At 45.9% G+C, this 57,671-nt stretch carries 47 protein-coding genes (1 of these 47 running past the window's edge); 30 read left to right on the top strand and 17 right to left on the bottom strand.

What is annotated here, in order from left to right; translation table 11 throughout:
* From RID53_RS03055 to RID53_RS03040, 4 genes are all read left to right on the top strand, one after another.
* Positions 1 to 379 carry the 3' portion of a response regulator gene (locus tag RID53_RS03055; RefSeq protein ID WP_446386719.1) on the top strand. 74 nt of this gene lie to the left of the window's left edge, so only the last 379 of its 453 coding nucleotides appear in the window; its start codon lies beyond the left edge, outside the window; the stop codon is at positions 377 to 379.
* A gap of 4 nt (positions 380 to 383) precedes the next feature.
* Positions 384 to 1,952, top strand: a complete 1,569-nt coding sequence (locus tag RID53_RS03050) for an ATP-binding protein (RefSeq protein WP_446386718.1) — start codon at positions 384 to 386, stop codon at positions 1,950 to 1,952.
* Positions 1,953 to 2,062: 110 nt separating this feature from the next.
* Complete coding sequence (locus RID53_RS03045; protein WP_446386717.1) at positions 2,063 to 2,485, top strand: response regulator; 423 nt, start codon at positions 2,063 to 2,065, stop codon at positions 2,483 to 2,485.
* A gap of 35 nt (positions 2,486 to 2,520) precedes the next feature.
* Positions 2,521 to 3,972, top strand: coding sequence for an ATP-binding protein (locus tag RID53_RS03040; RefSeq protein WP_446386716.1), 1,452 nt, complete (start codon positions 2,521 to 2,523; stop codon positions 3,970 to 3,972).
* A 285-nt stretch (positions 3,973 to 4,257) separates the two neighbouring features.
* Here the strand turns inward: RID53_RS03040 and RID53_RS03035 are convergent, their stop codons facing one another.
* The 6 genes from RID53_RS03035 to RID53_RS03010 form a co-directional block, all read right to left on the bottom strand.
* Positions 4,258 to 5,565, bottom strand: coding sequence for a sensor histidine kinase (locus RID53_RS03035; RefSeq protein ID WP_446386715.1), 1,308 nt, complete (start codon positions 5,563 to 5,565; stop codon positions 4,258 to 4,260).
* A 154-nt stretch (positions 5,566 to 5,719) separates the two neighbouring features.
* Positions 5,720 to 8,926, bottom strand: coding sequence for a PAS domain S-box protein (locus RID53_RS03030; protein WP_446386714.1), 3,207 nt, complete (start codon positions 8,924 to 8,926; stop codon positions 5,720 to 5,722).
* A gap of 428 nt (positions 8,927 to 9,354) precedes the next feature.
* Complete coding sequence (locus RID53_RS03025; protein WP_446386713.1) at positions 9,355 to 10,485, bottom strand: WD40 repeat domain-containing protein; 1,131 nt, start codon at positions 10,483 to 10,485, stop codon at positions 9,355 to 9,357.
* Between the two features lie 49 nt (positions 10,486 to 10,534).
* Positions 10,535 to 10,960, bottom strand: a complete 426-nt coding sequence (locus tag RID53_RS03020) for a heavy metal-responsive transcriptional regulator (protein WP_446386712.1) — start codon at positions 10,958 to 10,960, stop codon at positions 10,535 to 10,537.
* Positions 10,961 to 11,031: 71 nt separating this feature from the next.
* Positions 11,032 to 11,328, bottom strand: coding sequence for a hypothetical protein (locus RID53_RS03015; RefSeq protein WP_446386711.1), 297 nt, complete (start codon positions 11,326 to 11,328; stop codon positions 11,032 to 11,034).
* 235 nt (positions 11,329 to 11,563) lie between these two features.
* A complete protein-coding gene (locus tag RID53_RS03010) occupies positions 11,564 to 11,734 on the bottom strand; it encodes a hypothetical protein (RefSeq protein WP_446379195.1) in 171 nt (56 codons plus the stop codon).
* A 188-nt stretch (positions 11,735 to 11,922) separates the two neighbouring features.
* Here RID53_RS03010 and ald point away from each other — a divergent pair, with 188 nt between their 5' ends.
* Positions 11,923 to 13,020, top strand: a complete 1,098-nt coding sequence (gene ald / locus RID53_RS03005) for an alanine dehydrogenase (RefSeq protein ID WP_446386710.1) — start codon at positions 11,923 to 11,925, stop codon at positions 13,018 to 13,020.
* A 904-nt stretch (positions 13,021 to 13,924) separates the two neighbouring features.
* Here ald and RID53_RS03000 read toward each other — a convergent pair.
* The gene (locus tag RID53_RS03000; protein ID WP_446386709.1) at positions 13,925 to 14,467 is read right to left on the bottom strand and encodes a pentapeptide repeat-containing protein; all 543 of its coding nucleotides are present in this window, start codon (positions 14,465 to 14,467) and stop codon (positions 13,925 to 13,927) included.
* Between the two features lie 279 nt (positions 14,468 to 14,746).
* Between RID53_RS03000 and RID53_RS02995 the strand changes: the two genes are divergently transcribed.
* A complete protein-coding gene (locus RID53_RS02995; protein WP_446386708.1) occupies positions 14,747 to 15,130 on the top strand; it encodes a hypothetical protein in 384 nt (127 codons plus the stop codon).
* A gap of 39 nt (positions 15,131 to 15,169) precedes the next feature.
* Positions 15,170 to 16,822: a cation:proton antiporter gene (locus RID53_RS02990; RefSeq protein WP_446386707.1), complete on the top strand. Its 1,653-nt coding sequence runs from the start codon at positions 15,170 to 15,172 to the stop codon at positions 16,820 to 16,822.
* Between the two features lie 188 nt (positions 16,823 to 17,010).
* Here the strand turns inward: RID53_RS02990 and RID53_RS02985 are convergent, their stop codons facing one another.
* The 4 genes from RID53_RS02985 to RID53_RS02970 form a co-directional block, all read right to left on the bottom strand.
* On the bottom strand, positions 17,011 to 17,412 hold the full coding sequence (locus tag RID53_RS02985) for a peptide chain release factor 1 (protein WP_446386706.1): 402 nt from the start codon (positions 17,410 to 17,412) through the stop codon (positions 17,011 to 17,013).
* A gap of 452 nt (positions 17,413 to 17,864) precedes the next feature.
* A complete protein-coding gene (locus RID53_RS02980) occupies positions 17,865 to 18,461 on the bottom strand; it encodes a response regulator transcription factor (protein ID WP_446386705.1) in 597 nt (198 codons plus the stop codon).
* A gap of 117 nt (positions 18,462 to 18,578) precedes the next feature.
* On the bottom strand, positions 18,579 to 19,274 hold the full coding sequence (locus RID53_RS02975; RefSeq protein WP_446386704.1) for a response regulator: 696 nt from the start codon (positions 19,272 to 19,274) through the stop codon (positions 18,579 to 18,581).
* Positions 19,252 to 20,397: a PAS domain S-box protein gene (locus RID53_RS02970; RefSeq protein WP_446386703.1), complete on the bottom strand. Its 1,146-nt coding sequence runs from the start codon at positions 20,395 to 20,397 to the stop codon at positions 19,252 to 19,254. Before RID53_RS02970 ends, RID53_RS02975 begins: the two co-directional genes overlap by 23 nt.
* Positions 20,398 to 21,051: 654 nt before the next feature.
* Here RID53_RS02970 and RID53_RS02965 point away from each other — a divergent pair.
* The 5 genes from RID53_RS02965 to RID53_RS02945 all read left to right on the top strand — a co-directional run bounded on the left by RID53_RS02965 (position 21,052) and on the right by RID53_RS02945 (position 26,565).
* Positions 21,052 to 21,537 (top strand): hypothetical protein, encoded by a 486-nt coding sequence (locus tag RID53_RS02965; protein WP_446386702.1) that lies wholly within the window; start codon positions 21,052 to 21,054, stop codon positions 21,535 to 21,537.
* 116 nt (positions 21,538 to 21,653) lie between these two features.
* Entirely contained in the window at positions 21,654 to 22,478 is an 825-nt protein-coding gene (locus RID53_RS02960) for a P pilus assembly protein, chaperone PapD (RefSeq protein ID WP_446386701.1), read from the top strand.
* Positions 22,479 to 22,677: 199 nt separating this feature from the next.
* On the top strand, positions 22,678 to 25,818 hold the full coding sequence (locus RID53_RS02955) for a carboxypeptidase regulatory-like domain-containing protein (protein WP_446386700.1): 3,141 nt from the start codon (positions 22,678 to 22,680) through the stop codon (positions 25,816 to 25,818).
* Positions 25,819 to 25,958: 140 nt separating this feature from the next.
* On the top strand, positions 25,959 to 26,183 hold the full coding sequence (locus RID53_RS02950) for an AbrB/MazE/SpoVT family DNA-binding domain-containing protein (RefSeq protein ID WP_446386699.1): 225 nt from the start codon (positions 25,959 to 25,961) through the stop codon (positions 26,181 to 26,183).
* Entirely contained in the window at positions 26,176 to 26,565 is a 390-nt protein-coding gene (locus tag RID53_RS02945; protein WP_446386698.1) for a type II toxin-antitoxin system death-on-curing family toxin, read from the top strand. Before RID53_RS02950 ends, RID53_RS02945 begins: the two co-directional genes overlap by 8 nt.
* A gap of 158 nt (positions 26,566 to 26,723) precedes the next feature.
* Here RID53_RS02945 and dtd read toward each other — a convergent pair whose 3' ends face one another.
* Positions 26,724 to 27,170: a D-aminoacyl-tRNA deacylase gene (gene dtd / locus RID53_RS02940; RefSeq protein WP_446386697.1), complete on the bottom strand. Its 447-nt coding sequence runs from the start codon at positions 27,168 to 27,170 to the stop codon at positions 26,724 to 26,726.
* 169 nt (positions 27,171 to 27,339) lie between these two features.
* The gene (locus tag RID53_RS02935) at positions 27,340 to 28,560 is read right to left on the bottom strand and encodes a class I SAM-dependent methyltransferase (protein ID WP_446386696.1); all 1,221 of its coding nucleotides are present in this window, start codon (positions 28,558 to 28,560) and stop codon (positions 27,340 to 27,342) included.
* A gap of 463 nt (positions 28,561 to 29,023) precedes the next feature.
* Here RID53_RS02935 and RID53_RS02930 point away from each other — a divergent pair, with 463 nt between their 5' ends.
* The 4 genes from RID53_RS02930 to RID53_RS02915 all read left to right on the top strand — a co-directional run bounded on the left by RID53_RS02930 (position 29,024) and on the right by RID53_RS02915 (position 34,191).
* Positions 29,024 to 32,329, top strand: a complete 3,306-nt coding sequence (locus tag RID53_RS02930) for a phycobilisome rod-core linker polypeptide (protein ID WP_446386695.1) — start codon at positions 29,024 to 29,026, stop codon at positions 32,327 to 32,329.
* Positions 32,330 to 32,708: 379 nt separating this feature from the next.
* Entirely contained in the window at positions 32,709 to 33,194 is a 486-nt protein-coding gene (gene apcA / locus RID53_RS02925; RefSeq protein WP_446386694.1) for an allophycocyanin subunit alpha, read from the top strand.
* A gap of 105 nt (positions 33,195 to 33,299) precedes the next feature.
* The gene (gene apcB, locus RID53_RS02920; protein WP_446370407.1) at positions 33,300 to 33,785 is read left to right on the top strand and encodes an allophycocyanin subunit beta; all 486 of its coding nucleotides are present in this window, start codon (positions 33,300 to 33,302) and stop codon (positions 33,783 to 33,785) included.
* Positions 33,786 to 33,987: 202 nt separating this feature from the next.
* Complete coding sequence (locus RID53_RS02915; protein WP_446386693.1) at positions 33,988 to 34,191, top strand: phycobilisome linker polypeptide; 204 nt, start codon at positions 33,988 to 33,990, stop codon at positions 34,189 to 34,191.
* Positions 34,192 to 34,544: 353 nt separating this feature from the next.
* Here RID53_RS02915 and RID53_RS02910 read toward each other — a convergent pair whose 3' ends face one another.
* A complete protein-coding gene (locus RID53_RS02910; protein ID WP_446386692.1) occupies positions 34,545 to 35,327 on the bottom strand; it encodes a Uma2 family endonuclease in 783 nt (260 codons plus the stop codon).
* Between the two features lie 609 nt (positions 35,328 to 35,936).
* On the opposite strand from RID53_RS02910, the gene RID53_RS02905 reads away from it, so the two are divergent.
* Positions 35,937 to 38,987 (top strand): N-6 DNA methylase, encoded by a 3,051-nt coding sequence (locus RID53_RS02905; protein WP_446386691.1) that lies wholly within the window; start codon positions 35,937 to 35,939, stop codon positions 38,985 to 38,987.
* Positions 38,980 to 39,636 (top strand): hypothetical protein, encoded by a 657-nt coding sequence (locus RID53_RS02900; protein ID WP_446386690.1) that lies wholly within the window; start codon positions 38,980 to 38,982, stop codon positions 39,634 to 39,636. Before RID53_RS02905 ends, RID53_RS02900 begins: the two co-directional genes overlap by 8 nt.
* Positions 39,637 to 39,647: 11 nt before the next feature.
* Here RID53_RS02900 and RID53_RS02895 read toward each other — a convergent pair whose 3' ends face one another.
* Positions 39,648 to 39,794 carry a hypothetical protein gene (locus RID53_RS02895; protein WP_446386689.1) on the bottom strand — a complete coding sequence of 49 codons (147 nt, stop codon included), beginning with the start codon at positions 39,792 to 39,794 and terminating at the stop codon, positions 39,648 to 39,650.
* Between the two features lie 206 nt (positions 39,795 to 40,000).
* Here RID53_RS02895 and RID53_RS02890 point away from each other — a divergent pair, with 206 nt between their 5' ends.
* Positions 40,001 to 41,215, top strand: a complete 1,215-nt coding sequence (locus RID53_RS02890) for an FtsW/RodA/SpoVE family cell cycle protein (RefSeq protein WP_446386688.1) — start codon at positions 40,001 to 40,003, stop codon at positions 41,213 to 41,215.
* A gap of 317 nt (positions 41,216 to 41,532) precedes the next feature.
* Here the strand turns inward: RID53_RS02890 and RID53_RS02885 are convergent, their stop codons facing one another.
* Both RID53_RS02885 and RID53_RS02880 read right to left on the bottom strand, forming a co-directional pair.
* Positions 41,533 to 42,306: a DUF3747 domain-containing protein gene (locus tag RID53_RS02885; RefSeq protein ID WP_446386687.1), complete on the bottom strand. Its 774-nt coding sequence runs from the start codon at positions 42,304 to 42,306 to the stop codon at positions 41,533 to 41,535.
* A 121-nt stretch (positions 42,307 to 42,427) separates the two neighbouring features.
* Positions 42,428 to 46,117, bottom strand: coding sequence for a response regulator (locus tag RID53_RS02880; protein ID WP_446386686.1), 3,690 nt, complete (start codon positions 46,115 to 46,117; stop codon positions 42,428 to 42,430).
* 587 nt (positions 46,118 to 46,704) lie between these two features.
* Here RID53_RS02880 and RID53_RS02875 point away from each other — a divergent pair.
* The 11 genes from RID53_RS02875 to RID53_RS02825 all read left to right on the top strand — a co-directional run bounded on the left by RID53_RS02875 (position 46,705) and on the right by RID53_RS02825 (position 57,492).
* Positions 46,705 to 47,316, top strand: a complete 612-nt coding sequence (locus tag RID53_RS02875) for an N-acetyltransferase family protein (RefSeq protein WP_446386685.1) — start codon at positions 46,705 to 46,707, stop codon at positions 47,314 to 47,316.
* A gap of 533 nt (positions 47,317 to 47,849) precedes the next feature.
* Positions 47,850 to 48,302 carry a hypothetical protein gene (locus RID53_RS02870; protein ID WP_446386684.1) on the top strand — a complete coding sequence of 151 codons (453 nt, stop codon included), beginning with the start codon at positions 47,850 to 47,852 and terminating at the stop codon, positions 48,300 to 48,302.
* A 19-nt stretch (positions 48,303 to 48,321) separates the two neighbouring features.
* Complete coding sequence (locus RID53_RS02865) at positions 48,322 to 48,510, top strand: hypothetical protein (RefSeq protein ID WP_446386683.1); 189 nt, start codon at positions 48,322 to 48,324, stop codon at positions 48,508 to 48,510.
* 38 nt (positions 48,511 to 48,548) lie between these two features.
* A complete protein-coding gene (locus tag RID53_RS02860; protein WP_446347326.1) occupies positions 48,549 to 48,809 on the top strand; it encodes a MoaD/ThiS family protein in 261 nt (86 codons plus the stop codon).
* Positions 48,810 to 48,914: 105 nt separating this feature from the next.
* Positions 48,915 to 49,370, top strand: a complete 456-nt coding sequence (locus RID53_RS02855) for a DUF2996 domain-containing protein (RefSeq protein ID WP_446386682.1) — start codon at positions 48,915 to 48,917, stop codon at positions 49,368 to 49,370.
* A gap of 488 nt (positions 49,371 to 49,858) precedes the next feature.
* Positions 49,859 to 50,638 (top strand): RNA polymerase sigma factor SigF, encoded by a 780-nt coding sequence (locus RID53_RS02850; protein ID WP_446386681.1) that lies wholly within the window; start codon positions 49,859 to 49,861, stop codon positions 50,636 to 50,638.
* Positions 50,639 to 50,796: 158 nt separating this feature from the next.
* Complete coding sequence (locus RID53_RS02845) at positions 50,797 to 51,723, top strand: hypothetical protein (RefSeq protein ID WP_446386680.1); 927 nt, start codon at positions 50,797 to 50,799, stop codon at positions 51,721 to 51,723.
* 127 nt (positions 51,724 to 51,850) lie between these two features.
* Positions 51,851 to 52,102 carry a hypothetical protein gene (locus RID53_RS02840; protein WP_446386679.1) on the top strand — a complete coding sequence of 84 codons (252 nt, stop codon included), beginning with the start codon at positions 51,851 to 51,853 and terminating at the stop codon, positions 52,100 to 52,102.
* Between the two features lie 19 nt (positions 52,103 to 52,121).
* On the top strand, positions 52,122 to 55,151 hold the full coding sequence (locus RID53_RS02835) for a hypothetical protein (protein ID WP_446386678.1): 3,030 nt from the start codon (positions 52,122 to 52,124) through the stop codon (positions 55,149 to 55,151).
* 229 nt (positions 55,152 to 55,380) lie between these two features.
* The gene (locus RID53_RS02830) at positions 55,381 to 55,908 is read left to right on the top strand and encodes a 2'-5' RNA ligase family protein (protein WP_446386677.1); all 528 of its coding nucleotides are present in this window, start codon (positions 55,381 to 55,383) and stop codon (positions 55,906 to 55,908) included.
* 213 nt (positions 55,909 to 56,121) lie between these two features.
* Positions 56,122 to 57,492: a tetratricopeptide repeat protein gene (locus RID53_RS02825; protein ID WP_446386676.1), complete on the top strand. Its 1,371-nt coding sequence runs from the start codon at positions 56,122 to 56,124 to the stop codon at positions 57,490 to 57,492.
* Positions 57,493 to 57,671: the final 179 nt, after the last annotated feature.

Genomic DNA, 57,671 nt, shown 5'->3' with positions numbered 1-57,671 from the left:
CCGAGTTGCCCTGAGAACCAGCCAAATCCCGAATCGATTACATGGGGTGGCAGATGGGGAAGCGGCGTTGGCATTTTTATCCCATGAGGAACCCTATACCGATGTGCCTCGCCCTGACCTCATTCTCTTGGATTTGAATCTCCCCTTAATGGATGGTCGCGAAGTGTTGCAAAAGATTAAATTTGACCCCAATTTCCAAGCCATTCCGGTGATTATTTTTACCAGTTCTGCCTCGGAGGTCGATATTCGTCAAACTTACCAACTCCATGCCAATTGCTATTTGACTAAACCTCTGAAGCTAGAGGATTTTCTGGAAGTGATTCAGTCGATTGAAGCCTTTTGGTTAACTCGCGTTCAATTACCACCTAAGGGGAATTAATCTGATGCATAAGCCGTTCATTACTGTTTTAATTGTGGAAGATAACCCCGGCGATGTAGACTTAATTAACGTCATCTTCGCTCAAGTCAAAACGCCCAAGTTTCAAGTGGAAGCAGCGACAGATTTAGACAGTGCGATCGCGCGTTTACATCACCAGCCCTTTGACGTGGTGTTATTAGACCTTTGTTTACCCGATAGTAACGGATTAAATACCCTCAAAGACCTACAGAATCATCACCCCAAACTCCCCATCGTAGTATTAACCGGATTAGCCGATGAGGACTTTGCCGTTGACATTATTCGCCAAGGGGCGCAAGATTATTTAGTCAAGGGACAAATTACTCCAGATTTATTAGTTCGTTCCCTTCGTTATGCGATTGAGCGCAGCTTAAGTGAGCAAAAATTGCGGCAAACCCAACAAGCGCTACATCAAGCCAATCAAGAATTAGAACGGCGCGTTCAGGAGCAAACCCAAGCCGTAATTTTACGGGAACAGTTACTGAATGAGTTTTTTTATGCGGCTTCAAATGCCAATGTTGGACTAGCAATTCAGGATAAAACCCTAAAATTTAAGCAGATTAATCAGGCATTGGCAGAAATTAATGGTTTATCTGTAGATGAGCATCTGGGTAAAACTACAGAAGAGGTTTTACCTCATCTGGCGTCTACCATTACCCCAATTTTACACCAGGTACTCACCACCGGAAAACCGCTAATCAATCAAGAAATAACTGGAGAAACTGCCAGCAATCCGGGAGTTGCCCGCTATTGGTTAGCCTCTTACTTTCCCATTTTTTTCCCAAAACACACAGTTGATGAAATTGGCAGCTTAGTTGTGGAAATTACCCCATTAAAACAGGCACAACAGAAACTACAAGACGCCAACCGAGAACTGACCTTTTCCAATCAAGAACTCGAACAATTTGCTTACATTGCCTCCCACGACTTGCGCGAACCCTTGCGAAAAATTAAAGGCTATACCGAATTACTGGCAGAAGATTACCAGGGACAACTGGATGAAATGGCGGATAAATATATTCATTATATTACCGATGGAGTGACTCGCCTAGAAACCCTGATTCAAGACCTATTGACCTATTCACGAGTCGGTCGGGATAACCGAGAAGTTCGAGCAACAGATTTGAATACAGTTTTAGCCCAGACGCTGGAGGATTTAAGTGTATGTATTGACGAAAATCAGGCTCAAATCATCGCTGAGTCTTTACCAACCGTTCCGGCAAATTCTCGCCAAATGGGACAGTTATTTCAGAACTTAATTAGTAATGCAATCAAATTCCGTCAAGATATTCCACCCCAGATTCAGATTCGCGCTGAATCCCAGAAAGACTCCTGGTTAATTAGGGTATCGGATAACGGGATTGGAATTAAACCTCAATACCAAGATAGAGTCTTTGAAATTTTCCAACGTCTTCACAGTCGCAGTAAATATCCCGGAACCGGGATTGGGTTAGCCATTGTCCGTAAAATTGTCGAGAGTCAGGGGGGAAAGATTTGGTTAGAATCAGAATTTAGTCAAGGTACAACCTTTTATTTTACACTAAGAAAAACTTAGGAGGACTAATCCCAAATAACAAATGACGTAGCTTGCTTCTCAAGAGCAATGAGTATAACAAAGAACCAATGACCAATGACCAATGACCAATGACCAATGACCAATAACCAATGATTCAAATCCTTTTAATCGAAGATGATCCAGGAGATGCCGATTTAACGGAAGCGGCGCTGAAAAAATCACCAGTTAAATCCAGTCTCACCGTCATTTCTGATGGTGAAGAAGCGCTGGCTTACTTACGCCAAGAGGGTGACTACAATCAAGCTACCCATCCCAACTTAATTTTACTGGATCTGAATTTGCCAGGATTACATGGACGAGAGGTTTTGCACCAAATCAAAACCGATGAGCGGCTTAAGCATATCCCCGTGGTGATTCTCACCACCAGTGATGATGAATCCGAGGTGTTTAGAAGCTATAAACTCGGTGCGAATTGCTATGTCAGTAAACCTATTGGGTTGAAACAATTTACATCCGTCGTTCAATCAATTAGAGAGTTTTGGTTTACAATTGTTCATCTTCCTAATTTTTAATTCTTACAGTCGTTTGCCACTTTAAATGAAATACAATGGAAAATATATCTGCTAAAATCCTTTTAATCGAAGACGATCAAGACGATGCATTTTTACTAAAAAGATTACTACAAAAGGCGCAATACCTCACGGTTGACATCGAGCAAGCGGAGACGCTTCAGCAGGCAATTAACTATCTTCGACAGCAGAGTTATGATATTATACTGTTAGACTTATTTTTACCTGAAACCCAAGGACTTGATACGTTTTTCAGCCTATCCTCTCACTATCCTGATATCCCAATTATTGTTCTATCGGGTTTAGCAGATCAAGATATTGCCTTAGCCGCCGTGCAAGCGGGAGCGCAGGACTATTTAGTGAAAGGACAATTTGATAGCCATTTACTATCTCGTTCTATCCGCTATGGAATTGAGCGTCAGCACCTCAGCTTAAGACTTAAGCAACAGAATCAGGAACTCCAAGCCAAAGAAGCACAACTTCGCACCATTATTAGCCAAAACGCCGATGGTATGGTGATGATTAATCCCCAGGGTATCGTTGTATTTGCTAACCCAGCCGCCGAATCGCTGTTGGGTTGTCCCGCTAATCAACTCAATGCAGCCGTCTTAGGCTTTCCCTTTACCCATCAGGAAACCACGGAACTAACGATTCAACAGCCATCCGGGGACTCAGTAATTGTGGAAATGCGATTGGTGCAAATGAACTGGAATAGTGAATCAGCCTATCTCGCCTCCCTGCGAGATATTACTCCCCGTAAACAAGCCGAAGAAAGCCTGCGTCGCGCCTTAGATACCGAAAAACACCTCAATCAACTCAAATCCCAAATTATTAGTGTGGTGTCTCATGAATACCGAACACCGTTGACTGTAATTCTCTCCAGTGCAGAAATGTTAAGTCGATATCGTCAGCGGTTAAGTGATGTCAAGCAAGAGCAGCATTTAGGACGAATTAAGTCAGCCGTCGAGCATTTAACCGCCTTAGTCGATGATGTCTTATTTATTAGTAAAGCAGAATTGAATAAGTTAGAATTTAAGCCAGAACCGATTGAGATTATCCCATTTACTCAGGAGTTAGTCTCTCAGGTGCAAGTGGGACAGGAGGATAACTATCGGTTAGTTTTTAGCAATCAGGGGAATGGTAACCAATTGAACGGCGATGCTAAGTTATTGCGCCAGATTATTACAAATTTAGTCTCCAATGCGATTAAATATTCACCCGATGGCGGCAATGTTGGCGTTCACTTAACCTGTGAAGACTCACAAATCATATTACAAGTCTCGGATTCTGGAATCGGCATTCCCCCAGAAGACCAAGCTCGATTATTTCAATCCTTTAATCGCGCCAGTAATGTTGGTGCAATTAGTGGCACTGGATTGGGGTTATCCATCGTCAAAAAATGTGTGGAACTTCATCGGGGAGAAATTACATTGACCAGTGCGGTTGGTGTCGGTACAACTTTTACAGTAACTTTACCGAAAGGCTTTTAAATTCTTACAAAGGACGTAGCTTGCTTCTCAAGGGAAGCGAGTATGACAAATTAGGGGTTGCTGAATAAGTCTTGTGGTGGGGAGAGGCAATAGGGAATAGGCAATGGGCAATGGTTTCAAGCCTCTGTCGAGGGAAAATTTGGCGCTGGCGGAGGCACAAATTCCAGGGTTTTGACGGTTATGATGTAAAAACCTTGCACTTGTTGGGTAGGAAAATGGCTTAAAACCCTTATCTGGTCTAGCTTCCACACTCATGCAGCAAGCCCAAATTATAGACCAAAAGACTTATGACATGGGCAACTCAATCACAAACTCGGTTCCTTGCTCGGGTGCGGAACTAAAATTTAGGGAACCTCCATGCTTTTCGACTACAATCTGACGCGCAATCGATAAGCCTAAACCCGTTCCTTTACCCACAGGCTTGGTGGTAAAAAAATTATCAAATATGCAGTCTTTTACCTGACTTGGCATTCCTATTCCATTATCGCGAATCCGAATAATAACAATTTCTTGATCGTACTGAATGTCGGTATCAATTTTAATTTGAGGCAGATAGTCTTTATTCAAGTCCTTGGACTTCTTTGTCTGTAATTCATCTAATGCATCTATCGCATTAGCAATAAGATTCATAAAAACTTGGTTTAATTGCCCAGGATAACATTCAATAGGCGGTAATTCGCCGTAGTTTTTAATCACTTCGATTGCTGGACGTTTATCATTTGCCTTAAGGCGGTGCTTTAAAATTAATAGTGTACTATCGATTCCATCATGGATGTTAAAGACTACCTTGGTATGAGCATCCAAACGAGAAAAGGTTCGCAAAGAGCTACTTAACTGAAAGAGACGATCAACTCCTTTTTTCATTGAGGATAAAATACTGGGCAGATCTTCAATTAAATAATCAAGTTCAATATCCTGACTTTCTTGTTCGATTTCAGTCCCGGGATGGGGAAATTTGTCTTGATACAGACGCAGCAGGGAAATCAGATCGTTTGTATAATCCTTGGCACAACTGAGATTTCCATTAATAAATCCTACAGGATTGTTAATTTCATGAGCTACGGCGGCTACCAGTTGACCCAAGGTTGCCATTTTTTCAATTTGTACAAGCTGAACTTGGGCTTGTTGTAACTCCTGTAAGGTTTGTTTTAATTGGGCGGTTCGTTCTTCAACTCGTTGCTCTAAACCCTGGGTAAGTTGGCGAATCGTCAGTTGATGATCAACACGCGCCAAAACCTCTTCAAATTGAAAAGGTTTAGTAATATAGTCAGCTCCTCCCAAGGCAAAGGCTTTGACTTTATCAAAGACTTCATCCAACGCGCTAATAAAAATTATCGGAATATCACGAGTGACAGGTGAAGCTTTCAAGGCTGAACAAACGTCATAGCCATTCATGTCGGGCATTTTAATGTCCAACAAAATCAGATCAGGTGCTACCGCTTTTGCCGCCATTAATGCCATGCTGCCGTTGACTGTGCTGCGAACTTCATAGCCATATCTTGTTAGTGCGGCTTCCAACAGACGTAAGCTATCGGGTGTATCATCAACGATTAAAATAATTCCTTTTGCTGTTTTTTGCTGATAACTATTCATAAGCGAGTCTGGCTGCCATAAGAATGGCGGATAGTGTAATACGGCAAGGGCTAGGGGGAGCAGAGGGAGCTGGAATTAAATTAGAGTGTATCCAACTAATATTCTATTGAAGTATGTCCCCTATCTAAACTACCGGGAAAAAGGGAGATTTTTATCAGGAGATAGCTTGGTGAGCTATCTCCATAATGACATCACAACGAAAATTATTAACTAAATCAGTTAACGCCTTGGCGAATAATGTCTGTTCTGGGGGAATTTGTTCGATAAGCTGAATAATCTGCTTGCTATTGAGCTGAATGGCGGCTTGGTGCAACTGGGCAATCCAAGTTGTCGGCATCACCTTTAAATCCTCAGGGGTTAATATTGGTGTATCGGCATCAGATGAGAGTGGATCAGCATTTTCATAGCGATAACGGAGTCCTAAATGTTGTCCCATTTTCTCTAAAATCGCATCTGTTCGGAAGGGCTTGGCGACAAAATCATCACAACCGACATCTAAAATAGCGGTTCGTTCTTCATCAAAAGCGCTAGCGGTTAAGGCAATAATCACGGTTGTCTTTCCCTGAGGATGGGATTTAATTAATTGGGTGGCTTCATACCCATCCATCACCGGCATTCGCATATCTAACCAAATCAGATGAGGGTGCCAATGTTCCCAAATAGCCACTGCCACTTGACCATTATCGGCTTCTCGCACGTCTAATCCTAAGGATTCCAGAAACTTAACCAGGGGTTTGCGATTTGCCCATTGATCTTCAACCACTAAAATGCGATAGTTGGGTTGGTCGGGTGCGATGCCAATAACCTGTTGACTTAAGGGTTGGCTAGGAGTCTGGTCTTGGGGAACAATGCCAATAGGGATATCAAATTTTACCAATGTACCTTGACCTGGAGTACTGTTAATGGTAATGTCCCCACCCATCAACTGGACAAATCGACGACTAATCGCTAAACCTAAACCCGTTCCCGACTGCGATCGCTGACTGGTTTTCGTTTGCACAAAAGCCTGAAACAGGGTATCCAGTTCCTCCGCCGGAATGCCAACGCCTGTGTCTTCAACTTCAAAAAACAGCCGGGATTGAGTATCGGTGTTCGTAGGTGTGGTTATCCTATCGGATATCCCTTGCACGCGCAAAATAACCCTACCTTGTGACGTAAATTTAACCGCATTACCGACTAAATTAATCAAGATCTGCCGCAATTTTCCCTCATCCGCCACCCCATAGCGAGGTACATTTGCCGTGCGCTCAACCATAAGTTGTAACCCCTTTGATAAGGCTTTCAAGCGCAACATCTCGGCAATGGAATCGACCAAACTGTAAAGGTCAAAGCTATTTTCTGATAGGGAAATCCTACCCGCCTCAATTTTGGACATATTCAGGACATTATTAATTAAATCCAGCAAATGTTCACCCGAACGAATAATAATGCCCAAATAATCCTGCTGATCTTGATTTAGAGATGCATCCCTTGCCATGAGTTGAGTAAAGCCCAGGATAGCATTGAGGGGAGTACGCAGTTCATGACTCATATTTGCCAAGAACTCGCTTTTGCCATAATTAGCCGCTTCTGCTGCATCTAAAGCCTGTTGCAGGGCGACTTCCGTTTGCTTGCGCTGTTGGATATCCTCAACGACGCCAATAATATAATTAGGGGTATCCATCCAAGTTCGCACCAGGGATACAGCAACATTGACCCATTGCCATTGACCATCTTGGCGGATAAAGCGTTTTTCTCTAGAATAGGTGGAACGTTGACCTGCTAATAATTGAGTTAAATCATTAAGTTCTGCGCCTCGGTCATCAGGGTGAGTAATGTCGGGGAAACTAAGCTGTAATAATTCCGATTCCTCGTATCCTACCAGGTCACAAAATCGCTGATTGACCCGAATTAACTGTCCCGATGGTGTCCCCAGGGCAATGCCCACGGCGGCTTGTTCAAATATTGCCCGGAAGCGTTCTTCACTTTCTCGTAATGCGGCTTCCGCCCGTTGACGTTCGGTGACATCGCGCAAGCAAATCTCAAAAACCGATTCACCTTCCCATTCCGTTTCCACCACACTCATTTCAGCAAAGCTGAGTTGTCCATCGGCACGAACAATTCCCAATTCTGTGGTTTGATTCACACCAACGGGTAGTCCAAAGTTATAGTTGAGTAATTCTTCTACATCCTGATTTAAGAGATTGGCGGCGGCTGGGTTGGTGAAGCGAACTTGACCTTGGCGATCGACAATCATAATCCCGTCGGAGGTACTGGTAACAACGGCGTGGAGTCTGGCTTCACTGTGGCGCAGGCGTGCTTCAGTTAATTTGCAATCAGTGATATCCCGTCCAACTGCCTGGAATTCCAGTAATTGTCCTTGCTCGTCAAAGATAGCGCGATCGCTCCATTGTTGCCAGCGAATCTCACCACTCTCTAGAATGACACGGTGTTCGACTATACCTACAGGGTTGTCTGGGTTCAACTCCGCAATAAAGCCTTCTAACACCGCTTGATCATCCGGGTGAATCAGGGGGAAAAAGCGATGTCCAATTAGTTCTTCGGGAGTTTTGCCAAAATAGCGACAATAGACTTCGTTAACAAAGGTGAGTATGCCATTGGCGCTGTAACGACAAATCAGTTCACTTTGATCCTCAATAATCGCACGATAGCGGGATTCACTGTGTTGTAACTGCTGCTTTTGCTGTTCTACAGTGTTCTCCAGGATTCGCGAATGGTTTTCTAGATGGTTGTAGGCTTGAGCATTCTTTAGCGCCGATGCCGCTTGGACGCACAGGAGTTGGACAATCGCCACGCGATCGCGCGTAAATACGCTTCTGGTTTGATTATTTTCTAGGTAAAGAATACCAATTTCCTGATTACCAACTGTTAATGGCGCACATAATACACTCAATTGGGGACGTGTTGAGTTTTGAATGTTGAGGTTGTAGGGGCGGGTTTCATTATTATCGTTGTTTCCCGCCCTGATGGTACTAAACCCGCCCTCACTTCCCTCATCTCCCGGATTCAGTGCGATCATTGACCATCGTTTAACATCTGTCGTATCATCTGAGACGATCAAAATGTCTGGATGATGCCATACATATTCAACCAGCATCAGGGGAATCTCCGGGCTGGATTCGATGGGAGTCAGGGGCAAAATGGTGGGGTTCGTACCCCTTACCCCCCTAGCCGCTACAACTAAACCCTCTGGCTGAGGCAAAATCAGGGTAGCGCTTTGAGCATCTGTCGTCTCAAAGGCTATCTGGATTAAAGTTGAGAGCAAGGGCTGTAGTCTAATTTCTCCAGAGATGGCTTGGCACAACTCAATCACCGTCGCCATGGATAGACTATCGGAATTATCAATGAAACAAGAGACCAAGGTTCTAGGGTTAAATGTTTTGACATCAAAACGGACGAACAGAAGTAACTTAGCCTACTGATCAGATGGTTATTTCTGAATAAAAATGAATTTTGCTTGACTTTTTCCGTCTACTGTTTTAATTACAACAGACCCTTGGATGATTCGCGATCGCGTCTTCTGTGAGCGTCCTTTTCTCCGGCTGATTAGCTTTTCTTTTCCAAAGATTAACTTGGCTTTATAGTAAGCTAAGCTTTTATCGCTTTTGTCCTCTAGTTTATACTAGATTTCCTTTAAGTGAACACGCCTGTACCGGAGAAATTCTAGTGCAAGAAGGCAGAAATAACTGAACAGCTACTATCTCCCCCAGCTTCCAGACGTGCCATGGCACGTCTCTACATTGGCTCCCCCAGCTTCCCCAGTGAAGTAAGGGCTTAGTAACCAAGCCCCTACTGAGAACCTTGTGCCAACTCTTCACCTCTCACGGGAGAAATTTGCCAAATCCTGATTTGCCGATCAAATCCACCTGTTGCTAGGAGTGTACCATCAGGACTAAAGGCAACGGAATGCACCCAATCGTCATGGGCTGTCAGTAACGCTAACAGTTCACCCGTTCTTAAATTCCATAACCGCACCCCGTCACGGCTGGTGCTAGCGAGAGTTTCACCATCGGGATTAATCGCCACAGCCCAGACTCGCCCGGTATGTCCCGAAAGAGTCCGTGCTAATTGTCCCGTTCTAAGATTCCAGATTTTAATCGTGCGATCGTAACTACCACTGACTAATGTTTGTCCATCGGGTGTAAACACCAAGGCATTAACTGAACCACGATGGGCGCTAATCCGATTGAGTGACTGTCCTGTTTTTACATTCCAAAGTTTAATTGAACCAAACTTATGACCACTTGCCAGGATATCTCCATCGGGGTGAATCGCCAGTCCATAGGTCTGGTTATCGAAACGCGCTAAGGTATACATTCGACGTTGTTTGGTTAAATCCCATAGTCGAATTCCATCTAAAGCACCTGTGACTAAGGTGCGACCATCTGGCGTGATTGCCAAGGATAAAACATTGCTGGTATGATCACGAAACTGATGGATATAGTCTCCGGTTCTCCAGTTCCAGAGATTAACCGCAGAATCTGTACCCGAACTGACCAAGGTTTCTCCATCGGGTGATAAGCCTAGGACAGATACTGAAGTTCGTTGCGCTCGCAGACTATCGATTTCTCGACCTGTTTTTAGCTGCCAGAATTTAATTTTGCCATCGTTATGACTACCGCCGCTAATTAGAATTGTTCCATCGAGGCTAAAGAACAATGAATCAACGGCTGTGTTATGACCTGTCAACGTGTAAATTAGTCGCGGATTTCTCCAGGCTTCAGGAGAGGAGAGAGGTTGAGGTGGAGATAAATTATCGGGATTGAGTGGATTGGTTGGTGTAGGAGGCGGCGGTTGGGCAGGATTTTCCGGAGGTGGCGGCGCAACGGGTACAGGTAAAGGCTGACTTATTGCCTTATGGCTTATAGTCGCCAAACCTATCATCACTCCGATTAAAACTGCCCTTATGTCATTTGTCATTTGTTAGGGAACAGGGAACAGGGAACAGGGAACAGGGAATTATCAGAACTTATTGAATGTTGGGACAGATCGTTTGAGCGACGCGATCGCGCGGCGGTTGCTCTTGCCATCCTGAGAGTAAGCCGATAAGCTCTGATTTGAGTAGTTCTAGGGCTTGAATTTGCTGGTTAATTTCCTCGACTTTATGCAGCAAGTGTTGCTTCACTGCACCACAGGGTAATTTCCCGGAGTCGTGAACCTCGAGGATTTCGTGGATTTCACTCAGGCTAAGTCCGAGGGATTGCGATCGCTTGATAAAGGCTAACCGATTCAGGGTTTGTTCGGTAAACAGGCGATAACCTGATTCGGAACGGGTTGTCGTTGGCGTCAGTAAACCCACTTCTTCGTAATACCGAATCGTTTTTACGGATAATCCACTTTGATTGGCAACTTCGCCAATTTTATACAATCGCTCTAATGGTGTTTTGCTCGTCATTCTCGCCAATCCGCCTTCCTGTCTCGCCCTGAGTTTCCGATCAATTACACCCGACTTGCACCAAAACCGGATCAGCGATGGGGATGACGCTTGCTGGTACTGAGCATCGGTAAGGGTGGACGGGAAGGACTTGATGGCAGATAATGATGAGTTACAGGTTGTTCAGCCAGTTCTGTTTGGCGGCGTTGGCTTTGCCACCAGCGGATACCAACGGCTAACATGACCATCATTAACCCAAAGGTTAGCAGTGACCAGCGTTCGCCAACTCCACCAATGACGGCATCAACAGCGCCGACAGTGACAATAAAGCTAGAAATTGGTTCTTTGCGGTAGGCTAACTTCCAGAATCGAGGTCCTAAGGCATTCATCACGGTTTGCTATTTATCTCTATTCCACGTAAGTGCTTAATCTACTTCTAGGGTATCCGATTAATCGACAGATTAACTGACAACCCATTATTCTTTAACACTAATACTCTATAGTTGCAATCAGTTAGGGGTGGAGGAGGGCGGGTTTTGTTTATCCGTTATAGGCAGGTAAGCTAGCTTCAGTGGCTAAACCCGCCCCTACCTACAATTGACGTGAGACGTAAGAGTCAGAGTATTATTGCAAACCTAGCCAACTTAGCAGTCCTTGACCAGTAGCATATTCAATAGCCAGTGTCAAGACAAAGCCAATCATCGCGGCTCGACCATTCAAACGTTCAGCATATTCATTGAAACCGAACTTAGGTTCGGCGAGTTGGGGAGTGGTTGTGGGTTGGGGTTGTGTCATAGTTGCCAAGGATGGTGTAATGATTTAGTTATATTTCTTTACTAAGTTTAACATTTAAACAAGCAAGGACAGAATTAATACAGTTAAGTGATACCAAATTCAACAACAGTGTTGTGCGATCGCGCAAGGAGTATAAGCTTAGTTCTTATGGCACAACGTCTGAAAACTGCATGACATAAAGGAAAACGATGGAAATCGGTGTACCCAAAGAGACAAAAGACCAAGAATTTCGAGTCGGCTTAAGTCCTAGTAGTGTTCGCGTCTTACAGGAAGCAGGACATCAGGTTTGGATTGAAACCCAGGCGGGGGCGGGTGCTGGCTTTACCGATGAAGACTATCAGCATAGTGGCGCTAAGATTGTCGCCACAGCAGCCGAGGCGTGGAATCGGGAACTGGTGGTTAAGGTGAAAGAACCGCTAACGTCGGAGTATCCCTATTTACAGAAAGAACAATTACTGTTTACCTACCTGCATTTGGCGGCGGATCGCCCATTGACTGAAAGTTTAATCGATAGTGGTGTTTGTGCGATCGCCTATGAAACTGTGGAACTTCCAGATCGCCGCCTCCCCTTGCTGACACCAATGAGCATTATTGCGGGTCGTCTTTCTGTCCAATTTGGCGCTCGATTTCTGGAACGCCAGCAAGGTGGGCGCGGGGTGCTTTTAGGAGGTGTTCCTGGGGTGAGACGCGGTAAGGTGGTGATTCTTGGGGGTGGCGTTGTCGGTACAGAAGCGGCGAAAATAGCGGTAGGAATGGGCGCTCAAGTCCAGATTTTGGATATTAATGTTGAACGTCTCGCCTACTTAGAAACCCTGTTTGGTTCCAGAGTTGAACTCCTTTACAGTAATTCAGCCCAAATTGAAGCCGTCGTTCCCCAAGCCGATTTGCTGATTGGGGCGGTATTAGTTCCGGGGCGTCGAGCGCCAATTCTGGTTCCTCGTGGCTTGGTGCAACAAATGCATCCGGGTGCTGTAATTGTTGATGTGGCGGTGGATCAGGGAGGATGTATTGAAACCTTGAAATCTACCTCACACACGAATCCCACCTATATAGATGAAGGGGTTGTCCATTATGGTGTCCCCAATATGCCCGGTGCTGTACCTTGGAGTTCGACTCAAGCCCTCAATAATAGTACGTTACCCTATGTCCTCAAGTTAGCCAATGAAGGAATTAAGGCTGTCGCCTCAGATGTGGCGTTGGCAAAGGGCGTGAATGTCCAGAATCATCAGTTGGTTCATTCAGCGGTGCGGGAGGTTTTTCCTGATTTAAGTAACGCGAAGGTGTAAGCTGTTCGGCATATAAACCTTAATGTCAATAATGGCGCAATCCTTGTAGTGCGCTACGCGCTAGGCAATGGGCAATAGGCAATGGGCAATAAGCTGTTCGGCATATAAACCTTAATGTCAATAATGGCGAAAGCCTTGTAGTGCGTTTAGCGAAGCCATGCCGAAGGCTTTGCATCTTGCTCGCTACTAATACCCCATTTAAATGCATAACGGCGTAAGCTATCGTACTTCGGCTTCTCTGGAGGGATTTAGGCAAGAGTTGGATGATCCGTGAACTCTTATATCGATTTATTACCTTATTTTTCAATAAACAAACTTCTGTATCATTGCTAGTCCACAAAAACCAGAACGGAGTAAAGTTATAAAGTGAAGCCATAAAGCTTCCCTGACAGATAACCGAGTCTAGTCTAGTGTAACTCCAATATTGAACGATAACGAGGTCAAACCATCTGTATACCCGAATATCTGTCTCGTCAACAAACAACAGCAACGATTAACTGTATTGTTCATATTTCCTCAACTAAAAGACACGGAGCCATGCGACTCAAAGGTGTGAGGTAAGTCAGCGCAACTCTAAAACCAATTGTGTCAGCCGAGGAAATTACTGGCAGAAATGTAAACGTTGCTGTTGTTTTTTAATAGACAAAATCTTTGAGGGTTGGGGTGTACCAGTAATAAACTTTCGTGTTACCGAGCGAAGTCGAGGTAAGTCGAGGTGTCCCCCAACTCCCCCTTAAGCTGTCATGCATTTAAATTGGGTATTAGTAGCGAGCAAGATGCTCGAGTAGCGAGCAAGATGCTCGAGTAGCGAGCAAGATGCTCGCACTACAAGGCTTTCGCCGTTATTGATATTAAGGTTTAAATGCCGAACAGCTTACCACAACACTTATTCAGCAGCCCCTAATTAATGACACCCTAAACTATCCCGCGTGGAAACGCCAGTGACAGGATTAACGCCATCTGCCCATTGACACATTAACGATATTTGATAGGTGTCAAGGATTGCACCGGAAAAATCAGCCCCTGTAATCGTTGTATCAAAAAAGCGGCTTCGACTGGCAATAGCATTAGTAAAAATAGCATTGGTTAAATTAGCGCCGTCAAAGACAACGCGATCGGCTAAAGTCTCGGACAGGTTAGCTCCGGTTAAATCCGCCTCAAAAAATGCCGCTTTGGTGAGAATTGATCCTTGAAGAGAAGCGCCTCGAAAAGAGGCACCGCGTAGATCTGCACCTGCAAACGAGGTTCCCTCTAAATTTTGATTAGAAAAATCTCGATAGTGTAATTCAGTAAGCGTATAGTTGACGCTATTCTCCTGTGCGATCGCGCTAGGCAAATCTACAATCCACGCGAAAAGTGCAATCAATAATCCTATTCCAATGGCTAAACGTTTCCCAGCTTTTTTACTGGGGCTGTTTTCGGTTCGTTTTTGGCTCGCATTAGTCATCGTTTCTTCTTGACATTTAAAACTGATGGGGTCTAACTTACCTATTTTGCCGCAAGCTGGGATTTGTCATTCGTCATTTGTCAGGGAATAGGCAATAGGCAATCGGGTAAGGTAGAGTTTGGAGTTAAATCACAACGGCTCCATCTCCCCTATCTCCCTCATCTCCCTCATCTTCCTCATCTTCCCCCGCACCTTTGCACCTTACCTCTCACCCGTTAAACTGCTTTTTGTTAAGATACATTAATGAGTCAATAGTCGCCCTATTTTACCAAACAACTCATGATCACTGAACTTTTGCCCTTTCAATTCGAGTTAAATACGACAGCGATCGCGGGTGCATCGTTGTGGGCGCTAGCGCTGTACTGGGGCTTCTCGACGTTAAGCCACTGGATCATGGAACAACTGAATCGCTGGTTTAACTTTGCCGAGCGATCGCTCTACACTTCCATGAAGGAATATGAACGCACTCGTCGGGGAAGAGAAGCCCAAAATGCTTTCTATGCTTCCCTGTTCAGCATTGTGCCATTTTTAATCGTTGGCGCTGGCTGCAACTGGGGTGTTGAACTCACTCTGGGTTCGAGTTGGGCAATTAGTATGGGGCTTCTGGCTTGTATCAGTGGCGCTGTTTATGAACTAGGGCGTCGTGATAGTCAATCCAATTAATTATTCGTCCCTTATCCTTCCTCAGAACCAGAATCCTCCATGTTAACCAGCGCATTGTGGATTTTATTGATGGGCTTTTTTGGGGGTCAAATTGCCCGTCGTTTAGGTGCGCCACCGTTAATCGGTATGATTTTGGTGGGAATTGTCCTCGGACCACAAGTTGGCAATGTGATCAGTTCAGATGTGCTGGAAGCGGCGGATAGTTTGCGAACGGTTGCCGTGATGGTTATCTTGATGAAGGCGGGACTAGGGCTGGATCGGGAAAAGCTGCTTTCTCAGGGAAGTGTAGCGCTGCGGCTAGGCTTTTTGCCTGCGGGGTTTGAAGCAATTGCGATCGCGTTAGCCGCCATCTGGATTTTTCAGTTTGACGTTCCCACGGGATTACTTTTAGGTTGCATCATTGGCGCAGAATCTCCGGCGGTAATTGTTCCGGGAATGCTGCGGCTAAAACGTTTGGGTTGGGGAGTGACGAAGGGAATTCCCGATACCATTCTCACAGGGAGTGCTTTATCTGATGTTCTATTATTACTTTTATTCAGTTTACTATTAAGTTTTTTAGGTCAGGGCGGAATTGAAACCCTCACCTTTCCTGGAGGATTTACGCTTTCGGCGTTGCAATTACTACCGTTGCAAGTATTCCTTGAAATCGGACTGGGTATCTTGATTGGCTACGTGGCGGCTCGTTTAATCGTCTCGCTATTAACGGAACAAAACTGGACCCAAAATACGGTTCAAGATGTTTTAATTGCCGCTGGAATTGCGTTGTTATTGGTGATTGTAGAAAAAGTATTGCCCTACTCTGGCTACTTAGCCGCTATGGGAATGGGGTTCTTTTTGATTGAATTGGATGCACCGTTGGCTCGACGCCTACGCGGTGGATTTGATAGCCTTTGGGTTGTGGCGGAGATTGTTTTATTTGTTTTATTGGGCGCTAGTGTTCAACTGCAAGTATTAAGGAATACAATTTTACCAGGACTTTTAGTGTTAGCCATTGGCTTGCTTGTTGGTCGTCCCGTGGGTTGGTATCTCTCGACAGTGGGAAGTAATTGGACAGGGCGAGAACGGCTGTTTTTGCTGCCGGGAAATATGGCAAAAGCAACGGTTCAAGCGGCAATTGGTGCGATTCCCTTAGCCAGGGGGATTGAAGGGGGAGAAATTATTTTAGCCATTGCAGCACTTTCTATTTTGACCACAGCACCCATTGGTGCTTGGGCGATTCCTACGTTTGCGCCAAAATTATTAGAACGGGGAGAGGTTGATCCAACAAAAGTAACGGTAGTGACTCATACCGTGTTGTTAGCGGCGGTGGATACCTCTCCCTTGGCGACAGAGGTTTTAAGGAAAGTAGCCAGTATTGCTCGACGCACGGATGGTGAAGTGATTGTATTACATGTGATCAATAGTGATGAGATAGAGGACATAGAAAAGCTGCGCGATCGCACTCAACGATTACTCAGTGATATTCGCTATAAATTTATCACGATCAAGGGTTCCATTCCAGAAGAAATTATTCGGGTGGCGCAAGAGTATCAAGTGGCAGATATTGTCATGGGAAAACGGGGACATCAACGTTGGCAACAGGTGCGAGTCGGTTCCGTATCGCAAGCCGTTCTAGAAGTAAGTTCTATCCCGGTTATCTTAGTAGAAGATCCGCAAAGCGAATTGGCGGTAAAAAGCCGCAGGGTTTGCTAATTAGTGGTGGCTGAATAAGTCTTGTGATAGAGACAGGCAATAGGCAACACCTCGACTTACCTCGACTTACCTCGGCTTCGCTCAGTAACACGCTCAGTAACACGCTCAGTAACACGCTCGGTGTGTCTTATGCAATGGGCAATGTCTAAGTCTATTGTTGATTTACGGCTAATCTTGAACTCAGTTTGCTAGCGCCAATAGGGACGCCCTTTCCAAAATACACCAACGAGAACGGCAAATAAGTTGGTATAACTTAAACTTACCAAGAAAGCAGGTACAGGCAACAGTGATTTTAACCCCAACGTCAGGGCTAAACAGGGGATTAATGCCCACAAGCTGCTATTGTTGATCAAAACTTGAGGATAAAAGCGTTCTAGAATATAAACCGCGAGAACTCCAAATCCCGCCGCAGCCATTAAGGTGATGATCATCCCTAGGGGAGGAGTATAGAGAAACTGGATCATCTCGCGGATCGCGGCGGATTGGGTGACGCCTAAGCCGATGATAATTTCAAGGACGATCGCGATCGCAGTGGTAATCCCTGAGATTTCGAGTAGCGATCGCCAAGGGAGAGAACGTAAGCGATACATGGGATATCTATCAAGTTGAGGGCATCCTGCTATTCTACCGCCCTAGCTCCCGTGAAACGTCAAAACCTACTGGCGTGGCACACCTGAGAACTAACGCAAAGGCTCTATATGTTCTATATGTAGGGTGCGTTAGCGATAGCGTAACGCACCATATAACTGAAGATGAGTTGGCGCAGTGGTTGAGGCAATATTCCTCAAGGGCGTAGTTAAGCTGTCATGCATTTAAATTGGGAATGGGTAGCGAGCAAGATGCAAAGCCTGCGGCATGGCTTCGCTAAACGCACTACTACAAGGATTTCGTCATTATTGACATTAAGGTTTAAATGCCGAACAGCTTATCCAGTTGGGGGTATGCTGCTATTTTACCTTGTTGAGCGGATGAACTAAGGCAAAATCAGCCTAAGAATAACCCACGTTTTAACCGGGTGAGTATCAACGCTCCAGTAGCCATGTCAATGTTCACCTAACGCCCAGGCTGCAAGTTTAGTCCGATTAGGTAATCCCGTTTTGCCCAAAATATTGCTGACATGGGTTTCGGCGGTACGCAGGCTGATTGAGAGGTTCGCGGCAATTTCCCGATTCGATAGCCCTTGCACAATTAAAGCGAGAACTTTTTTTTCCGTAGGCGTTAAGCGCACGCTATCATTGACTGGGGAACTCAATTCTTGAGTCGGTTGAATTGTCACAATTGAGCTGAGAGCCGTTTTTATTTCGGTGAGTAAATTTTTCGGTAAAAAGGGTTTCATCAGATAGCGATCGCACCCTGCACTTAAAGCCTGAATCGAGTCCGGTAGTCCGTTTGGGGAATGCAGGAAAATGAAGGGAATGGAACGAGTGCGCGGATTGTCTCGAAGGGATTTGACGAATGCATAACTCTCTTGATGTCGCCCCCTCAGATCACCGATAATGCAATCAGGAAGACCACTCGATAGCATCGGCAAAACATCCTGATAATTGCTGAAGGCAGTGACTTGATAGTTGCCTTGGTCTTGCAAATAGTCTTTGGCGGTAGTTAAAAAGTTGGGATAATCGCTAATTAATAACAGCACGAAATCTGAATGATTTAGATAAACTATGAATTGTTGGGAACCACTGCATTCATTGTCGATCATCTAGTGTACCACAGTCATCGAAATCAGAGTACGACGTCCTACCGATGGTGTTTTTCATCGCTTCAGCAGGGGAAGTTTACGCAAGAGTTTAATATTTTCCGGTGTGAGTAGTTTTTTCAGTTCAGCCACTTGATTAATCAGTTCAACTTGACGATTAAATTCTTCTCGTAAACTTTTCAAATAGACCTGACGACGGGGTTCGGTGGGGGCTGACTCTAGCAATTCAATCGTTATTGTGATGGTAGATATTGGATCTGCCAAATCTTCCAATAATTTTTCTAACAGATCATCTTTCGTCGCACTAATTTCTTGCAGCGCCTGTAATTGTTGTTGGAGGGACTCGGCGCGATCGCGTTCGCTTGTGGTACGCTGCTGATGGATTGCCTGTTTACCTAGAACTGAGGCGATAGCGTTGAGCAGTTCGTCGATACTGTAGGGTTTGGTTAAAAAATCATCCGCCCCCAATTCCATCCCTTGACGCATATCCACGCGATCGGTTAAAGCGGTTAAGAAGATGAACGGAATTTGAGCCATTACTGGGTCTTGTTTGAGCGCTTGTAGAGTGCCATACCCATCTAAATCTGGCATCATGATATCGCAAATAATCACATCGGGTAAATGTTGTCGCACCAACTCCAAACCCACTCGACCATTTTCTGCACCGAAGGCTTGGAATTGTTCAGCTTCCAGTAATGCCAACATACCCGCCCGCAAGTTATCATCATCTTCAATTACCAAAATCTTGATCATGACTAGAATTCCAGGAGGTTACAGGAAAGATAAGAGTGACAGTTGTACCAACCCCGATTTCACTGGTGATTTCAATCTGTCCCTGCTGTACGTCCACACACTGCTTAACAATCGTCAATCCCAAACCTGTACCCGGACGGTTCCCGATATTTTTGCCGCGATGGAACGATTCAAACAGGTATGGCAAGTCTTCAGCAGGGATACCAATCCCTTGGTCTTGGATTTGGAGAGTCACCTGTTCATGATCACGGGTTAAGCCTATATATACTGTATCTCCTGAAACGGAATATTTAACCGCATTATCGAGTAAATTGATCATGATACGCTCAACGAGGGTGGGATCGAGATAGACGGGTAGGCTGAAGCTGGGATTGCGCCATTGAATCGAGCATTTCTGCTGCGTTCGCTGTTGGACTTCAGTGATCATCCTCTCCAAAAAGCTTGCCAGATCAAATAGTTTTGTGGTACTTCTCACCTTTTCAGCGTCGGCTTTGCCGATAAACAGCACATCATCCAATAATTGGGTCATGGATGTGATCGAGGTGTGAATTCGCCGGAAATAGTCAGCTTTTTGCTCAATTGACCAGCGTTCATCGTAACGCTCTAATAACTGGGTAAACAGGGAAATTTGACTAAGAGGGGTACGAAACTCATGGGATACTCTGGCGATAAAGCGAGATTTGAGTGTCTTGAATTCCTGTTCTTTGAGTAAGGCTTGAGGCTGAGTTTGCTGGCGTTCGCTAATTTCCTCAATCATCTTTAAATAATAGAGGGGGTTATTCTGTTGATCTCGAATGATAGACCCCGACAAATGAACTTCAACGACTTCTCCATCTTTGCGGATGTAGCGTTTGTCAATCCGGTGGCGTGAAAGTTTACCCTGGCTTAGCTGCTGTTCACGTTGAAGGCTCAGTTTGCGATCATCAGGATGCGTGATATCTGTAAACCTGAGTTGAGTTAATTCCGATGCTGAATAACCCACAATTTGACAAAACAGGGGATTGACTTTGATGAAGTGCTGGTTCAATCCTACTATGGCGATCCCCAGAGGGCTTGCCTCAAATATTGTCCGGAAACACTGTTCATTCTTTAAGCTTGAGGGTTCTATCGGTTGATGACTCATTTCAATATTCGGGTAGTCAGCTAGGCAGCTCTTTTATTACCTTCGACTCTTTTATCTAAACAACGAGTTCCTAATTATATACGCTCAACGGTCTTGACGTATTCTTCCTCAGGCATAGTAAATCGGTGGGGGCGCAAGCTTTCATCCGTGCCAATTCAAGGTGAAAAGCTTTTCCGTGTGAGACGTTTGAACTCTCATTGCCTTAACCTTAACCCCCCTAACCAAAGCCATTCGAGTTCCCTCCCCTTGATAAGGGAAGGGTTAGGGTGGGGTTGACAAATGGAGGGTTAGCGATGGGTCAAATCAAGGTAAGTAGGTAGGGACAATAAAAGTTAACGGTTGAGAACTCGCTGCCTTTGAGAAGCAAGCTCCATCATACTCGCTTGCGTGTACTTCATACACTTGGAAACTGCTACGCCTACTCAGTAGGCTTACCTAAAAATGTCTACGTAGGGACTACGTAGGTACAGCATTAGGGGAACTTACGTACTGACAAAAGATACCAGATCCTGCGGATTTTTCCATCATTGACGCCTTGTTAAATTGTGATTGTCAGTCAAATCTGACTCCCACGCAAGCACAGACACAGACAAATCAAACAAGTTCAGGGTGTACCTTTCACTGTTCTTATTCAATCAATTCAAGGAGTAAATGATGATTCGTCAAACTTTAATAGCTTCCGCCGTTGTTCTCAGCAGCACTCTAGCATTTGTATCAACCGCTCAAGCCAACCCCGTAGAGGTTTTATTTGGGGGAACTGTCACCAACTCTTGCACATTCAGTAACAAAGTAGATGGCACATTAACCGCGCCAACTAATAGTACCCTGACCAGCACAGGAGCAACCCCTGGTACCGTAACCGTAACCTGTTCTGGACCCGCAACGCTAAATGTCAATGCTCCAGCAATTAAAACAGCACCCGTAGATTACAATGACGCCACTACCGTCAAAAGCGCTACGGTGGCGGGTACAGGAGCTGCCTCACTAAATATTACCGTAGATGACACCCTTGGCGTAGCGACGGGGGCATTAGTCCTAGGTGATACCAACCTAACTGTTGATATGAGCGCTGATCATGGAACCGTACTGCCAGCAGGTGATTATCAATTCGGTGTGACCATGACCGCTACAGCGTTATAAATCAATCGCGTCTACCAAGCTTTGAGTGATGATTCTAGGGGAAATCCAGGGAATACGTTTCCCCTAGATTATTTCTCGAATTCAAGACATAAATCAACCCTTTCAGGATAAGAAAAATGGTCTTTTCTCTACAAAAATCCAAGACGTATTCTCGCCGTCTTCTTCAAGCCCTACAAATCGGCACATTGGCATTATCCACCGCCTTTTGGTTAACACCTCCTGCTCAAGCCCAAATGGGAGCCTCACCGTTAGTCATTGAGGAACAGGCAAATCGGGGTCAAGTGGACGCGGTAATTAATGTAATTAATCCCACTAATACTCCCTTACGTGCCAGAATTTATAGTGAACCCTTTACCTACAGTGATAGAGGATTTGAAACCCTCCCTTCAATTACAAACTATCTAGGTTCTTATCTACAATTCTCTCCCAGAGAACTCACGGTTCCGCCGAATACAACCCGACGAGTGCGCTTAGTCGCACGACTTGCACCGAATCTTCCCGATGGAGAATATCGTGCTGCTATTTTTACTGAAACCTTGAATGAAGCAGCGGCGGGGAAGAGTAATCTTATGGGGATTACCACACGAGTCGCCACCAATATCTATATCCGGAAAGGCAATGTCATGCCTAATATTAGCGTTGAGAATGCCAGCTTTAATCAAACAATTAATCAACTGCAACTTTTAGTGCAAAATACGGGGAATGCTTCAACTCAAGCAAAGGTAGATTGGTCACTCAGTCAAGGAGAACGAGTGATTCATTCAGGTCATTTACTACCGAGTACGGTTATTGCTGAAAGTAAGCGTAATTTGCCTTTAAATCTCTTCAGCCCAGATTTTCCTCCCCTTTCTCCGGGGAACTATCAACTCACGGGAAGCTTAACCTGGGGGAATAACAATTCTATTCCGTTTGATCTGAATTTCACGATTCCAAATAGCTGATATTCAATCAGGGTTAGGCGATAGCGGTAAAGTATTACAGATTAATGGTGCGTTACGCTGCGCTAACGCACCCTACAATTTCTACAATTTCGGCACAAATATTGTAGAGACGTTGCATGCAAGGTTTCTACAACCTGAAGGTTATATTCCATATTACGTCATTCCTGGAAAATTTTTTAATTGAAAAATTGCTTTGATCATGATTCACACGCCCCCTCCTCATCCACCTGCAATTATCAATTTTTCTCTATCTCAACAAACAACCCAGGTAACACCATCTTTAGGATTAAAATCCCATTCAATTCCTGCGACTACTTCCCCACAGAAGGCGTTAGATTCAGCTAAACCGACGCCGCCAGAACAGTTCACGCCTGAATCCTCTGTGGCTAACGCGCCGGAGTTCTCAGAAGCATCTGGACATGGAAAGGGCGCAGGTTACTATTATTCGACCGATGTTAATATTTTTAATAGGGAATATTCTGGTACTGAACAATTAGGTTCTCCCATGGGCGTAAGTGTTTCTAACCCTGCCATAGAACCTGAAACCCTTGCTGTACCTGAGTCTAATCCGGTTAATTTAAATCACGCGATCGCACCCCCAGTACCCCCAGAAATTATACCGCCTCCGACTCAAAAACTAAATCACGAAGATGAGAAAAATGATATTGTTGAACCGACACCATCTATCCCTGAACTAGCGACAACTTCTGGTGACTCCTCCACACCCACTGACTCTGAACCCTTAACCCTTGACCCTTCCCTCTCCCCCGTGGCACAAATTCCCGACGGGTTTATAGTCTTTCCGGTGGGATTAAATGTAAATAAACGCAACATTGTCTCTGGCTTATTAATCCGAGGACAAGAAGATGGCAGCGCTGCGATTAATTTTGACCAATGGTTTTTGCCTTATGATGCCCTAGTGCGGGCGTTGAAATTAACGACAAAAGTATTACCCGATAATCAAATTGAATTAAGTTCCTCTGTTCAAACAGTGCGAATTAACCCCAGCAAACTGCAAACTGACCCCCAATTGGGACTGGTGTTTTCTGTCGCCCAAGTGCAGGAACTGTTCCAAGTTGAGGTAGAATTTGATATTATCGAATACGCGATTCAAATAACCGCACCGTGGTTAAACCAACGCAATCCCACCCGCCCCCAACGTATACCCATTCAAACCGAAGGATTACCCCGCATTGCGGCGAATGGGTTTTCTCTGGCGGCTGTAGAACAACGGATTGATGCCAATGGGAGTCAAACTCTCTCCCCTAGCTACCGAGGAAATTTAACCGCCGTTGGCAGTATTTTCGGGGGAAGTTGGTTAATTCGGGCAAATCAGCCGGATTTTTTTGACCGAGAAACCTGGCGTCTAGCGGAGGTACAATATCAACGTCAAACTGATGCCTCTGATTATATTCTGGGATCTCAACCTCCCTTTTGGCGTAGCCAAAGTGCTGGGGATTATTGGGGATTTACCACAATTCAGCGCCAAGGGTTTATTCCAAAACTACAACTCTATGGGGAAAATAATCCTAATCAACGCCTACAAGCGGCGCAAATGAGTCGCACAATTTCTGGGGAAGCGGAACCAGGAACCTTGGTGCGATTGGTACAGGGATTAAGTGACCAAATTATTGCCGAAGTCTTGGTGGATTCCGCTGGCGTTTATCGCTTTGAAAACATTGAATTTGACCCTCAAGGCGTAGGCGGTTATTATCGGGTTTTGCTTTATCCTCAAGCGAACCTCACCGAACAACCGGAAATTCGGGATGCCACGTTTTCTAATGTACCTGGGCGCATTCCCACCGGAACCACAGCATTTATTGCCTCTGGGGGGTGGCGGCGACAGTTATCAGCCGTTGATTCGGGAATTTTGGGCGATTTTAGCAATTTTCAAGGGGGTGTGTTGGGGCGCTGGGGGGTATCCAATAGTTTAACGGTGGGCGTTGGTGCGGTTTACGATGAATCGTTGCGGGGATTAGGGGAAGTCTTTTTTCAACCGGAAGGCTTTCCCTTAAAAGTTGCGGTTTCCGCCTTAAGCGGTACAGAGGAATCCGATTGGGACATTAACGCCGATATTTTAGCCGATATTTTATACGAACCCTCCTCTAATTTTACCGCCCGTTTTACTCGCGATCGCTTTTCGGATCGACTCAACCTCTCCTGGCAAATCTCTCCAGGTTTTACCTTACTCGGAAGTACAGATAGTCGCAATGGGACGGCTGGGGGAGTACAATTCGCCTTTAGTAGCAAAAATGCCTTTACCTTTGCCCGAGTAACCTTCGATAGTGAAAGCCGTTTGCGTTGGAATTTATGGCAACGTCTCCATCAATTTGAACTGCGTTCGATTGGCAATGAAGTGAATACTCAATCGGAACTGCGATATAATTTTGGCAGAAATAATTTTGACAAAGGTCACTCCCTTGCTTTGGGACTTGACACCTATAACCAAAGCCAAAATGACCACCTCACCACCCTATCCTGGCGCTATCGTTCCCATCAAGAATCCCGCAATGGAATTCCTCTGTGGGATGCAGAACTAGGATATGGTGTTGGTTCTCGTGGTTCGGGTTTAATTGCTTCAGTAGGAACTACAATTATCCCCGGTTTACAAGTACGGGGACGTTATCAAGGCATTTCCGCGACCTCTGATGAATCGAGTTTTAGTGTACAATTAGTCTCTAGTTTAAATCTACAACGTGGACTCACCGCAGGCGACGCCCGCACCAACTACCTCCGCACCCAAGGCGGTGTGATGATTCAACCCTTTTTCGACGACAATCAAAATGGTCAAAAAGACCCCGCTGAAAAAGGATTTAGTGACCCAAATTTAGTGATTCTCAACAGCCAATTGGTTAGCACATTACGACCCGATATTAAAGATGATCGGATCATGATGCGCCTCCCCCCAGGAACCTATCGCCTCGACCTTGATCCGGCTGGCTTTCCGGTGGATTGGCAAGCGCCTGAGACGGCTTATGCGGTGGATGTCGTGGCGGGAAGCTATACCCCGGTTGACGTTCCCCTAATCCCCTCCTATACCCGTTCTGGCGTTGTTACTGATGCGGCTGGACGTGCGATCGCGGGGGCGAGAGTAGAAGCGATTCATACCGAGTCAGGGAAACGGATTTTTTCAGTGACCAATGCAGCCGGGGTTTACTATCTAGAATCGCTAACTCAAGGAACCTATCAATTAAACGTTAATGGTAAATCGGTAGACCCTTTAACCTTAATTTTAACCCGCACATCTGAACCTTTCCAAGAACTGAATTTACAGAGAGTAGGGAACGGGGAACAAAAAACAGGGAACAGTGTTCCCCTAACGTCAACGCCGAACCTGTAATGCCTGCACGGACTAGGTTATAACGGGGGTAGCAAGCTGCTGCTGTTGGAGCGATCGCACTGGACTCGATTCGTTTTTGGCTGGCTTGTCTGGTAATTGGCGTGATTACAATAGTAATAACGTCAGCGGAGAATTAAATCATGGAGATAAAACTACGGAAAGTGGGCAACTCCATTGGCACCACGTTTCCTAAAGAAATCTTGGACAAATTTAATTTGAGGGAAGGGGATACGCTGACTCTGGTGGTGATGGAGGATGGGATTAAGTTGATGGCTTATGATCCTGAGTTTGAGCAGGTGATGGCGGCTTACAAGCAGGGGGCGTCGCAGTATCGTAATGCCATGCGAGAGTTGGCAGATGGCTGAACCGATTTGGATTACTGCTGCGATGGTGCAGGTGATTCATGATGATCAAGTTGCGACCCATGGTGGGGTGTATGGGTTACGGGATGAGGGGTTGCTGGCGAGCGCCCTTGCCCGTGCGCGTAATCGCTATGGGTATGAAGGGGCAGATATTTATCGACTGGCGGCGGACTATGGCTATGGAATTGCTAGAAATCATCCGTTTATTGATGGCAATAAGCGCACGGCGTTTCAGGTGATGTATGTGTTTTTGAAGGTGAATAGTTGGGAATTGGATGCACCGGAGCCAGAGGTGGTGCTGGTGATGCGATCGCTGGCGGCGGGGGAACTCTCTGAAGATGAGTTGGCACAGTGGTTGAGGCAATATTCCTCAAAGGAGGCGTAGATAGTTGGGTGTCAATTATCTCTCTGTTGGTTGAGGGTGATTTTCGGAAGTTCCCTCTATACAAAATAGTTATATCCAATCGAAAATATTATCCTGTAATAGTTTGAGCGATCGCTAGACAAAATGCCTACCCTCATTGGTGTAAGCAATTGGTCAATTTACCGCTCCAAGAGCAATGTCACGGGTCCATCATTTTCAATCGAGACGTGCATCATCGCCCCAAATACCCCGGTTTCCACTCGTAACCCACTTTGACGCAACTTTTCTACAAACTGCTGATAAAGCTGTTCGGCTTGGTCTGGATTCGCTGATCGCGAAAACGACGGGCGACGCCCTTTGCGACAATCCCCATACAAGGTAAACTGACTCACCACCAACAATTCGCCGCCAATTTCCTGAACCGATTTTTCCCAGCGATCGCTACTGCTATCGGTTCCGGGAAATAACCGCAAATCCAAGCATTTTCGCGCCATCCAATCTAATTCAGCTTCCGTATCGCTATCCGCAATCCCCACGAGTAAATTTAGCCCTTGACCAATTTTGCCAACGACTTCACCATTAACGGTTACTTGAGAGGATTTAACTCGCTGGATAATAACGCGCATTTACAATAAGTTTTGAGTGTTGAATTTTGAATTTTGATCCTTCACTTTGTTCGAGGGTATGGCGCGTGAATCTGTAGGGGCGGGTTTAGGGACTTTCTTGTCGCTATTGATGATAACGTTTCTACAAAACCCGCCCTGATTAAGTGTTGAGTTAACTCCCTTATCTCCCTCATTTTCCTGTTCCCTGTTCCCTGTTCCCTGTTCCCTCACTTAAGATAATAAGCTGCTGTTGTTGGAGCGATCGCACTCCATCTAATCCTAATTCTACCTCCCTTAAAATCTCTGCCACAGTGCGCTGTTGACTACTGTTCTCGTCACAAGCTTGCAGAAAAGCAAACTCGGCATCTGATAAATTGATAATCTGATAATCGTAGTTAAATAGACATTGACTGGGCCACCCTTCCATACAGGGATTGCGTTCTGGAATCGCTGCTAATAACTCCTGATCCTGTGACCAATCAACCTTTGGTAAAGGTGGACGCCCCAAGAAAAACTCATAATGAGACAGGTCTGGATCTAACAATTCAATTAAACGATACCGTTGGCGATCGCTCAACCCACTCGCCCGTTCCATTAACCCTGGATTTTTCCCCAATAGCCGATCCAATTGCCAATATCCAGGATTAGAAAAGCCGATAAATTCTAACCCCGACGCATCAATTAACTCAAATAGACTATCAATTGTGTAGTCAATCTCTTGAGGATGCACATACATATCCGCGAAATTCGCATCCCGTTGATTTTCCAATGACCAGCGTTCTTTTTCTCGCTTGACAATTCGGTTTTTTTCTGGTAAAGACTCAAACACCTGGCGTCCGACTTGCACACCATCGTGGTAATCCCCACGCTGATCCCCTTGCAAAAGTGCGATCGCCTGTTGCATTAGCCGCACTTCCCAGCGCCCCAATTCAGCATAGACAAAAATATGCATCAAGCCCCCTGGTGCTAACTTGGGTGCTAATGCCTGAATACCGCGAATCGGATCAGGCAAATGATGCAATACGCCCACACAGTTAATTAAATCAAACTCTCCGTCCAGTTCCTGGGCATCATAGAGACTCAAGTGATGAAACTCAACCCGATTCGCCCCAGAACGATGACAGCGTTCCTGCGCCACCTGCAACGCCCCAGCACTCAAATCGATACCCACTACCGAGGCGTGGGGATTCAGGTGAACCAAATATTCGGTACCTACCCCAGTACCACAACCAGCATCTAAAATCCGAATATCCTGCCTTGAGGGTTTTTGACCCGTGCAGAAACTATAGGCGGCTAACCAATTCCAGCGCCAATTATACCCAGGCGGCGGTTCATCCAACAGGGGTTCTGGGGGAAAGGGGTAAGCGTCATACAATTGGGCTACAGCGGTGCTGGTATTGTCATTCGTCATTCGTCATTTGTCCTTTGTCATTTGTCATTTGTCATTTGTTATTCGTCCTTTGCTTCCCCATCTCCCTCAGCTTCCCCAGCTTCCCCAGCTCCCCCAGCTCCTTCACCCCTCGGAACCCGAACTAATGTAACAAAACTTATGCTTTTTCTCAGTGAGTGAGATTAATCCACTATGATGACTCTGTTATGACACTGTAAAATTTTGGCATGTATTCTATACACTTCTTAATAAAGCCGTTAAGCAGATCAGAAACGTTTTAATCTAGATTCTGACCAGGTTTAGCGAGGTCACTGGTTGATTTAGGGCAAGGTAACACAGGATATCCCATTCCCTGAACAAGTAGGTCTGGGAGAAAACCTTAATGTACTGAGCCTAAGAATGTAAACGAAAGTGATCGAGATGAATCCCCTGGTCAGGCTTAACACAGTCAGTAGCAATTGTCGATGGGAGCGTTTGAAAATCAATGAGTGTTAAGGCAAGTGGTGGAAGCTCAGTTGCACGTCCGCAACTGTATCAAACTGTACCGATTAGCAACATTATCCAAGCCGAACAGCAAGATCGGTTCTTGGGTAAAGGAGAGCTGGTTGAGCTGTCCGAATATTTCCAATCCGGTACAAGACGCATAGATATTGCCAATCTGATTACTCAAAACTCAGACTTGATCGTATCTCGTGCCGCTAACCGGATTTTTGTCGGCGGTTCTCCGATGGCGTATTTAGAAAAGCCCCAGGAAGAACCTGCACCAGAAATGGCAATGGCAACCAGTGGGGCGGGTACAGGTGATGTCAGACGCACGATGGCGCTGGGAACCGCAACGTATGTGGAAAGTGGCGGGGGTTTCTTTGAAGGATTCCGAAACATCTTTAGCGCCTCAACTGGCGGTCCAGCCCCAGCGGGATTCCGACCCATAAATGTCGCCCGTTATGGTCCAAGCAATATGCAGAAATCCCTGCGGGACTTGTCTTGGATGCTGCGCTATGTCACTTATGCGATTGTCGCTGGTGATCCGAATATTATTACCGTCAACGTTCGCGGATTACGGGAAATTATCGAAAATGCCTGCTCTGGAGATGCCACATTACTGGCACTGCAAGAAATGCGGGCAGCCTCTTTGGGGTACTTTAAGCGCGATGCTGAAGCCGCCCAACTGGTGGGTGAGTACTTTGAGATTCTGATTAACGAATTCAAAGCCCCAAATCCAGCCGATAAAGTCCGACAGCGTCCTTCGCCGGATCAGCAAGGGTTACAACTGCCTCAAAGTTACTTCAATGCAGCCGAACGGCGTCCGAAGTTCGTAATGAAGCCGGGACTATCGGCGTTAGAAAAGAACCAAGTCGTTAAAGCCGCCTATCGGCAGATCTTTGAGCGTGACATTAGCCGCGCCTACAGCCAATCCATTTCCTACCTGGAATCTCAGGTGAAAAACGGCGATATATCCATGAAGGAGTTTGTGCGTCGCCTGGGTAAATCGCCCCTATACCGTAAGCAATTTTACGAACCCTTTATAAACAGTCGTGCTTTAGAACTGGCATTCCGTCATTTCCTGGGTCGGGGTCCGTCCTCTCGCGAAGAAGTTCAGACCTACTTCTCGATTGTGTCCGATGGCGGTTTACCTGCGCTGGTAGACGCCTTGGTGTATTCTCAGGAATACTCCGATTACTTTGGTGAAGAAACCGTTCCCTACCTGCGGGGATTGGGTCAGGAGGCTCAGGAATGCCGCAACTGGGGGATGCAGCAAGATTTGCTCAAATACAGCGCCCCCTTCCGCAAGGTACCGCAATTTATCACCACCTTTGCCAAGTACGAGCAGCCGTTACCGGATCAACATCCCTACGGTGCAGGTAATGATCCCTTAGAGATTCAGTTTGGGGCAATTTTCCCCAAAGAAACGCGCAATCCCAACACGCAACCGGCTGGGTTTGGCAAGGATACTAAGCGCATCCTGATCCATCGCGGACCGGGGATTAATAACCAAAACAGCAATCCTCAGGCAAGGGGTGAGTTTCCCGGTTCTCTGGGGGCGAAAGTCTTCCGCTTAGACCAGATTCCTAGCACTAAGGCAGCTAGTGTCACATTTGCCGAAAGCTCGACCCAAAAGGTGATTAGTGCCTGCTATCGCCAAGTCTTTGGACGGGAGGTTTATGACGGTCAACGCCAGAAAGTGGCGGAGATTAAGCTGGAAAATGGCGAGATTACGGTTCGGGAGTTTATCCGCATCTTGGCGAAGTCCGATGTCTTCCGCAAGATGTACTGGACATCCCTGTATGTGATGAAGGCTGTGGAATATATCCACCGTCGTCTGCTGGGACGTCCCACCTACGGGCGCGGGGAAACGAACAAATACTTTGATATTTGTGCCAAAAAAGGCTTCTACGCCCTAGTGGATAGGCTGATTGACAGCAAAGAATACGAGGAAGCCTTTGGCGAAGATACAGTTCCCTACGAGCGCTATCTGACACCGGGGGGTCTACAATTGCGATCGGCTCGACCGGGTGCGCTGCGTGAGGATGTGGGGACTAAGCCAGAAGTACCAGCGACTCCGACGTATGTGGAAATGGCAGAGGTGCCAGAAACGCGGACTGAGCCAGATGTTAAATTCCGGATTAATCAGGGCGTTAACACTAAGCGCCAGCAGACCAAGATCTTTAAGCTGACGGATCTCAACGATAAGCCAGCGGTGAAGGTTCTGATTCGTGCCGCGTATCGCCAGATCTTTGAGCGCGATGTTGAACCGTATGTGGTTAAAGGTCAGTTCTCTAGCTTGGAAAGCAAACTAGGGAATGGTGAGATTAACCTCAAGGAGTTTATTGAAGGGTTAGGATGCTCTGAACTCTACATCAAAGAGTTCTACACTCCCTACCCCAACACCCAGGTGATTGAATTTGGCACCAAGCATTTCTTGGGTCGAGCACCGGAAAATCAAAAGGAAATCCAGAAGTACAACCAGATTCTGGCATCCCAGGGTATCCGAGGCTTTATCAGCGCCATGGTTAACAGCATGGAGTATGTTCAAGTCTTTGGTGAAGATACGGTTCCCTATCGTCGCTTCCCCACTTTACCAGCGGCGAACTTCCCCAATACCGAGAAACTCTATAACAAGCTAACCAAGCAGAATGATCAACTGGTGGTTCCTAGCTTTGAGCCAGTCAGTTCGCGAGTGGATGGGGCAAAACTTCCCTTAACGGGTAAAGCGATCGCGGATATGGCGGCGACTAAGCCTGATTTTGTCGAACTCAGTCGTTCTGTACCCAAGGACAATAATCCAACGGTTCAACCCACCATCGGAATTGCCAATCGTAAACCGGCACGGATTTTTCGCCTAAACCCCGGAAACCCGGACGAAACGGCTCAGGTTATCGAGGCTATTTACGCTCAGGTGATGGATATCTGGACGGGTGAAATTCCCCCATCCTATCGACAGCCTGACTTAGAGCGTCAACTGAGCCAAGGTGACATCTCGGTGCGCGACTTTGTTAAGGGGTTGGCATGTAGTGAAAGCTATCGCCAGCGCTTCTACTCGCCCTATCCTAGTGCCAAAGTCATCGAGTTCTTGTTCCGTCATCTGTTGGGACGCACTCCTGCGACTCAAACGGAGATTCAGGACTACACCAAACTCATGGCTGAACAAGGACTGAATGCGGTTGTGGTTGCGATTGTAGATAGTTCAGAGTATGCTCGTTTCTTCGGGAACTATGTGGTTCCTTATCCTCGCGTTCCCTCATTGCCAGCAGGCAATTACTTGGGCAGTATCAAAGCTATCTCTGATTAGGGATTAGGGTAATGTTCCAGGCGTGCCATGGCACGTCTCTGAGCAAGATAGGGTGTAGAGACGTAGGATGCTACGTCTCTACAATCAGCGTTCCCTACCCCTAAATCTGAGGACAAATGTTACAAAATGTTGCGAACATAGGAAAAATGTGAACAATCTATCGCAAAATATTTGCGGAAGAGAGCTGTCTCACTGACCTAATGTATCGCTAGCTACTCTCACCAACCTTGAGTCGATTAAGTCGTTTCAAGATCGGGCAGAGTCAGCCATTAAGCTAGAAAGTCTAGCCCATTGGGAAGCGTTTCAGCGTTTCAACAGTTACAATAAGCCAGTTTAAGTACACACACCTGGTTACATTCTTGGAGGAGGAATCCTGTAAATGAGTATAGTCACGAAATCAATCGTGAATGCCGATGCCGAGGCTCGTTACCTAAGCCCTGGTGAATTAGACCGGATCAAGTCGTTTGTGACCTCTGGTGATCGTCGCCTACGGGTTGCTCAAACGTTGACAGACTCTCGTGAGCGCATCGTTAAGCAAGCTGGAGACCAGTTATTCCAGAAGCGTCCTGATGTTGTTTCTCCCGGTGGTAATGCCTACGGTGAAGAAATGACAGCAACTTGTCTGCGTGACTTGGACTACTATCTGCGCCTAATCACTTATGGTGTTGTCGCTGGCGATGTTACCCCAATTGAAGAAATTGGCTTAGTCGGCGTGCGGGAAATGTACAAGTCTTTAGGAACTCCCGTTGACGCTGTTGTCGAAGGCGTTCGTGCCATGAAAACCGCTGCTACCGGTATGATGACTGGGGAAGATGCGGCTGAAGCTGGCTCCTACTTCGACTATGTAATCGGAGCAATGCAGTAGACCCTATCCTACAGGGAAAGACGTAGCATGACGCTTCCACACCTGGACGTTGCACGTCTGTCTTAAGGATTCGAGAGACTAGGTGAAATAAGGAAAATAGAATCGATGCAAGACGCAATTACCTCTGTTATTAACTCTTCCGACGTTCAAGGAAAATACCTGGACGCCTCTGCGATGGACAAGCTCAAGGGCTATTTCGCCACGGGTGAATTGCGGGTGCGTGCGGCAACCACAATCAGTGCTAACGCAGCAACTATCGTTAAAGAAGCTGTTGCCAAGTCTTTGCTCTACTCGGATATCACTCGTCCGGGTGGCAACATGTACACCACTCGCCGCTACGCTGCTTGTATCCGCGACTTGGACTACTATCTGCGCTACTCCACCTATGCCATGTTGGCGGGTGACACCTCCATCCTGGATGAGCGTGTACTGAATGGACTCAAGGAAACCTATAATTCTCTAGGTGTTCCCATTAGTGCAACCGTACAAGCCATCCAAGCCATGAAAGAAGTTACCGCCAGTTTGGTTGGTGCTGATGCTGGCAAGGAAATGGGTGTTTACTTCGACTACATTTGCTCGGGTTTGAGCTAGAAAATTCTGGAACGTTCCCTTGTGAACCTGTAGTCGGTCATTTTTTCAAGGTTTGGGAAATCAATTGTGAGTGCTAGCTTGTTAAAGGCACGTCTGACTTTTTAGTTAAGCAGATGAGTTTTGACAATCTAGTATTGACAGTTGAGTCCCAAACCTGATTGCAATATAAAGTTTTTGAGTTTTAATTAGGAGAACTTCAATCATGCGAATGTTTCAGGTGACGGCTTGCGTCCCCAGCCAAACTAGAACCCGAACTCAACGGGAGTTGCAAAACACCTATTTCACTAAGTTAGTTCCCTACGACAACTGGTTCCGCGAACAACAGCGGATCATGAAAATGGGCGGCAAAATTATCAATGTGAAGCTAGCGACTGGCAAACAAGGTACAAATACTGGATTGCTTTAAAAAATAGCTTCTACGGCAAAGGTGGGGGGTCGCGATGACCCCTTTTTGATTGGAAAATTGTCAGAACGTATAGCGCTACACATTGAGGTTAGGACAAGATAACATACAGAATACAGAATTTATATTTAGGGCTTGCTGCATAAGTGTGTAAGGTAGACTAGATAGGGGTTTCAAGCCATTTTTTGACCCAACAAGTGCAAGGTTTTTACACTACCACTCTCTTGCATCCTGGAATTTTTGCCTACGTCAGCGCCGAATTTTCCCTCGACAGAGGGTTAAAACCATTGCCCATTGCCTATTCCCTATTGCCTCTCCCCACCACAAGACTTATTCAGCAGCCCCTATTTAGCTACTTAATTTTCTGTATCAGAGTCAATCCCTAGCTCCTTGAGTTTAGCGAGTAATTCCTCAACCCGTTGTTGTGCCAGTTCTCGTTGTTGTCGTTCTAACTCAACCTGTTGTTGTGCAGCTTCAGCCTGCTGTTGTGCAGCTTCAGCCTGCTGTTGGGCTAATTCTGCCCTCTCTGCTGGCGTTAATACTAACTGTCCCTCTGAACTGAAAAATCGCAGGGTTGATTGATGCACTCCTAAAAATAATTGTAACTGTTGACTCCATAACCAGCCTTGCTGATTTGATTCCAGTGGCTGATATTCACCTCGAACTAAGCAGAATCCTTGAAACTCTAAGGTGTCAGGGTGAAACCAAAAATATTCGGGTGTGCGAAAGGTATCCTGATACAGTGTTTTCTTATCCCCTCGATCCACCTTCGCTGTGCTATCCGAAAGCAGTTCAATGATCACATTGGGATATTTTCCTTGTTCTGCCCACAAAACCCAACTTTTTCGAGGTCGGTTTTCCACACCCAACACGACAAAAAAATCAGGTCCGCGAAAGTCTCTTGTGGTGATGTGGTCAGGACTAAAATAAATGGTAAGGTTCCCAGTGGCATAAAAGTCAGTACGTTCTCGCCACCACCATTTCAGGCAAGCCAAAAGTAGTTCAATTTGATCTCGATGCCGATCGCTTTCCAAGGGCGGTTCATCACTCCACAAATCCCATGGTGGAATAATAATCTCTTCGGGTTCAATTTGGGCAGTTTTTTCAGTTGTGGCGTCTGAACTCTGGCTAGGCGTCATAGGAACACTAAGGAAGGTAGTTACTTTTTAGTTTAGTCGCTGGTCGTCAGATCTCAGAAATCGTACTATTCTATACAGTCTAAGGGGATCTACCTGTTCGGTGAAACGGCTAACCTTGAATCCTGCGATCGCGATTCTCTGGCTGTTGGGTAATACTCTCAACTTTATGGTACAGGTGAGGATGATTCTGGCGCTGGTATGGCTGGTGGATTTATGAAGAGTTTGGGTTGTGGAGACGCGATCGCTATGTGTGAAAGAAACGTTTGTCACGGGGATGTAGAGGTGGACTGAGGAGGGTTATACCTATACATTAGTGAAAAATTTTAAATAAATGTTTTAATTTCGGTTTAAAATTAAAACAATCGAGTTATTCTTGTCCTAACTGTGATATCCAGGAGTTCTTTGTGGTTAGCGGATTTAACCGACCGGAAACCATAGCCTTGACGGGTTGTTATTCGGGAAGTTGGTCCAGTTGGTGATGTAATTACTGAGCTATACCGGGAAGCTGAAAAGAATCAAGTTTTAGACTTTGACAAGCGGACTCGTCTAGGAGCTATAAATCCAGTTGACAAGTTAGTGACGAATTAGATATCCCATGGAGTTAGCGGTATGTCTTCCCAAACTGCGGTCACAACTTCATATTTGCAAGTTATGGAAGCAACAGGCTTCTATCGGAATGGCATTCCAACATCTGGCGTTATTCCAGCGGCATCACTTCGTAGTAATCCTCAACAACTTGATAAACGGATTAAATACAGTGCAGTTATTAACCCTGAACAGTTAAATGCTACAGCAATTTTTGAGTTATGTGGATCGCCTTGCATCTATTTTACTCAACTGCGAGAATCAGATCCTGAGCCTCAAGAACTAGCTCGGTTGCATCAATTGTCTTGGAATCATGGTTTAGCTCCAATGTTGTGGGTTGTGACTCCAACTAAGGTTTTACTCTATAACTGCTATTCTCAACCGACAGAAAACGATAGAAATAATCCAGAGCGACATCTGATTGAGATTTTTCAGCAGACTGAAACTGGATTGAAGCAATTAAATCAGTATGCCAGCCGTATCCAAATTGAGTCAGGTGAATTTTGGCAATGGGAAAAAGCTAAGCAAATTGATCGCAAGCAAAGAGTTGATGCGGTTTTGGTTAAAGATTTAACCGATACGGAAGAGATTTTAGTCGAGGATAAAAGGTTAAACCGTTCGGTTGCTCAGAGTCTTTTGATTCAGTCTATCTTTGTCGCTTATCTTCAAGATAGAGAAATCCTTGATTCTCAGTTGTTACAGCGACAATTCGGATTCAATAGTTTTACAGAAATCCTAGAGAATAAGTCAGCCACTGAGCATTTATTTTCCTGGATACAAAGAACATTTAATGGAGACTTATTTAGCTTATCCAGCGAAGAGATAAATCGAGTGCAGCTAAAGCATTTAGAAGTGCTCAAAAACTTTATCGGTGGGCTGCAAGAATTGAAAACAGGTCAACTACGCCTTTGGCGAGCCTATAACTTTAAAGTAATTCCTGTTGAGTTAATTAGTGCGATTTACGAGAAGTTTATTTATGCAGAAGATACCAAGTCAGCTAAAGAGCATAGTACCCACTATACACCAATTAATTTAGTTGACATAGTTCTATCAGAAGTCTTTAAAGAACTTGATGGCAATGCCAAAGTTCTCGATCTTGCTTGTGGTTCAGGCGTGTTTTTAGTAGACGCTTTACGACGATTAGTGGTGAAGCGTTTGGCTAGTGGAGAGCAGAATTACCGTCAGCTAGTTCGTGACACTCTCTATCATCAAATTTATGGTGTAGATATAAAACAAAAAGCTATTCAAATTGCTGCGTTTAGTTTATATCTTACAGCTTTAGAGCTAGATTATGAATTAGAACGAAATCCTGGTATTTCAGAGGATTTACAATTTGAAAAAATTATTGGGAAAAATTTGTTTATTGGTGATGCTTTTGATGAAGGGGCAGAATTCAATAGAATAGAACCTTTTGCTCATAAGCAGTTTAGTGCAATTGTGGGCAATCCACCTTGGACAAAGTCGGGAGCAACTAAATCGGCATCAGCATACTGTAATCGTAAGCGTCCTGAAATGGGATACCCCGAAGGATATCCTACAGCTTACGGTACACCACCGGATCAAGCATTTTTGTGGCGTATAGGTGATTTTGCGAATACTCGTACTCAAATTGGTCTAATTTTACACGGTCAACGTTTTTTTAGTAATCATCCAGATGCTCAAGAAGCCAAGAAAAAAATTTTAACGAGATATAAACCAAAGGTAATTATTAACCTGCTGAAGCTATACAGAGATAACCTATTTCCCAAGTCTGAAGCGCCAGCTATAGTGTTGATTGCAGAATTAAATAAAACGAAACATAATAATTCGTTTTATTTTGTATGTCCAGAACGATCTGTAGACTTTAGACGCCATGGAATTATCGAAATGGGATCAGAAAATATAAAGAAATTATCAGCATATGATGTTGCACATGATGCTGATATGTTTAAGATTGCTACATGGGGATCTGCTAGAGATTTATCACTCATTCAACGTTTGCGGACATCCTATGAAAAGATTGAGCAAATAGCAGGTAGTCCGCCTAAGGCTGGACTGAAAGTTGGCAATAAAAGAAAAAAATCTCCATCCTATCTATATGGGAAAAAGATTCTTGCTTCCAGCCTGATGCAGAGATATAAAATTAATCCCAATGACTTGGAAGAGTTTGCTTATTCCAAATTAGAATCGCCGAGAAATTCCAATATTTATAGAAGTCCACTGATAGTTGTTTCAGAAAAAATCGAATCGAGTAATGTTATAGCTGCTTTTAGCTCTGAAGATATAGTTTATACGATGAGCTATTCTGGCATTCCAGTTAACTCAGAATTTACAGCCCATTATCTAAATGCTGTTCTTAATTCATCAGTAACAAGTTATTTTATATTTATGACGGCTTCTTCTTGGGGCGTAGAAAGAAAGAAAATTATGACACAGGATTTATCGCGTCTGCCTATTCCTAAAATTACCTCTAAAAATTCAACTTTAGTTAATCAGATCATTGATATAGAAGGAAAATTGTGCAAGTTACATGGCAGTTCTTCAGAGGTTAATTTAAAACTCACTTTAGATCAATTAGTGTTTCAGCTTTATGAATTGGATGAAACCGAACGAATTCTAGTTGAAGATACAAATAAAATAACTATCGACTTCTATATGAATAGGGAGCAGTCTCTAGCATTGATACGAACTCAATATGATGAGTTAACCCGGTATGCCACACAGTTAATCGGAGTCATTCAACCATTTCTACAAACACTAAATGAAAGGCAAATAGTTGCTGAGGTTATTGATGTTGGTAAAGCACCATTACAGGTGGTCAAGTTCAGTATAGTTCCTGTCTCTAATCAGCCACCTATTGTACAAACTATTTCAGGACATAAATTAGAAGCAGTTCTTAAGAGAATTGCTGAACAATTACCGCAGCAAATCGCTGACCGCATTTATACTCGTCGAAACTTGCGAATTTATGTAGGAAAAGATATCTACATCGTCAAACCAGCTAAACGTATTTATTGGACTCGTTCTGCTGGTTTAAATGATGCAGATACTATACTGTCTGAGTATTTAAGAACAAGTCATGCTCCCATTGGATGAACCGAGTGCAGTTGGACAAGCGACCATAAACATATCTGTAGATATTATTGCCACAATTTTAAATATCACTGTGGTTGCTTGGTCAAAGGTCATAACTATTGATGAGGTTATTCCAACAATGCTCGAACCCAAAATCGCTGGCTATTTACGGAGAGCGATGACATCCGAAAAGAACTCTCGTCCGGGGTTAAAAAGCCAGCTCCGAATTGAACCAGAAGTTGGCACTTTGTCTTCACCAGATTCAGTTGAACCAGAAGGCAGAATTGATATAAAAATTATCTATAGCTTTGATGAAGCAGAATACTTCGGTATGGAGTGTAAACGAGTGAGTAGCAGGACAACAGGTAAAGACAGAGAGTTAGCCAAAAAATATATTACAGAAGGCATTGTGCGTTTTGTTAACGGTATTTACTGTCCTCGTCATGGATGTGCTGCTATGTTAGGTTTTGTGATTGATGGTAACACCAAGGGTTGTATTGATCGAATTGGTGACCGACTAGAACAAACAAAACAAGAAACTTGTATCGAGGAAAGTTTGATGTCAGAGAATAGCTTTGGCGAATATTCCAACCTTTATCGCACTCGTCATCGTCAAAACAAACAGAACTCTTCGATAAACCTGCTTCATTTATTTCTCTCCTGGCAGTAGAAATGTTGCACTCAGCCATAGATAACCGAGGAATCCTTGTTCACCCGATTTAACCCTGAATTCACAAAAAAGCCAATATCTAGAGGCGTTACTCTGGCTAGAAGCAGTAGGATTAATCCATCGATACACGATCGCGATAACAATATAGGTTTGAGCATTTTGGTGATCTGAGGCAAATCGACGAAGACAGCGCAACTACGAACACGAAGGATTAGGGACTTGCGGCTTAATAATATACCAATCAAGCTTAGCTGAGTTGATGAAGACAGCTTTCCTCACTGGTACTTTATTTTTACGCAGCTCCCTTACTGGATGGTAGCCTCCGGTTGCGTTACCCTAATTGAGAGTAATCATTTGACGATTAGTGACTCTACGTAACCTGATTTCATGGATTCATCCTTCGGCTAAGGACTGGGGAATCGATGCCCGTCTATTGCGCTGGTTAACCTTTCTGTGGCTATTGGTGGGTTTAGCGGTGCTGTTCTCGGCATCCTATCCCAGTGCCGATGCTGAGTTTGGTGACGGTTTATATTACTTTAAGCGACAGCTCATCTGGATTACCCTGGGCATGATCGCCTTTAACTTTTTTGTGCGATCGCCTTTACGGTATATCCTCAAAATTGCCCATTGGATAATGCTGGTGTTATTGGGGTTGATCTTGATCATCCTAATTCCCGGTGTGGGGACGACGGTGAATGGCGCAACCCGTTGGCTATCCCTGGGTCCTGTTCCCCTACAACCCTCGGAATTAATTAAACCGTTTCTGATCCTTCAGAGTGCTTGCATCTTTGGGCAATGGCAACAGATTTCCGTGCGAGTACGCCTGTTCTGGCTAGGGATGTTTGCCCTAGTGCTGTTGGGAATTTTGCTCCAACCCAATCTGAGTACAACGGCGCTATGTGGGATGACGCTGTGGCTCATTGCACTGGCGGCGGGGTTGCCCTTTTCCTACTTAGGAGGAACCGCCTTGGGAGGCGTGTTACTGGCAACGATTAGTATCAGCATCAAAGAGTATCAGCGGCGTCGGGTGATGTCATTTCTTAATCCCTGGGCTGATCCGATGAATGACGGCTATCAATTGATTCAAAGCCTGCTGGCGGTGGGTTCGGGAGGGACATGGGGTTCAGGGTTTGGTCTATCCCAACAAAAGTTGTTTTATTTACCGATTCAGTATACCGACTTTATTTTTGCCGTATTTGCTGAAGAATTTGGCTTTGTCGGCAGTACGTTGTTGCTGCTGCTGATCGTAGCTTATGCTACCTTGGCAACAATTGTGGCATTGAAAACCCGTCATCCTGTGCATCGGTTAGTCGCGATCGGAGCGATGATTGTAATTGTCGGTCAGTCGCTGTTGAATATTGGTGTCGCCACAGGGGTTCTCCCGACTACGGGTTTACCCTTCCCATTTTTTAGTTATGGGGGAAGTTCCATGATTGCCAATTTGTGTTCGGCTGGATTGTTGATTCGGGTAGCCAGAGAAAGTAGTGAGGCTCAAGTCGTTTCTTTACAAGCCCGTCGCCAATCACCACCTCAGCGGCGTAGGCGACAGAGAACGCAGTTACAGAGGATGAGAGATTAGCGGTTAGCAGGGGAAGCGGGGGAAGCGAGGGGAGCAGGGGAAGCGGGGGGAGCAGGGGAAGCGGGGGAAGCGGGGGAAGCAGGGGGAGCAGGGGAAGCGGGGGAAGCAGGGGAGAGTAAATGAAATTGGAGCTTATCCGAGCAGTCTTGGGGCGGGTTTAGTCACATCTATAGCAGTATCCTCTCGCGTAGTTACAGTACAAATGTTCTAAAGGACTCCTGATAAAGCCTCCATTTCTAATGTGTAAATACGCCAGCGCGTAGCGCTATAGGTGAGGCAAGAAATAATTAGTCGTGAAACCCGCCCCTACACAACACTTACCTTAACTCTTCCAAAATTGGCACAGTCTGATTGGAAGCAGGAGGGGGTAGGGTTTGAGGATTAGTGGCTGGATTGTCTAGGGTTGGTACAGTTACGGAGGGTGGAGTATTTTCCTCGCTTGGCTTTGTGAAAATAAACTCCCGCTCAGTTTCTGCGGGTGCAGGTTCTCGTACTGCTGGCGTTACCGGGTTTGGAGGACTCACGGCTGGTGTTGCTGGAACCGTTGTATCGCTTGTTAGATAGATATGACCTAATGCTCGACCTTGATAAGCACGTCGCGTGAACCGCCAACCGGGATCAAGTTCAATTTTGAGGAAATTGCCATTACTCAATCCTCGAGTTCTGCCAATTTCTACCTTGGGAGCTTGACGATTCATCCGATTTGTACCAATGAGAACTAACTCGCCGTCACGCTCGACAAGTCTGAGCAAATAGTCTAATCCTAAATCTTGACCCTCCATGCGAATCGAATAACCATTACTATCAGTGCTACGTCCGCAAATGCCTGTAAAGTCAAAATTGAGCAGTAACGGGTCAACGATCGCGGGATTACTTCCCACCTCCTGCCAGCAAGCGCGTTGGGTTGAGCGCTGTTCGATAATCAGTAATTGATACTTGTTATCCCCGAAAGGAGCAGCAACGGCAATAAAATTATCAGAATTGACTTCTTGACTATCAAATGTGCCTGCCTTTAGGGAACTTGAAGATCCGACGGTGAGTAGAAATGCCGTCGTTAGAACTCCAACGTTGAGCCATCGTAAACGTTTCATAATTAGTGTGGTTGTCGAAAATTTCTACATTCAAAAATAGACGTAGTGAGCGCTGCAAAGATTCCTAATCTAGTATTTGACATCCTCCCCCTGCTCCCCCTACTCTCCAACTTCCCCGGCTCTAACGACTCCCCTGATCGGGTGAATTGGCATTTACTGGCACAGGGTTAACGGCAAAGGTTAAGACTGTCTCATCTACCCCTTTAAGTTTAAGAGAACGATACTTAGCGATCGCGTCATCGTCTAACCAATCGGCAACTGACGCCGAAACCAGGATTGAATTCGGTTCAGCGGCTTCTTGCAGTCGGGCGGCGATATTCACCGAAGGACCGATCGCGGTATAGTCGGTTCGTTCATTTCCGCCAAACATGCCCACTACCGCCGTTCCTTGATGAATCCCACAGCGGAATCGTACAGGCGGGGGTCCTCCATTACCCACCAATCCCCTCGCTTGCCACTGTTGATTCAGCTCATCGAGCGATCGCAACATTTGTCGTGCCGAGGCAATTGCCCGTCGAGCTTGTTCGTGAGGACTTAATTCTTCAGGAGCGCCGAAAATCGCTAAAATACCATCCCCCATAAACTTATCCACTGTACCCCCATTATCAAACACCGCACGGGTCATGGCTGCCAGATACTCATTCAGCAACTCGGCAATTCGACGCGATCGCAAGGTATTCGACAACTCGGTAAATCCAACAATATCACTGAACAACGAGGTAACCAAGCGAGGTTCTGGATGTAAATCCAGTGCCAATTCTCCCCGTGCTGCTTTCTGAACCATAGCTGGGGGTAAAAAGCGCTTCAGTACCGACTCAGTTAGATATCGATTTAACTCAACCACGCGCTGCTCTTGTTCTTTAAGCGCTAACAAATTCCGGACTTCTGCCAACAATTCCCGGTCATTAAACGGTTTCGACAGATAGGCATCTGCCCCCTTTTCTGTTCCCTCAATCCGGCTGGCTTCATCCGCTTTTGCCGTGAGCAATATAATCGGTATTCCCTTAAAGTCCTGGGAACCCCGAATAGTATGAATCATATCCAGTCCTGACATCACAGGCATCATCAAATCAGTCACGATAAGCTGAGGATGGCACTTCTGCGTCATTTGCCATCCCTCTTCCCCATTCCGTGCTGTCCATACCTGATACCCCGATTGCTTTAAAATACTGCCCACATAAGCCCGTAAATCGGAATTATCATCAACGACCAAAATTCGCGCTACTTTCGCCGCCAAAGGTGTATGTGGATCAACAATCAAATAAGCATCTCCCGGCTCTTGAGGTTCGGCTTCGGGTTGCTCTTGGAGTTCCCCGACGGAATTCAACTCCAAGTCCGCCAGTTCCACCAATGCCCGACTGGACTGGATTTCTGTGGCAACATCTACAATCTGCTCGACGGGGAGGTGAGCTTTTCCTTGTTGTAAATGAATCGTGAATGTTGTTCCTTTTCCCTGTTCCGAGGATACGTCAATTTCTCCCCCATGGAGTTCTACTAATTCTTTCACCAACGCTAATCCTAAACCACTGCCTTCATAACTGCGGTTGACTGAGCCTTCTGCTTGTCGGAACCGTTCAAATAAATGAGGAAGTTGTTCTTTACTAATACCAATACCCGTATCGGAAATTTTTAGACAAACTTTATTGTCCGTCGATTTAACGGTAATGGTAATACTTCCCCCAGCATTGGTAAACTTCATCGCATTTGACAGGAGATTATATAATACCTTGTCAAATTTTTCTATATCTAAATAAATCTCAGGACAAGGGATGACCTGGCTCAAGAGATTAATATTTTTTTTCTCGCAGTAGGGTTTAAATGTTTCAACAATTTGATGAATAAATTCAATTAAATTACAGGGACGGAAACTCGGTTGCATCCGTCCTGCATCGAGTCGCTGTAAATCCAATAGCTGATTGACTAATCGCAACAAGCGGCGCGAATTCCGCAGTGCGATTGAACTTTGTTCATACGGTAATCCCTGATGTTGATTAATTGCCGATTCTAGTGGTCCAATCATCAGGGTTAGGGGCGTGCGGAATTCGTGGGAAACATTTTGGAAAAATTCCGTTTTCTGCCGATCTAATTCCATTAACCGCTCGGCTTGCTGTCGCGTTTTTTGATAAAGTCGCGATTGCTGAACCGCAATTGCCGCTTGGGATGCCACCGCTTGGGTAAGTTCAATTTCGGATTGCAACCAGTGGCGTGGGGTGTCGGTTTGTCGCAGGCTAATGCTACCAATAATTTTGCCATCAACTAATAAAGGCACCACCAAAAGGGCGCGGGCATTTTGGCGCAGGGGTAGGTCAGACCCATTCATTTGGGGATTGGCTGCCAAATCATCAAGCACCACTGGGGCTTGGGTATCAATAAGCTGCCGTAATACGGGATTGCCGACAATCGGAACAGCTGACAGAGGAAGTTGAGTGGAGGAAACAGATTCAATGGAGGAAGTAGGGGAATGAGTCAGAGTGACTTGATTATTCTCTGGAGATTGATCATGATGATTAACCGACGTTCCCACTACTTTTGTCGATTTCCCATCATACAAGCCCACACATTGAACAAACTCATCGTCTTCACTCCACAAAGACAGAACACAACCATCAACGTTGAGAGCAACGCCTAATTGTTGAGTAATCGCGGTAAAAATTTCTTGGGGATCAAGACTAGAACGAATAGCGCGAGTAATTGTGTTGATTAAAGTTTGCTGCGTCGCTAAGGCGTGTAGCTGTTCATACGCCCGTGCCTGGGAAATTGCCATGGCAGCTTGGTCTGCCACCATCACGACGAGTTGAATTTCGTCATCTTGCCAGCTATAGGGTTCTACACACTGGTGTAATGCCATGACAGCCACCAATTCCTGTTGACTAATCAGGGGGACGACTAAGCTAGAGCGAATATTCGCCTGTTGATACGCCTGTAGCCGAGCTTCGCCTTCAGGACTATCCTGATTAAATCGTTCATCTGTCAATACATCGTGAATAACGGTAACTTCATGGGTTTGCCAAACTGTCTGAGTTAAAAGCGGCGGTAGCGATGAGGTCGCGTTTGTATCTTCACCCGTGGTTTGTATGGTACAGGAGTTGGGTTGCGGCTGTGCTAAGTCGAATGGTGAATGGTTCGGTGATAAGGGTTGCCTACCATTGTCTCTAAACCTTGAAGTTTCGCCACCTGAGTCGCTCAGTTGCCGTTGATAGACAAACCATTCATCGACCAACTGCTCTTGCTGGAAGGGACGAAGAATGCATACATCGACTTCTAGCAAGTGACCCACCGTTTCAACAATCCGCTGGAGAACGTCTTTAAGCGGGGAACTACCACTTTTGTCATACTGAGCATTGCGAATGGTATTGGTTACGGTATTCAGCAGGGTTTCCCGACGCAACGCCCGACAGAGTTCACTGGTGCGGGACTTAAGGACATTATGAGTGTCCATGGCTTGCCGCACGACTGACTTGAGTTCCTCGGCATTCCAGGGCTTGGTGACGTATTTAAATACTTTACCCGCATTGATGGCTTCAACCAGGTCTTCAACATCGGTGTACCCTGTCAAGATAATCCGGATAATATCAGGGTATTGAGCAGCGGTGATACTGAGAAACTCCGTACCACTCATTAGTGGCATACGCTGGTCGGAGATAATGACAGCCACATCTCCTTCAGCTTCCAAAATTTCTAGGGCGGCAGGACCATTGTCCGCCCGCAAGACTTTATAGTCGCGATGGAATGTTCGATATAGCAAGTCCAGGTTGTCGGGTTCGTCATCAACAACCAGAAGTTTAGGCTTTCGTGTGGATTGAGATCTCATGCACCGCTCTCCTGCTGCCAGAGCTTTTGCGAATAAAAACAGTTTGCACGCACGTTAGAGATTTTTACGGCTGGCAATGACTGGCTCGATGAGAACTCTCTGACTCCAGGGATGTGTAGTTCGATTATCACGACGGGCTAAAGGAAGCATATTACTTGTCCTACGGCAATTTGGCTATTGTGACGGTAGTTAGTGGTACACCCCAATTGATTTTAATTTTTGTTTTCCAGTATGGTTGTATTCTGCCTCAAGTTGCCGAATAGTCATGTTTGGTCTGAGCGTCTTGGTTTTTGGTTTACCATAAGAGTCATGCGATCGCGCCTAACTCCTCTATTTTGGGCGAATCATGAAAATTTAGGGGGTCGAGCATACCTTGAGGACGCAAAGCGCTGCGCCTTGATCGGCTTTATGATGGTGTCATGCCCCTGGGAAAGCGCTGTGGGAAGAAGTGATTCGTCAATGCTCTACTTGTACAATACTATCGTTCTAGAAACGAAAGACGATGATTTCTGGTTAAGTGTTAATCCCAAGGGAGTGGTGATGGCGCTCTTTATATTTTTGCGATGGTGAACCCCTGCTTTTCTTTTGTGACGTCCCACAAAGTTGCTTCTGAAGCTCAGCAAACGCTGGCTGTGGATGCTTCCCGCTTAATGATCCGGAGAGCAAAAGACCCAGATCTAATGGCGCTCTCGGAAATTCTAGCGGATAGCTTTCACTCGCAACGGGGACTCTGGCGTTTGGTTTATCCAATTTGGCGATTAGGAATTTATGAAGATCTGCGGAATCGACTGCGTGCCAATTCTCCCCATTATGCCTGTTTTGTTGCTCTCAACCCTGATGTTTCTGGCGATAGTACTGACGGGCTACTCGTCGGCACTGTCGAAATTGCCCTCCGTTCTCCCCCATCCTGGCAACCTCAAGGTCACCACTACCCTTACATTTCTAATTTAGCGGTCAGAAGGTGTTGTCGGCGACGGGGTGTGGCTGGACAATTACTGCTAGCTTGCGAGCGTCAATCCTTAGCATGGGGCTTTCCCAATCTTTACCTTCATGTCCTAGATAGTAACGATCAAGCGCGGCAACTTTACCTGAAAATGGGCTATCAACTGCATCATCTAGAGCCGAGTTACAGTCTCTGGCGACGCCATCCTCAACGTTTGTTATTACGCAAGCGTTTAAATACGGGAACACCTGGATAACCACCCTAAGACGATTTTTTTCCTCACGACGGTAAGTGACACAGTTGGGGAAATAATCTCCACTTTGCCGCCTTTGGGAATCGAGTGTCTCGATCCAGCTTTACCATTTCTTTAAAAAACGTTCCCGCTTCTTCACAGAATCTTCATAAAATTTCTTAACAAAGAGGCGTATGTTGTCCCAATTCAGGCATCTGTAGGGAATTGACCTAACCTATACCTGTAACCGTATGCCATAAAATAGAGTTATAAATTTGTCGAGAAGCAACAAATGACGCCGATCTGAGTTTGTTTGATAGGGTAATTCAACATAGATGATCACCAAAACTTCTCTTCTTGGTTATTATCAAAGACTGATAACCAAATAAATTGATTAGTTGTGCGTTCAACCTGGGTGCATCCCTGCTCCCTTGAAATTAAGCGATACGAGTTGAAATGGAGAGCGAAAATAACCAGCGTTGCCAAACAGCTCTTTACGAAGAAGAGGAGGTGCTGGCCCCCCCAATAGTTTCGCCAACGCTCAAGGCTCTAGTGGCATGAATAAACAAAGCCCAAATTCCCACGACTCACCGGAAGGAAAAATTCTTCAGCAGCTTCACGATCCACAGTTGCTGATCGTTAATCCTCGGCGTCGGAATGGCTTAATTCTCTTCAAGCGCTATCATGCTGAATTTGCCGGACCCGGTTCTGCGGTAGGCGGAGTATTCGATTTGGACTGTCAAAGGGTACTACCTGTGGGGAATATTTCTTTACTCTCTCCAGAATCGTCAGACGAACGAAAGCGGGCATATCTGATTCGACGACAGTGGGTGAGATTAACGATGCAAATTACTGATAACCCAGTTCCCGTGCAACGCGCCCAAAAGATGCTAGAGCAGTTTGAGGGCTTCTTTGACGGGGAAACAATTGCTAAATTACCGAATGAGGCTTTTTCTCTGTTGGTGGGAGTCTTGCCTCAAACGGTTATCAAAGTGCGTCGCACAGCCTAGAGTAGTGCTGCGGAAATACTTGAGCAGCTTCGTAGATACGATGAAGCAGGGGGAGCAGGGGAAGCAGGGGAAGCAGGGGGAGATATTAGCTGTTCAGTTATTTCTGCCGTCTTGCACTAGAGTAGTGTGGCAGAGGAGGGGAGATGAGGGAGATGAGGGAGATGAGGGAGATGGGGGAGATGAGGGAGAATTTCCACAGACGGGTTAGGATCAAGAAAAAATTGGAGCTTTAGCGGATTAAGCTGGATGTCTGAACCTTTGATTTGTGTCACCATCAAACTATTCGCTGCTTATCAAGACGCTTACGGCGTCCCTGAACTTCAACGGGAGTTCCCCGCCCAAACCCCTGTATCTGTCCTTCTGGATAGCTTAATTGCCGAACATCCTCAACTGAAACCCTGGCGGGATTTGACTCGTTTTGGTATCAACCTCCAGTTTGTTGAACCGGATACGATTTTGCAAGCAGGAGATGAGGTTGTCCTAATCCCCCCTGTCAGTGGCGGTTAATCCCTAGGAATTTCGGCGAAGAGATGGGCAACAGGTTAATTGATGGCTCCTTTTTCTGTAAAAATATAAAGAGAAATTATCAGAAAAACCTGCAAGTGAGTCGTTATGCCAGAAAAAAACCAATCTAATCCGGACGCTCAAGGGGCTAAATCTAAATCCTCTAAAGCCAAAAAAGAGAAACCGCCAGCACCTGAGGACAAACCGTTCCCGGAATTTATCGAACAAGAGTACCTACCCGCGTTAAAGACTGCCTTTAGCGAACAAGGTGTCGATGATGTAGAGGTGAATTTTGTCAAGGAAAAATATCCGATTCCCGGTTTAAGTACCCAGCCAGACTGCTGGCAAGTCATTGGTCGCTTCGCTAATGGTCAGCGTCAATTTAACGTATATTTCCCCGATGAGGATATAAAGGAGCAAAAAGCCTTCTCCTGTGCGCCCAAGGGAGCCAAACCCAGTACCCTTGAGTCATTCATGATTGACGAACGCAAGGTGTCTCTCGATCTGCTGGTGTTTTATACCATACAGCGATTGAACGCCCAGAAATGGTTGGCAAGAAATTAGTTAGGGGGAGCTGGGGGAGCTGGGGAAGCTGGGGAAGCTGGGGAAGCTGGGGGAGCTGGGGGAGCTGGGGGAGCTGTTCAGTTATTTACCTGCTCACTGCACTAGGCTTCTCTGGAGCGATCGCAAATATGAGTTATACTTAACTGAATGGGGTATGCTTTCGACAAACTACTATACAAGCTCAGAACTTTCAGCTACATTTTGTTCCAAAAACTGGAGTCCTGCTGTAACATAGTGCGATACTAGGGTGTACTGACTGCTTTCCTTGGAGATTAGCCAAAACGTTAGCTCATGGGTTTACCCTACTCCTGCTTCCTGGCGTTGTGGTAGCCGTACTTGCGAAAAACGGCTGTAGCTGGCTAATCTATTAGTGATCCTGACCTGTAGTGATCCGAACCTCTAGATTCCAGCAGCAAATTTCCCACCGAACCGCTGGCTTGAGTTAAGGGTTCTCACTCAAAGTACGCTTCTACCCCCTTACTTTTGCTATGCTGACTTCCATTACCCACGAACAAGAACTAAAACACGAAAGCCTGCGATTGCTGCGAGACTATCAGCAATCCAAATCCGCAGAGACTCGCAACCAGCTAGTGTATCTCAATATTGGGCTAGTTAGACGAGAAGCTCATTATTGGGTCAATCAATGCACCGAAAGCTATGAAGACTTGCTACAGGTTGGCTGTCTAGGTCTAATTCGAGCGATTGAGCGATTTGCTCCCAGCAAGGGTAATGCCTTTAGTTCCTTTGCTATTCCCTACATTCGTGGTGAAATTCAACACTATTTGCGCGATCGCGGCGGTTGTATTCGTATCCCCCGGCGCTGGTTAGCCCTACAACAGCAGTCTATCGCTATTATTCGCCAGTTACGAGAGGAACTCAATCGCCAACCCACCGATGCAGAAGTAGCGGAAGCTCTGGACATTCCTCTAGCTGAATGGCAAGAAATTAAGCTAGCGCATCAGAATCGAGAACCTCTGAGCCTAGATACGCCTGTTGGTGACGAAGAAGACGGCACAACCAGTTTGGGTGATATTGTCCCTGATCCGCAATATCGCAGTTTTCAACTGGCACAAGAAGACCAAATTCGCCTGCAACAAGCGCTGGTTCACTTAGAACAACGGACTCGCGAGGTTTTGGAATTTGTCTTTTTACATGACTTAACTCAGAAAGAAGTGGCAGAAGTGTTGAATATTAGTGTGGTAACCGTGTCTCGCCGCCTGAAAAAAGGACTCAACGCCATGAAAAATATTATGAATGGTGGGGAATAGTAAGGATCAAAGATGATGGCGCGATCGCTACTAACAGTTGTAGTCAAAGCCTCCCCAACCCTTTCACTATAATAGTAAGTAGAGAAAATAATTGAAATTTATTTCTAATTGGGGTGTTCTGTCTGGTGTCTTCTGTAAAACTATGGGGGGACTCGATCATGCATAAAAAATTATTAGTTGGGTTGATCACAGTATTAGCATTGTACATAGGAGGTTGTCAGGGGGACGATACTGAACAAATTGGCGAAGTGCCAGAGCCGACGACAGAGGAATCGCCAAGCGAGTCACCCGCTGCACCAGAGGTAGCGCCCTTTGCCAATCCTGATGTAGGCGCACAGCCAAGATTGCCAGCAGCAGCCGGGTTGATTGGAAGTCGGTCACCCCAGGAGCAAGTGAGAAAAGTAGAAAAAGGACGCAGCGATCCCTTTGCTACCCTGACCCTAAAACCGGAAGTAACCGTATCGCCTAATCCTCAAGCACAAGGAGGATCTAGACCTGTACCTGTTGTTCCGCGAGTCCCCTCGCCTCCAGTTCAGAGGGGGACGGGTAATGGTAGTCCAGGTAGTCCAGGCGGTGGCAATCAAAGCAGAGAAGCAGGTGGCACAGGTGGCACAGGAAGAACAGGTGGCAACGGTTCCAATGTAGTACCAGGAGCCGCAACCTCACCAGGGGGAACGAGTGCCAACGGTGGTAATGGTGGTAATGGTGGTAATGGTGGGCAACCAGGTAGTGCGACAGCCAGTGGCAGTCCGGTTCCGCAACCTCCTCCCTTGGTTCCCGAACTGCCAAAATTACCAGATCCTACACTAGCTAGGCAAGTGGAAGTTGAGGGCGTAGTCCAAGTTGGCAATGTGCCTCGAGCTATTGTCAAAGTTCCCAATGAACCAAGCCGCTACGTCCAAGAAGGACAAAGGATTTCCAACGGACAAGTTCTGGTTAAACGGATTGAAGTGAATCGCGGTCCGACACCAGTGGTTGTTCTGGAGCAATATGGTCAAGAAGTGGCTAGACAGGTTGGTGAAGGACCTGCGGGAACTCCAGCACAAGCCGAATCCTCTACCGCTTTGCCACCACCACCCGCGTGATCGTTGGTTAGGCTTACCTGCTAATGAGTGTATTTTGGGAGACGTGCCATGGCGCGTCTCTTTGTGATCTCACTGGGAGTAGTATTGGGTAAGAGAAAGTCAACGATTGAATTGAAACGTATAGCCTGTGACCAGCCAATCACTACGATACTATGTATCTGGTTCGAGATTACCTTTAGCCGTTTATCGAGAGGTGGCGGCTCATTTACGGCAAGTAGAAGGAGTAGACGTTGAGCTAATCCCCCAAATGTCCCAGACGTTTGATTACAATCAAAGTCAAGTAGAGGGGTTATGGATTCAACATGCTGATGATTCGGATGTGGTGAGTCAAGAACGAGTTAACCAAATTTTGACCCACTATAACCTACTCAAAACTTAATGAAGAATCGTTAACGATTATGGACTATTGGGAATTTCTACTCCAAAAAGAGGGCGATCGCACTTGGTTACCGATCAAATCCCCTAAGCTTGACTTGGATGTGGGTCGATACCGGGTAGTGGCTCATTCGAGTCGCGCCAATACCGATGTGGAAATTTGCGTGACGCATACCGATACGAATGAAACACCACCCAAGCGACGGTATCAAAAGCGATCGCGCCGTACTAACCCTGATGGGTTAATGGTGATTATTCCCTTTACCTATCTTAAGCCCGGTCTATGGGAGTTGCGCTGCTGTGGCGATATTATGTCCGATTTTCTGGGCAATTCCTGGCAGGAAACGGTACAGTTATCGGTTGTACCTAAGGTGAGTGAGGTTTTCAATAAGGTAGAAGGCTTCAGCGCGAAGGTAGAAGACTCTTTAGAGGCAGACTATAGAGGACATAAGGCAGAAAGCGCAGAGAAGGCACAAGGACATCAGATCACTCCGGAAACGGTCAATAATGACTCCGCGCATCCTGAGGAACGTCACTCCCCATTGATCACGTCCCTCCATAGCCCAGAGACAGAAGAGGTTCTTCCCACACAAGAGCAACCTGCGATCGCGGATGTGGATAATGATTCACTCGACTTATCTCACCCTGTCGCCCAATCCACCCCATCCCCCTCTCCATCTGAGTTACCTACTCTAACTGAGACAATCACATTACCCCAAACCCATACCCCTATAGCGGCGACAGACACCTCTCAAACGGATACAGAACACGCCGTTTCCCAGCCAACAAATGGCAAAATCGGCGATAGAGAGGAAACGACACCCTCAGAAACAAAAGCCACCTCTCCCTCACCGGAAGCATTACCTGAGTTGGAGAATCCTGAACCCGATATCCCGATTCCAACCTCTACCTCTTCCCAATCTCCTATCTCCAATCCCATCTTGGATCAATCCCTGCAAGTGCTAGAGCAAGTGTTGCAACAGGTACTCGATCCTGTAATCAAAGAATTTGAAGCGTCTGAGTCCTCAGAATTGCCTATTCCCATCTCCCCAGAATCCGAATTTTCCCCAGAGGAAGATACGTCATGGCAAGGATTAATCGTAACCCTAGAGGAGGAAGCTTTAGTCACGCAACGGGGAGAATCTCTGACTGTAGCCGGACAGGTGGATCAGTTAAAGGTGCATCCGCTAGACCCTAGGGAAACTGTCCTAAGTGAGACAAATCAGTTTCAGGGCATCCTACACTACGAATTACGTCATCCGCAAACCGGAGAGGTTGTCGTGGATGTCCGAACCCCCATAGCTGCACCCGCATTTCCTGTCACGTTTAGCCAGACTCTAGAGATTCCCTCAGACAGCAAAACCTGTTTATTACTAGGAAAACTTAACCTGTACGAATCAACGGGGACAGCATTAGCCAGTCAACCGTTTACAGTCACGGTAGATTTAGATGAATTGTTAGTTGCGGTTCAATCAGGAAATTGGACAAAATCGGAAGACACAACTCCTGGGGTTTCTACCCCACAACCCAAGTCACAGTCAATTTCTCTGAATCAGATATTTCTTGATTTGGTTGATAATCCGAACAGCCGTAAGCCTTTAATCTACCAACCCTCATCCCATCAACCGTTACCCCCACAGCTTTATCACCCCCAATCCCAGCCCGGATTAACCAAATCGCTGGATTTGCCTACCTTTTCTCAGCCCAAACCAACCCCAGGGAAAGCATCAGAATCCCTTGAGGAAATCCAGCCAGAAACAGAAACGCGATCGCAAGCTGTTGAACCCACCGATAAACCGACAACTGAAACAACACCTTCAGCACCCGACGCTACAACAGAAGACTTCGTAATAGACTCATCAGTCACCGAATCTCTGGTACAGGAAACAGGCGAGGGGGAAACCAACGAGACTATCTCTGTTCCTAATACGGCTGTCACTGAAGCCTCTGTGCAGGCGGAAAGCAGAACTGAGTCTACTGAACCCTCAAATGAAACGCCCCTCCTAGAGGACAATCTCGCCGCCTTAGCAGAAACATCTGAACAGGTTTCTACAGAGTCCACCGAGATATCCGATGTCTGGATCTCAACACCAGAGGCGGAACCCGAATCCTCCCAGGGAGAGGAGATAGCGAATCCAGACTTATCCGAGTGGAAAACAGCCGCCATGTCCAATGCTGCACCCCCGGAGCAAGATCCGATCGCGGTTGATCGCGCTTTCACTGAACTCAACCTGAATGAGCGATTCTGGGGGCGTTTAAATGCGTTAATGACGGATACGGATTTAGCCGAATGGCTGAAAGTGGAGTTACCCCCTAGGGAGGACTTGGTTGAGTTGGAAGGGGAACTATCCGAGCCAGAGGTTGATCCATTATTTGCTCAACCTGAAGAAATTCCACCATCCTCTGATGATGACGATCAAGAATTAAATGGCTTTGATGAATCGATGTGGGATGAAGACACCGAGGAGGTGGGGAGTCTAAATCATGAGGAGATCCCGAAACTTGAACCCCCTGTCCAACCCGATCATCCTCCCTTGAATCGTGAGGAATTGTTGGAGCGAGAAATTGTGGTTGAGGATGAACCCTCGATTACCGAATCTTCAGCGTCTCAGCCAGTTGGTTCAAGAACCGTTGAGACAGAAACAGGAGCGCGATCGCACCTGAGAACGTCTGACATGGCTCAACTCGACTTAGGGACGCCCTTACCCACACCACAACTATTCATCCCGACTCAGGAACTAGCGGCTGGGGAACCTGTGCTAGTAAAGATTAAATTGAATCCTCATTCGGCTCGCTTAGGCGTTAAATTATGGGTTCAAGATCGTCAAAGTCGCTCCCTACTTGATGGACCCCGTTGGTTAATGGATTTAAGCCCAAATAAATCGGGGGAATTAGAAGCATTAACCCAGTTAGTTGTACCTTTTGGTACAGTGGAAATTCGGTTTGAAGCCATTACTGTCGATTTAAACAGTGAACGGGAAAGTCATAAAGTTTCGGTTGATCGGGTTGTGATTCCACCGGATTTGTCAGATTTCTCTGAGGATGAGTTATGAATTTACCCATACAATCATCAGTTACTTGTAGGGGCGGGTTTAGGGATAAAATGAGGAAACCCACCTCAAACTAAACAACGCAACCCGCCCTAATCCTAACCGCGATCGCATCCTAAAGATATCCGCTTGACCTCACTCTGAATCGAGCGTGGGGGCTTTCATCCTTAAATCACTAATTAATCCATCGGTTGTTTTTCTGGCTGCTTATTCAGCAAGCCCTAGATACCCAATGAATACTAAAATATCGTTTTGGCTGATCCCGTCAGTCGCTTATCGACCCTTTTTTCAAGAGATGATAAATTCTCTATCTCAAGCCCATAATGCGCCCAGGTTTGAGCCTCACGTCACCATCTATTCTGGTAACTATACGGCTGATGAATCAATTGATGAATTAATCGAAACGGCTGTAAAAAATGTGACTGGATTTATGCTAGATATTGGTCAGGTTGGCTATAGCGATTTATATACCAAGACATTATTTGTGCAATTTTCCTCCTCGGCAATTCTGACGCAGATATCAGAAACATTGCGTCGTAACTCGGCTCACCCCTCGGCTTATGTTCTCAATCCCCATTTAAGTTTGCTTTACCAGCATCTTGATCAAGCCGTTCAAAAAAAATTAGCCACAGAGGTGGTTATTCCCTACAGTCAGGTTTTCTTTGATGAAGTCAGAGCCATTTCCACACCAGAACCGGTTCGGAGTCGGGACGATGTGGACAAATGGCAAACCCTTAGTGTCAGGAAATTAGCACCGTGAAGTTATCAGTGAGCAGTTATCAGTGAGCAGTTGGGCGTTTCGACAAATGACGAATGACCTAGCTTGCTTCTCGCGATAGCGAGTATGACGAATGACGAATGACATAAGACAAATGACGAATCCGGATGAAGCGATCGCACCTGCGAAACAAGAAGAGGAGAACTTGTTCGGTTAACGGACATGACTAGCGACAAGCATCAGCAGGACGAGACTATGGTTGTATCAGGGAATTCTAAACTATCCGAGAATCCCTCAGCAGGGATGGAGGATGTGCAATCTGACGCCGATACCTTTTTGAGTCAGGGAATCGCGTCGTTTCAGCAAGGGGACTATCGCCGTGCGATCGCGGCGTTGAATCAAGCCTTGCAGATTAATCCCGATTTGGCGCAGGCTTACCATTATCGGGGAATGAGTCACTATTGTCAGGGAGATGCTTTGGGGGCGATCAAGGATTTTGACGAAGTGCTGCGGATTAATCCCCAAAATGCCCAAGCTTATAGCGATCGCGGTTTGATTCTAGCTCAGCTTAATGATCGTTGGGGCGCGATGCAAGATTATAATCAAGCCTTGCAGATTGATCCCAATTATGCTAAAGGGTATCTGAATCGCAGTATGCTGCGGTTGGCATTAGAAGACTATGAGGGTGCGATCGCGGATTGTGATCAAGTGATTCGGATTAATCCGAACTTAGCGGAAGGGTATCTAAATCGAGGGATTGCTCGGTTTGAAGTAGAAGCTTATCAAGAGGCGATTGGAGATTGCGATCGCGCTTTAGCGATTAACCCGAATCTGGCGGCGGCTTATTTTAACCGGGGGATGAATCACATCGCCTTGGGAACGTATCAGGAAGCGATCGCGGATTTTGATCATGTCTTAGAATTGAATCCCAATGATGCTCAAGCGTATTTGAATCGCGGTTATGTGCGGTTGCAGTTAGGGGAAAATTGGGGAAGTATTGAAGATTTTGACCAAGCGATGCGCCTAGAACCCGTGGCGGCGAAGGCATTTTTTCAACAGATTGCTGATACATTGAATCAAGAACCCGACGCCGTTGAGGATGATGAATCGAAACTGATTCAAGGGTTAATGGTTCAAGGCAATTTACGCTATCAATTAGGCGATTATCAAGCAGCGCTGAATGCCTATAATCAGGTTTTGAATCTTGATCCGAATTATACAGACGCCTATAACCAACGCAGTACCGTGCGTTCAGCGATGGGGGATTACCAAGGCGCGATGGCGGATTTAGAAACGGTGAAAACCCTCTCTCTGGCGACTCCGTTTTCTCCAGAACCTGTATCGGTGGCAATGGATGAACCCACGCCTCAAGAGTACCATAAGATCGGCGTACACAAGTTAAATCAGGGAGATTTCCACGGCGCCATTGAAGCGTTTAATTATACATTGCAGCATAATCCAAATAATGCCACGGCGTTAACCTGTCGGGGATTTGCTTATCGTCGTTTGGGGGATAAGCCACGGGCAATTGCCGATTTTCAGACAGCCGCGAAGGTGTTTTATGAGCAAGGGGATATGAAGTCATCCCAGGAAGTGATCAAAACACTGAAAAAATTGCGGCAATAGTTTATTAAGACAATCCCCTGTAGGGGCGACCCGCTTGCATCAATGAACAACACTATTCCACTCAATTGGATCGGGTCGCCCTCAGCTTAATAGCGTAGCGTTAAACAATTCTGGGCGCACGTCAGTGCGCCCCTACATTATTACGCCTGCGGATTTAAACGCTGGAGAAATGCCTGATG

This window comes from Coleofasciculus sp. B1-GNL1-01, assembly GCF_040220235.1.
GTDB lineage: Bacteria > Cyanobacteriota > Cyanobacteriia > Cyanobacteriales > Coleofasciculaceae > Coleofasciculus.
This window is presented reverse-complemented; position numbering and strand designations above follow the sequence as displayed.

Bases quoted from the DNA above. Each gene is read 5' to 3' on its own strand.
- RID53_RS03050 (WP_446386718.1), top strand. From the start codon at position 384: ATGCATAAGCCGTTCATTACTGTTTTAATTGTGGAAGATAACCCCGGC.
- RID53_RS03045 (WP_446386717.1), top strand. From the start codon at position 2,063: ATGATTCAAATCCTTTTAATCGAAGATGATCCAGGAGATGCCGATTTA.
- RID53_RS03040 (WP_446386716.1), top strand. From the start codon at position 2,521: ATGGAAAATATATCTGCTAAAATCCTTTTAATCGAAGACGATCAAGAC.
- RID53_RS03035 (WP_446386715.1), bottom strand. From the start codon at position 5,565: ATGAATAGTTATCAGCAAAAAACAGCAAAAGGAATTATTTTAATCGTT.
- RID53_RS03025 (WP_446386713.1), bottom strand. From the start codon at position 10,485: ATGACAAATGACATAAGGGCAGTTTTAATCGGAGTGATGATAGGTTTG.
- RID53_RS03020 (WP_446386712.1), bottom strand. From the start codon at position 10,960: ATGACGAGCAAAACACCATTAGAGCGATTGTATAAAATTGGCGAAGTT.
- RID53_RS03015 (WP_446386711.1), bottom strand. From the start codon at position 11,328: ATGAATGCCTTAGGACCTCGATTCTGGAAGTTAGCCTACCGCAAAGAA.
- RID53_RS03010 (WP_446379195.1), bottom strand. From the start codon at position 11,734: ATGACACAACCCCAACCCACAACCACTCCCCAACTCGCCGAACCTAAG.
- ald (WP_446386710.1), top strand. From the start codon at position 11,923: ATGGAAATCGGTGTACCCAAAGAGACAAAAGACCAAGAATTTCGAGTC.
- RID53_RS03000 (WP_446386709.1), bottom strand. From the start codon at position 14,467: ATGACTAATGCGAGCCAAAAACGAACCGAAAACAGCCCCAGTAAAAAA.
- RID53_RS02995 (WP_446386708.1), top strand. From the start codon at position 14,747: ATGATCACTGAACTTTTGCCCTTTCAATTCGAGTTAAATACGACAGCG.
- RID53_RS02990 (WP_446386707.1), top strand. From the start codon at position 15,170: ATGTTAACCAGCGCATTGTGGATTTTATTGATGGGCTTTTTTGGGGGT.
- RID53_RS02985 (WP_446386706.1), bottom strand. From the start codon at position 17,412: ATGTATCGCTTACGTTCTCTCCCTTGGCGATCGCTACTCGAAATCTCA.
- RID53_RS02975 (WP_446386704.1), bottom strand. From the start codon at position 19,274: ATGATCAAGATTTTGGTAATTGAAGATGATGATAACTTGCGGGCGGGT.
- RID53_RS02970 (WP_446386703.1), bottom strand. From the start codon at position 20,397: ATGAGTCATCAACCGATAGAACCCTCAAGCTTAAAGAATGAACAGTGT.
- RID53_RS02965 (WP_446386702.1), top strand. From the start codon at position 21,052: ATGATTCGTCAAACTTTAATAGCTTCCGCCGTTGTTCTCAGCAGCACT.
- RID53_RS02960 (WP_446386701.1), top strand. From the start codon at position 21,654: ATGGTCTTTTCTCTACAAAAATCCAAGACGTATTCTCGCCGTCTTCTT.
- RID53_RS02955 (WP_446386700.1), top strand. From the start codon at position 22,678: ATGATTCACACGCCCCCTCCTCATCCACCTGCAATTATCAATTTTTCT.
- RID53_RS02950 (WP_446386699.1), top strand. From the start codon at position 25,959: ATGGAGATAAAACTACGGAAAGTGGGCAACTCCATTGGCACCACGTTT.
- RID53_RS02945 (WP_446386698.1), top strand. From the start codon at position 26,176: ATGGCTGAACCGATTTGGATTACTGCTGCGATGGTGCAGGTGATTCAT.
- dtd (WP_446386697.1), bottom strand. From the start codon at position 27,170: ATGCGCGTTATTATCCAGCGAGTTAAATCCTCTCAAGTAACCGTTAAT.
- RID53_RS02935 (WP_446386696.1), bottom strand. From the start codon at position 28,560: ATGACGAATGACAATACCAGCACCGCTGTAGCCCAATTGTATGACGCT.
- RID53_RS02930 (WP_446386695.1), top strand. From the start codon at position 29,024: ATGAGTGTTAAGGCAAGTGGTGGAAGCTCAGTTGCACGTCCGCAACTG.
- apcA (WP_446386694.1), top strand. From the start codon at position 32,709: ATGAGTATAGTCACGAAATCAATCGTGAATGCCGATGCCGAGGCTCGT.
- apcB (WP_446370407.1), top strand. From the start codon at position 33,300: ATGCAAGACGCAATTACCTCTGTTATTAACTCTTCCGACGTTCAAGGA.
- RID53_RS02915 (WP_446386693.1), top strand. From the start codon at position 33,988: ATGCGAATGTTTCAGGTGACGGCTTGCGTCCCCAGCCAAACTAGAACC.
- RID53_RS02910 (WP_446386692.1), bottom strand. From the start codon at position 35,327: ATGACGCCTAGCCAGAGTTCAGACGCCACAACTGAAAAAACTGCCCAA.
- RID53_RS02905 (WP_446386691.1), top strand. From the start codon at position 35,937: ATGTCTTCCCAAACTGCGGTCACAACTTCATATTTGCAAGTTATGGAA.
- RID53_RS02895 (WP_446386689.1), bottom strand. From the start codon at position 39,794: ATGCTCAAACCTATATTGTTATCGCGATCGTGTATCGATGGATTAATC.
- RID53_RS02885 (WP_446386687.1), bottom strand. From the start codon at position 42,306: ATGAAACGTTTACGATGGCTCAACGTTGGAGTTCTAACGACGGCATTT.
- RID53_RS02880 (WP_446386686.1), bottom strand. From the start codon at position 46,117: ATGAGATCTCAATCCACACGAAAGCCTAAACTTCTGGTTGTTGATGAC.
- RID53_RS02870 (WP_446386684.1), top strand. From the start codon at position 47,850: ATGAATAAACAAAGCCCAAATTCCCACGACTCACCGGAAGGAAAAATT.
- RID53_RS02860 (WP_446347326.1), top strand. From the start codon at position 48,549: ATGTCTGAACCTTTGATTTGTGTCACCATCAAACTATTCGCTGCTTAT.
- RID53_RS02855 (WP_446386682.1), top strand. From the start codon at position 48,915: ATGCCAGAAAAAAACCAATCTAATCCGGACGCTCAAGGGGCTAAATCT.
- RID53_RS02850 (WP_446386681.1), top strand. From the start codon at position 49,859: ATGCTGACTTCCATTACCCACGAACAAGAACTAAAACACGAAAGCCTG.
- RID53_RS02845 (WP_446386680.1), top strand. From the start codon at position 50,797: ATGCATAAAAAATTATTAGTTGGGTTGATCACAGTATTAGCATTGTAC.
- RID53_RS02835 (WP_446386678.1), top strand. From the start codon at position 52,122: ATGGACTATTGGGAATTTCTACTCCAAAAAGAGGGCGATCGCACTTGG.
- RID53_RS02830 (WP_446386677.1), top strand. From the start codon at position 55,381: ATGAATACTAAAATATCGTTTTGGCTGATCCCGTCAGTCGCTTATCGA.
- RID53_RS02825 (WP_446386676.1), top strand. From the start codon at position 56,122: ATGGTTGTATCAGGGAATTCTAAACTATCCGAGAATCCCTCAGCAGGG.